The organism is Taylorella equigenitalis ATCC 35865, from assembly GCF_000276685.1.
Classification (GTDB): domain Bacteria; phylum Pseudomonadota; class Gammaproteobacteria; order Burkholderiales; family Burkholderiaceae_B; genus Taylorella; species Taylorella equigenitalis.
Genome location: NC_018108.1, coordinates 1614801 through 1672471 on the forward strand (window position 1 = coordinate 1614801; position 57671 = coordinate 1672471).

Sequence of the window (57671 nt, forward strand, 5' to 3'; positions counted from 1 at the left end):
TAAAGCCCACCTACATCTAAACTGGCAACAAAACCATTCAAAATATTTGAATATGTATTTTGTTATCCACAAAACGACTTATATTTCTAGTTATTTGTTGACTTCATTATTTCAAGTGCTGATAATGATTCTCATTCTCAATACTACCCTACTTTATCATGCGTTCAACCTCCCTTGCAGTACTTCTAGCACTTTTATCTCTGAATTTACATGCACAAGCTTTAAAAACACAGACAAATAAAAAAACTAACTCAAGCGATATAACTAAGAAAAATCAATCAAAGATTTCTGATATTACGGTCATTGCCAACCTATACGATTCAGATACGCAGTTTTATCCTGGGTCTGTAAATGTAGTTAAAAACCCTGGACTTCTCTCACAATCAAATATTATCGATTCAATTGCAAACGTGCCTGGCATTACTACTGGAGGAGATTATGGCCGTCAGATAGGTAACCAATTTACTGTTAGGGGCTTTGGTTATCAAGAGGAACAAAGAGTTATTATTCAACAGGATGGAGTTAAGCGATCTGCAAATTTATTCTCTAATCACATTTCAAGTTTTAGAACTGACAACGATATTTTAAGAAATGTAGATATTGTTAAAGGTTCATCATCAATTCTTCATGGCAGCGGAGCTATCGGCGGTGTTGTAGGCATGACTACAAAAGACGCCCATGACTTTTTGCGTGAAAATAAAAAATTTGGATTTATGTTGGGGCAGCGATATGAGTCCAATAATATGCACAGCACTAGAGCTGCAGCTTATGCGGATTTAGGAAAAATAGATTTTCTACTATATGGCAAAAGGGCAAAATTCGGAGATGTGAAATTTGCTGATGGTGGTACTTTGCAAGAAGGTTCTTCAGGTCAAAAGGTACGTAATGACACTGGATATAACGATGAAACCATTAAAACAGGTCTATTTAAAATTGGATTTGACTTAACCGATGAGCAAAGAGCCACATTTTCTATTTACGATTATAAAGAGAATCTTAAAACTGTTTGGCAAACCCTTTGGCATAACGATAAGGATTTGTTTATAGATGGAAAATTAACGCAACGTGACTATATTTTCGACTATTCATTTAAGCCTAAAAATATAGATTGGATAAATTTAGAAGCAAAAATTTATAAATCGAATGCTGAATATTATCGAAAATACGATGAATCTGATGGCAATGGTGAATACTCCAACACTGATAAAAGAAAAGGATTTAGGATTAAAAACGTTGCCTATTTCAATACAGGTTCTCTAGAACACACATTGGTTGCTGGCGTTGATTATCAAAACAGAACCGAGGATGCTCATTTTGTAAGAAATGGAGAGGTGAGCGATTTTGGATCACATCCCGCAAGTTACAAAGATTGGGGTTTGTATGTTCAGGACGAAATGAAATTTAGCAGAATCGGATTAACTCTAGGTGGAAGGTACGATAATTACGATCGAACGATTAAAAAGCCTGGTGCAGAAGGATATAAGGCAAGTAGATTCTCCCCTAGAGTAGCTCTCTCTCTAAATTTCACAGACAATCTAGCCTTTCTAATTGGACATGCACAAAGCTTCAGAGGTCCAACTCCGCACGAAACATCCTCAAAAGGAGCTCTAAATCCTCACTATCATTACATACCTAATAAAAATCTTAAAGCCGAAACCTCAAGTGAATTAGAGTTTGGTTTAGCATTAGATCAAAATGCCCTACTTACATCAAATGACCGCCTGAAATTCAAATTCATGTATTTCGATGGAAGTATCAGGGATATGATTTCAATAAAATTATTGCGAGAATTAGGCAAACCAAAAGATGCAAGTTTCTATGCACAATATCAGAATGTGGCAAAAGCAAAAAGACATGGATTTGAAGCAAGTTTAGACTATTCCATAAATGACCTAACATTAAGAAGTAGCTACGAGCATCTAAAACTTACAAACTCCAAAAATGGAGAAAATCTTAGGTCTTTTGCAGATAAATTAAGGGTCGAATTATCCTATGATATAAATCCTAATTTTTCTATAGGTTTTGATGTAAATCACTGGTTCAAACCATATCAAAATCCTAAAACCATAGAATCGTGGGGCGAAATTTACACCTATGTAGATAAAAGCTTCACAATTGCGAACTTAAAAGGTAGTTGGCGATTAAATCATCAGAAATGGATATTCGATGATGTGACTTTAAATTTTGGGGTGAATAATATCTTTGATAAAAAATATATCCCCGCATCCTCCACAAACGATTCCTCTTTCGTAGGTGTAGGCAGAAACGCTTATCTAGACCTTGAACTTAAATTTTAATTGTGATGCTTTTTTGTGAGTAGTTAGCTGGGTGAATCAGCTAATTACTCACATTAAAAATTTTCTTATGCTCTTTAATAGCAAACCTATCAGTCATCCCAGCTACATAATCCGTAACTGAAAGAATTAAATCATCCCTACCCTTTTTCTGATAATCTGGTGGCAATAACCTCGGCTCCTCCATAAATACTTCAAATAACTCCGTGATTATTGTTTTTGCCTTATAGGCCATACGCAAAACTTTGTAATGCCTATAAAGATTATCCATAAGAAATTTTCGCAACTCCTGCTCTTTTCGAGCCATCTCGGGAGTAAATTCAACAAGAAATGGTGCTCTAATTACATCCTCAGCGGTCTGCACGGCGTGATTTGATATATTCTTTTGAGTCTGCTCAACTAAATCCACAATTAATGTATTAATCATGCGACGTGTAGTTTCAGATATAATCCTACGTCCTTTTAAGTTTGGATGCTCCTTCATAACCACGTCAAAGTGGTCCTTAAAAAGCTCCACTTCTTGTAGCTGCTCTAAACTGATTAGTCCAGATCTTACCCCATCATCAATATCATGATTATTGTAGGCAATGCCATCCGCCACATTTGCCACTTGAGCTTCTAGACTAGGGCGTTCATCATTGAGGAATCGCATAGCAACATCACCCAATCGTTGGGCATTTTTACGTGAACAATGCTTTAGAATCCCTGCCCTGGTCTCAAAACTTAAATTAAGCCCTGGAAAATCTGCATATCTCTCCTCGAGCAAATCCACAATCCGCAGACTGTGCATATTATGTTCAAATCCATAACCATCTGGATCATATCTTTTAACACAATCATTAAGTGCATCCTGGCCCGCATGACCAAAGGGAGTATGCCCAAGGTCATGTGCCAAGGCAATGGATTCTACAAGATCTTCATTCAAATGTAGCTGTCTGGCAATGGCTCTGGCAATCTGTGAAACTTCTAAGGTATGAGTAAGTCGTGTGCGAAAAAGATCACCCTCGTGATTTACGAACACTTGAGTTTTGTATTCTAGTCTGCGAAATGCAGTACTATGTGTTATACGGTCCCTATCTCTTTGAAAAACCCCACGGGCAGGATCCTCAGGCTCTATATGAAGTCTTCCTTTAGAGTCCGATTCTTTTGTTGCATAAAGAGCTAGATAATGGGCACAAAAGCTATTTGTCATAATCATTGCCATTTCATTAGATTTAAATCTTAACATTTAGCAAATTAATTGACTTAAAAATTTTGCTTATGGGATAAAATTGCCATATGAGTAAAAAAGTAAATACCACTTCCAAAAAACCCTCCAAAGCAAAAGGCGGGTCTTTCTTTTCTCGATATATCCTAAAACCATTTGTATTTTTACTTGGTTTAGGTTTGTGCTTCTTATTGGTAGCCGTATTAGCTATCAAGATGACATGGTCGTCATTGCCAGACCTAAATGCTATGACAGAGTACAAACCTAGGTTACCTATGTATGTATATTCTAGCGATGGAGTACTTTTAGGAGAATATGGAGATGAAAGGCGTAACGTTCTTAATCTTCAAGAAATCCCTCTAATTATGAGGCAGGCCATACTTTCAGCTGAGGATGATGGCTTTTACCATCATGGCGGTGTAGATTGGAAGTCTATGGGACGTGCGGTATTAGCGAATTTTACTTCTGGTCGTCACAGTCAGGGTGCAAGTACCATAACTATGCAGGTAGCACGTAATTTCTACCTATCATCTGAGAAAAAACTTACTCGTAAATTCTATGAGTTACTGCTTACATACAAAATTGAGCAAACATTGACCAAAGACCAGATTCTTGAACTTTACATGAATCAAATTTATTTAGGTCATAGATCATATGGTTTTGCAGCTGCAGCACGAACTTACTTTAACAAGTCCCTATCAGATATCACACTAGCAGAAGCTGCGGCCTTAGCTACAATCCCAAAATCTCCTTCCCGCACAAATCCACGCACTAATTTGAAAGCAGTAAAAATTAGACAAAAGTATGTCCTTGGTAGGATGGTTGAACTTGGATACATAACTCAAAAACAGATGGATGATGCCCTTAAGGAGCCCCTTGTTCCCCAGGTCGTCGAAGTTGAGCGTGATAAAAATTACACACTTTTTGGGCAGTACGTTTCTGAAACTGCCCGTCAGCTTATATATAGCATGTACGGGGAAAATACTTACGGTCGCGGTCTTAAAGTTGTGACTACGGTCAAATCTGATGACCAAAGAGCTGCTTATAAAGCTGTTCGAAATGGTGTTATGTCCTACACAAGACGTAAGCCTTATCCTGGCCCAGCAGGAAATATTGATTTGCCAGCTGGCGTAGAAAACGATCAAGATGCAATGGTCGATATTCTATCTAAGATGCATGAGGACTACCCAGATAATGACGAATTAATCGGTGCACTTGTGTTGAGTGCAAGTCCTAGCAAAGTTACTGTTATGCGTAATGTTGGAGAAGTTATTGAGTTAGAAAAGGACCAACTTAAAACTGTCCAAAGAGCCCTTAAATCAAATGCAGATTCTAAAGTCAGAATTAAACGAGGTTCAGTAGTTTATCTTGAACAAATCAAAGTTAAAGACGAATATCTGTGGAGCATTATTAACCTTCCTATCGTACAAGGGTCTTTAATTGCAATGGACCCTAAAGATGGTGCTATTAAGGCCATGATTGGTGGTTTTGATTTTACTCATGGTGGATTTAACAGAACTACACAGGCATGGCGTCAACCAGGCTCTACATTCAAACCTTTTGTTTATGCAGCCGCCATAGAAAAAGGATTAACTCCTGAGTCCAACATTTCCGATCAGCCTTTTGTACTCTCTGGACGTCAAACTGGAGGTAAGCCTTGGACACCTAAAAACTACGGTAATTCGTATACAGTGAGCCAAACGCTTCGCAGAGGTTTATATAAATCAAAAAACATGGTTTCCATACGTGTTCTTAAAATTGCAGGTGCGGATTACACTGCACAATTCTTAACTCGTATGGGTTTTGATATGAAGAATCAACCTCCTAAAGGTGCATACTTGACTATGGCTTTAGGTGCAGGTAGTGTTACTCCTCTTCAGATGGCTTCAAGCTACTCAATCTTCGCTAACGGCGGATATAGAATTAATCCATATCTAATCGATTATGTAGAGGATCTTAATGTACAGGAAACTGAACCTGTCATTATTATGAAAGCACGCCCTATCAAGGCTGGAGATGAAGCTAACAGAGCGATAGATGCTCGCACAGCTTGGATTATGAATAACTTATTGCACGGAGTAGCTACATCGGGTACCGGTGCTCGTGCTACTGCCATACTAAAACGCAGAGATTTACACGGAAAAACTGGTACTACTAACCGTTCCGTTGATGCTTGGTTTGTGGGATATACTCCTGAGTTAGTTGCGGTAACTTGGTTAGGATTTGATCAGCCCACACCACTAGGTAATCGCGAGACTGGTGGTGGTTTGGCTATGCCACTTTGGATTGACTTTATGCAAGTAGCACTTAAAGATATACCACAAGCTAAACCTACACCTAAACCTCAAGGCATAATTGAAGCAGGAGGAAATTATTATCTAAAAGAGTATCCTCCAGGAAAAGCAATTGCAAATGTAGGTGTGGACGGTCTTCCTACTACTCATTTAGTAGCACCCGTATTTACTTCTATAAGTACAAGACCTCAGGCACCTGACGGCATAGGCGATTTGATTAAATCAATTACTCCAAATTCAGGAAGTAGCAATTAACCCTGTTTTTCTTGTAATTTAGGCTCGTTTAGACTTGTGAACTTAATTCAGGCTTGTAAACTGATTTAACATCTTGATATCAACTCAGCCTCGAGCCTCCAAATATCCTCTAAACCCTGAGCTTTGCGTATCATGCAAAGCTCGGCATCATCGACCAAATATTCAGCTAAAAATGGTCTAGAATTGTAATTGCTAGCCATTGACGTCCCATACGCACCTACAGACTCAATTGCTATCAGATCTCCAGCTTGCAATACAAGTTTACGGTCCTTTGCAAGCCAGTCGCCCGTTTCACAAATCGGCCCCACAATATCATATTTTGTAGCTTCGCCCTTTCTAATCTGGACTGGCAATACACCATGATATGCCTCATACAAACTTGGTCGAATTAAATCATTCATACCTGCATTGATAATGGCAAAATTCTTATAATCCGTTTTTTTAATTCCTAAAACTTGTGCCACAAGAATCGCAGAATTACCTACTAGTGAACGACCAGGCTCCATAATAACAAGCATATGCTCCAAACCAGCACTTCTTAATTTCGCATCAATGCTTGCTCTCAGGCATACTATATCAATTGGATTTTCATTTGAATAACGTATACCAACCCCGCCACCAATGTCCAAATGACTTAAGTAAATTCCGTGAGATCGAATTTGCTTTATCAATTCAATAACTCTATCAGCCGCATCCAAATACGGCTCTATTTCTAAAATCTGAGACCCAATATGACAGTCAATACCTACAATCTCGAGTGCATCAATAGACGCAGCATAAAGATAAACATCTAAAGCCCTAGAAAAATCAATACCAAACTTATTCTCTTTTAATCCAGTAGAAATATATGGGTGTGTGCGTGCATCAATATCAGGATTGACTCGCAATGAAATCCTAGCTTTTAAACCTAGTTCCCTTGCAATAGTGGCAATGTTTTCTAGTTCAAACTCACTTTCAACATTAAAACATTTAATTCCACTCTCTAATGCAAGTTTAATTTCCCAACTTTGCTTACCAACACCTGAAAAAATTATTTTGTTAGTATCTGCACCAACCTCTAAACATCGCTTAAGTTCACCACCAGAAACGATATCAAAACCTGCTCCTAGACTAACAAACAATTTAAGTAGGGAAAGATTTGAATTAGCCTTTACCGCATAGCAAATAAGAGAATTTGGATACTTCCCAAGAATATTTTTGTACCCATCCCAAGCACTTTCAATAGCTTTTTTAGAATACAAAACAAAAGGAGACTCGGTTGAAAGTCTATTTTGAATTTCTTTTACTGATAATGATTCGATGTAAAGCTTATCATTTTTATAGGCTATAAATGGGCTTGATACAGGTTTAAACAACATACTTTCCTAATATTATTTTGTAGGTTTTTGTGTATACTCAGATTGAGAATTGGATTGCGTTTGCGATTTTTTCTTAGTGGTTTGAGGAGCTTTATTACCTTTCTTATTCAACACCTTATCGGCAGTAGGTTTAGTAGCCTCTTTTCTAGCATTTTTGCGTTCTTTTTTACGTGCCTCTTTGCGTGCTTTTATCCTCGCCTCTTTTTCTTTGATTTGCTGAAGTTCAGACTCTGTAGGGTAATGCAAATCGGTTTTATAACCACACCCCCCAAGCAACCCTAGAATTAAAAAAGATAATAAGTAATTAGTTGTTTTGAATTTAGTAAAATTAGGCATCATTAAAAAAGTATAAAAAAATGACCGAATCAGAATTTCTAATCCTAGCTAATAATTATCTTACAAGTATAGAAACTCTAGCCGAAAAATGGATAGATGCAGATATCGATGTGGACTGCACCCGTCAGGGAAACGTCTTGACGCTTGATTTTAACGGGCAACAAGTTGTACTAAATATCCAAACCCCTATGAAAGAGTTATGGTTAGCTTCCAAATCGGGTGCATATCACTATACATTCGATGGTTCTACATGGATAAATACAAGGGCTGGCAAACCCGACCTAAACTCAGAACTCACACAAGTGTGCTCAAGTCTGTCGGGCGAACACCTAAAGATCTAAAGCTCCCCGTAAGAGTGTAGACCAGATAGGAAGATATTTACCCCGATAAAGGCAAAAGTAGTCACAACTAAACCAATAAGGGCCCAGTATGCTGCCACCAATCCACGCATACCCTTGATAAATCTTAAATGTAGCCAGGTTGCATAATTTAGCCATACAACAAGAGCCCATGTCTCTTTAGGGTCCCATTGCCAATATGTACCCCAAGCATCTGCCGCCCAGAATGCACCCAAAACAGTAGCTATTGTAAAAAATACAAACCCAACAGCAATTGATTTGTACATAATATCATCAAGCACTTCAAACGAAGGCAGCTTGCGAGCAAGGCGTTTTCGCATCAACAAAATGCCGGCAACAAACACTAAACTTATAGCAAAATATACAAGCCAGAAAATTGAGATTTGACCACGATTACGGAAAATAAATACTTCGGCAACCAGCATAGCCCCCACTATCAAAACTGGTAGCAAAGACTTCCACGATGTAGTATTTTCATGATGCTTAACAATATAGGCAAACCCTACCATAGCGGCCAGTGCGAAAGTTCCGTATCCAATAAAGTTTGCAGGAACATGCAATTTCATCCACCAACTGTCAAGTGCATTATTAAGAGGACGAATCACAGCAGCATCACGCTCAAATGTATACCACAACAGGAAAATAATAGCTGCGGACACAACCAACATCACAAAACCGCCAAGAGCCCGTGTTTTGTACCGTCTCTCGTAAAACAGATAAAAAAGCGTTGTGATTAAAGCAAAGAGAATGAAAACCTCATAAAGATTAGATACAGGGATATGTCCCATCTCGTATGCAATCAAATGCCCCTCACGCCATCGCACAAGAAGACCTGAAAACCCAAGCCCTATGCCAATCCAGGTAAATAGGCTACCCATCCAATTTAGGCGTTCTACAAAATATCCCATCCAGTAAGTAGCTGTGGCAATAATAAACATCGCACTCATCCATAAAATAGATGACTGCGACGAAAGTAAATATTTAAGCCAGAATTTTTGATCGCCGTTTGCGATATTTCCGTCATACATGCTTAATGCAAGTAAAGCCATGCCTCCAGATACTAGAGTAAGTTTACGAATGGCTGGCCAGTACCACCCTAAAGCAGTAAGCACAAAAACCATACCCACCAATATCCATTTTTCATAAGAATTCATGGATTCGGGCCAATACATAAGCAGGTAAGCTGCACCCGCAGATAGCAATAGAAAAAAGGCGATATCCCAGATTGAAATACCCTTGCTGGCAACGCCTTCATTAATCTTAATTTTTCGTTGAACTGTCCACTTATCAGAAGTTAGTGGAACCTTAGTTTGCATTGTGTTAGACATCTGGATTCTTCCTTGCTAACTCATTAAAATCATTTTTAAATTCCTCGAAATTTTCATGAAAATCGAGAGTGTTTTTCTTACTATTCATGGCCGCCTGAAGTTGAGTACCCCCATCGGCTAATGGTGTCAACCACACCCAAATTCTTCGTTCGGTGATATAGGTCATTAAATAAACACCGATTATAAGGAATACACACCCTAAGTATACAATCCATTTGCCTGGTGAACGTGTAGCTTGCAATACGGAGGCTTGAATGTGTTTGAATTCCTTAATTTGGAAAGCGATAGGAGACGGATAAATACTCAAATCCGAAATGGCTTTAACTGACATATCAAACCACATAGCATGTTGCTTATATAAATCGTCAGTCAGATTGTTATAGTCGATTTTAGGCAGACCCATTCTCTCTCGTACAAGGTCTCTTAATTCAACCGAAGCGAAAATCAAATATTCCCCTAAAATCTGCTTCATAGGTTCTCGGATTCCTTCTGGGACTCTTTGATCCTCAGGTATGCCCACTCCGTTTACATAATCTTCCAAACCCTTAAATCCATTTTCGGAGAAAACTTTTAAAGCAGTCTCTGCTAGGGTGGCAATGGCCCCTTTCTCAATCCTATCATCTTTTACTTTTGAGCTGTAAGCTCTAGCCGCTCTAGCTCTGAGCACAGGATCATGAAATGCTGACCTAAAAGATAAAAATTCATTTACGGATGCATTTTCATCAGCAGGTATACGAATATATCTAAAACCAGAAACCCCAGGATACTGAACACCAAACAAGTAAACCAGTTGTCCATCAATTTCTATAGGATTCATATAGTTTTTAAAACGAATAGACTGATTACTTTTATCTGTGAGGGTATATTGAACTAGAGGCCCTACATTTCTTTGATTTTTAGCATTCTTATCCTGAGCCGCTCCTGTCACATCAAGAATTCTCTGCTCGAACGACTTCGAAGCCGCCATACTCTCGGGGTCGTAAATATTCTCAACATTAATCGGACGAAAATCATCTACTCTAAGCTTATAATTTTCGTCCTTTCCTTTATAAGAAAATTTAATCTCGGATATATTGCCAACAAAAGTATCTAGCTCAAAAGGTGCATTTGTATTGCCTTTTAAAGGAATCCCATTTAGCTTTAATTCTGACCCCCCATCGTGGAAGCTAGACTGATAAAGCGTAATTCCATGTAGAGAGTATGGGTGATTGACCTCAATAATTTTATTAAAAGTTTTATTGTTATTGAGATGGTCAGTAATAGTGACATCACTTGCAAACCTTTTAGGCATGCCATTCGTCTCATAATACTCGATTATGAATTTATTCAGCTTAACCGTGAAAGGAAGTCTTTGTAGATAGAAACCATCATCAAATTGAAGCATGGCATGATTAGATGAACCCCCTTCGGTAATTGATATATTTCCGCGATAAGATGGGTTTTTAGAGTTAAATATAGACCCTTCGGGAACATCCGAAATAAACTTGAGCTCTGATGCTATGGGATACTTTCCATAGAGTCTGATTATAGTGCGATTAAGCACATCGCTATCCAACAAACCACCTAAGCAGATTACAACTATAGCTAAGTGGGCAAACAAATAACCTAGTCGACTATAACTCCCTCTTCTAGCTGCTAGCAAAGTTGTACCATCTTGATCTTTAGTTTTAATACTATAGGAATGGTTTTTTAGCCAAGCAGTAGCCATCTCCTTAAGTTGAGGTTCAGTGAAATCTGATTCGATATCAACTTTATGAGCAAAGGCTCTCATACTAGTTTTACGTACATACTCCTTAAATGTGCGGACATCTTTTAGTATCTTTGGGGTAGTACGAATAACACAAAGAGAAGTGGATATGACCAAAAAGGCCATAATAATCGTAAACCAGTTGGTGTCATAGATTCTAGAAATTCCAAATATTTGAAATACCCTAGCCCAGTACACACCAAAGAGGTCTATGTAGTAGATTTCCTCTCGATTTTGCTCGATAAGAGTACCTATGGCACTGGCAATGCAGATAATAATCAGAAAGGCGACTGCAAATCTCATAGAGCCCAAAAGCTCTATAATGTCACCCCTCCAATTACGATGTTTTTTTGATGATTGATTCTTTGTCAAATGACTATCTTAATCCTGCAGCATAATCCGCAACGGCTTTCATATCATCGATACTCATACGATTTGCGATAGTACCCATCATATTTTCTGTGCCACCGTTTTTACGAAAACCGTCAGCAAAGGCTCTAAGCTGACCGTAAATATACTCAGGATGCTGACCCGCTAAGAAAGGGAACTCATCTGGCATACCTCTACCCGCTACACCATGGCAAGCAGCACACGCAGGAACGTTACGCTCTGGGATACCTGCACGCCAAATCTGACGCCCTTTATGTACAAACTCTAAATCTCCAGCATGTTGAGAATTAGCTGGTCCAGTTAACTTTAAACCAGACACATATGCTGCAATATCAGCTCTATCTTGGGGCGTAAGCGAAGGTGCAATAGCCATCATGACCATCGCATTTGTAAATCCTTCATAATTATTACGATGCTTTTGTGTGCCTTCAGGTGTAAGGTCTAGATTATCTAACTGCTTAATAATATAGCCAGCAGGATGACCAGCTAAAGAAGGTTGAGTTGCAATAACACTATTAGCCCCTTCACCATGACAAGAAAAGCAAGGTATCACACCACGCTCAGCATCACCCTGAGTGAATAGGAGTTCTCCTCTTTTTGGGTCAGGTGTAATAACATCTTGAGCTAGTGCAGTCTGCGTACAGGTAGCTAATGCTAACGCAATACCGAGACCTTTTAATAATTGTTTCATAGATAAAAACCTCAACCTACATAATGTATGGGCTATATTTTACAAAAATTCATGAAAAATTATTAGTGGCAATGCACTTCATTAAACTTTTTAAGAAAAAATTTTCAACTATATATTTATTCAAAATGAAGGATTACTTTTTAGAATTGTAAAATAAATAATCCAGTTTCGATTTATGAGGTTCTAGTGTCCCTCCTACACAGAGCAAAATTTTTTGTTTCAGCATCTCAACTAAATCAATTACCTGAACCCTCAGTCCCAGAAGTTTGCTTTGTGGGTAGGTCAAATGTTGGTAAATCCTCTGCTATCAACGTGTTGGCTAATCAGAGACGCCTTGCCTATGCTTCTAAAACTCCAGGACGTACTAGGCTTATCAATCTATTTGGTATTCCTAGCAAAGACGACCCTGACCAGGCGGCAGCTTTTTTAGTAGACCTTCCAGGATACGGATATGCTTCTGTGGCTCAAAACACCAAAGAGGAATGGGCGGAAGTTCTTGGCAGCTACTTAAGAACTCGCTCTTCACTGGCTGCCGTTGTGTTACTCATAGATATACGTAGGGGTTTGACTACTCTCGATAAATTACTGATAGATTGGATTGCTCCTTACGAAATCCCACTTATAGTTTTGCTTACTAAGGCTGACAAACTGCCATACGGTCAACGCAAAACAGCTACCTTTGGGATAAATAAATCCATAAAGCAGATAAAAGATCTAAAAGTAATTCCGTTTTCTTCTACTGAAAGAATTGGTATCGAAGAGACCGAGAAGGCTATATTGCATTATCTCGGGTTGTAGGATTGGGGTGCCTATTGTTAGGGGTGCTTATTGTTAGGGATGTCTATTGAAAATTTCCACTAGTCATTCTGATTTTACGTATTTACCATTTAATAACCTGTAATCCTGATTTTTCAAAGATACCAATTCTGAAATTTCGTCTCCGACTACGTAGATAAATATATTTGCTTGAAATTTCCCATCGGGTAGGCAACGCTTTTCATCCTTTATTTCTCTATAACAAATTAGAAACCTGCCAGAAATATTTAAATCAAAAAATTCAGGTTCTTCGTACTCTTCAAATTGACCGTAAAGTCGGAAAATACTAATCATAGTCAAATAATTTTGAATTAACTCAGATTTTTTTAAAATTTTTGGTTTTTCGGATTCCCACCATTTGAAAAATTTCGACTTACTGTAGGGAAGATCCTTAACAAAAAGGTATTTGATTGTGTGGCTATAATAACTATCAAACTTTAAAATTATTTTTGGGTCAGATTTTGGCAATGCAAAAACAAGCATTAGCACCACCATATATAAAAGCATGACGAACAAGAGAAGATATTTCTTCATTCTATATCCGACCTTCAAGAGTTACATTGGCATTCATATTGACAAAAAATGGCTTTAATCCAAATACAGGATTTAGTCGAAAAGAATAAAATTACAAAATAATTGATTACCTCAATAATGTAAATTGGTCATTTCCTAAAGCAAGATTTAAAATCAAGTTATCCATATTTTTTCAGTTAAATCATGTATTCATTATTGCCACCAAAATACCCTACTCAAAGACTTCGCCGAAATCGTAGAGATGACTTTTCTCGTCGCCTCGTACAAGAAAATCACCTGAGTCCATCTGACTTTATTTATCCAGTGTTCGTGCAAGATGAACAAAAAGAGCCTGTTGCGGTAGCTTCGTTGCCAGGGGTCTTTAGACATAGCATTGAAAGCCTGCTTCCAGTTGCTGAAGAATGCGTAAAGCTCGGAATCCCTGTTATAGCTTTATTTCCAGCGGTGGACTCAAACCTTAAGACCCCCGATGGCATCGAAGCCTGCAATCCTGATGGATTGATTCCACGAGTTGTTGAGAGACTTAAGAAAGAGTTCCCCGCTCTTGGCATTATGTGCGATGTGGCTCTCGACCCCTATACAAGCCATGGTCAGGACGGCATTATCGACGAAAATGGTTATGTTCTAAATGATGAAACTATTGAAGTTCTGCGAAAACAAGCTCTCACTCAAGCTCAAGCTGGTGCGGACTATGTAGCTCCAAGCGATATGATGGATGGACGCATAGGTAGGGTGCGTGAAATATTGGATGACCACGATTTGATTTATACAAAAATCATGGCTTATTCTGCAAAATATGCCAGCTCGTTCTACGGACCATTCCGTGATGCCGTGGGTTCTACTAGCAATCTAGGTAAATCAAATAAATTTACATATCAAATTGATCCTGCTAATAGATTAGAAGCTTTCCACGAGGTTGCTGCCGATATTCAAGAGGGTGCTGATTTAGTGATGGTCAAGCCAGGATTACCTTATTTAGATATTTTACGAGAAGTTAAGGATATGTTTGCTAAACCTACATTTGCCTATCAAGTTAGTGGTGAATACTGCATGTTGAAGGCGGCAGCTGCGAATGGATGGATAAATCATAATGCCGTTATGATGGAATCCTTGCTATGTTTTAAACGTGCGGGTGCAGATGGGATTTTGACTTATTCTGCTATTGAGGCTGCAAAATTATTAAAAGTCATGTTATAAATGTTTTAAATAGTTTCTTATAAATACTTAAAAAAAATTAATTATGTAAAATTGTCGCTCTCAAAATTCTAACTGAAATTATGAATAAAATTTTCCGAGTATTTTTACTAATTTTATCCTTGTTAGGTTTAGGTTTAAGCAGTACAGTAGGGGCACAGAAGTCGTTATTGCCAGGAGTTGAACTTAATAGTCAGCCTGAGTTTCTCGAACCCAATCAAGCATTTAAGTTAATGGCAAGTATAAACGACGGAAAAAAGCTTCGACTTAGATTTGACATTGCTCCTAAATATTATATGTACCGAGAGCAGTATATTTTTTCGGTTATTCAAAATGGTGCATACACAAATAAACTTGAACCCACAAATATACCAAAAGGCGTTTTAAAGTTTGACCCTACTTTCAATAAAGAGCTAGAAGTCTATCACGATAAAGTTGATATAGATTTTGACCTACCTTCAGGTGGTGAAGCATTTACTTTGGAAGTGCATTCGCAGGGTTGTGCTGAGGCTGGGTTATGCTACCCTCCTTCATTTCACTTCATCCCTATTGCTCCGACTAAGGACGGATATGAGATTACATTGCCAAACCCAATTGTGAGTTCGGGCGATAGTGGTGTATTAGAAGATTCTGAGGGCAGTCACGTAGGAACAACATGGTTTCAAGTACCTCTTAGCGAGGAGTCTTGGGCAGATTCGGTAGGTGCGAGCTCAGATGAAAGTTCTGCTAGTGATCAGCTCTCTGACGGAACTACTAATGTGGCTGTAAGTAGTACTCGAAGTGACACTGGAAGCGGTAAATTCTCATTTAAAACCCTTCTTCAAAACAATGATTTAGCCATCGCCGACTTCCTACAAAACAGTAGTGTTGGTCTGATGATTTTAGGAGCGTTTTTACTTGGTGTTTTATTATCCTTTACGCCTTGCGTTTTACCTATGCTTCCTATCCTATTATCGGTTTTAGTTGGTAGCTCTTCACGTAGCATGGCTACGGCTGGCGGTATGCCATTGAGTGAAACTACTAACACTAGCACTAAAAAACCTAATTCTTTGCGATTAACACTATTTTATGTATTCGGCACAAGTATCGTTTACACGATTTTAGGTGTGATTGCTGCGAGTATCGGTGCATCACTATCAAATTGGATTCAAAATCCATGGGTGATTGCTGTGTTCGCACTGTTTTTAGTTGCGTTCGCACTATCTATGTTCGGTGTTTTCACATTCCAAATGCCTAGTTCCATTCAGTCAAAGCTAACGGTCTTGCAAAATAAATTACCTGCAGGTAGTGGCTTGGGTGCAATGCTTATGGGCATGATCTCTGCTTTGATTGCTGGTCCGTGCGTTGCCGCTCCGCTTGCTGGCGTTTTATTATTTATCTCTCAAACTGGCAATATTGCTTTAGGAGCTTTGATATTATTTGTTTTGGCCTGGGGTCAGGGTACATCCTTAATAATATTAGGAAGTAGCTCTCATGCTCTACTGCCTCGTGCTGGTCGGTGGATGAATAAAGTTAAGATAGTATGCGGTGTGCTTTTATTAGCTGCAGCTGGATGGATGGTATGGCCTTTGGTAAATGGGCTTGGAGACAGCTCTAAAGTCTCTGAACACGGCTTGGCAGATGTAATTAAAGTTGAAAGCATTGAAGGCTTTGAAAAAGCTTTGAACACTTCGGTGACTGAAGGCAAACCAACCATGCTTTATTTTTCTGCAGAATGGTGCGTATCTTGCCGTGAATTAAAACACTTTACTTTTTCTGACCCGAAAGTTCAGGAAGCTTTAAAAGGATTCCGTGTTATCGAAGCAGATGTAACAACAAATAAGGCTGAGCACCGAGATTTGCTTAAAAAGTTCAAATTATTCGGACCTCCTGGTTTGATTTTCTTTGATAATAAAGGACGTGAAATTCCTAAACTACGTATTGTGGGATTTGAAGGTCCTGATGAATTTTTGAAGAATTTAGAAAAACTTTAAATACAATTAATACACGAGGAGCCCTTAGAAATTCTAACTCTGAATTGCTATTGAGGCTCCGTACTTTCTACTTCAAAAAGCTCTTTGTGCTTCTCTTCAATTTTTAAATAATCATCTTTATATTCACATGCAGCTTCATTTCGCTCAAGGGCTTGATTAGCAATTCTTCGAGCCTCTTGTACTATCGAAGGATTGGGCGAATTGCGAGAGATGCCAGCTAAGATTTTTTGAGCTACAATCCCAACTTCTACACTACCTGCACCATCACGTGTTATTGGATTCATAAACTCATTTAACCATTCACCCGCATTCGTTGGTGCCATATAAATTCGATTGTATTTAGCAGGTTCTTGTTCTGGCAATGGTTCTACTACCAAGCTCATCATACTGTTCATAGCTTGAATTGCCGTACCTTGATCGTTAATTCCAGGAGATAATGCTTTGGCTGCAACCTCCGAAAGTACAACAAATCCCCAGCCAGGATCTTGCTTGTAATTTCTTTTTGAATCTACAAGTATAGTTGACTTTAAAGTCGCTCTTTGTTCTGGTTCTAATTCCTTTGAAACCTTTAAAATAGGCGTATCTTGAAAGACAAGATCCCCAGGACGTGTAACTACTTCAATATAAATATCCAAGTCTTCGGCAAGTTTTTGCAATCCACTTACATTAATATTTACAACAAATCCTGCTTTCTTCATAAAAAGCTGAACAGGATTAACTCCGTTCCACTCCAAATTCCAGCAAGCCCCAAGAGTAGGATTTTTGTAGTGCTCAATAATCGATGCACGAGTTTTGTCATGAATTTTCTTTATGGTATTTTCCATACGTCCAAGTTCTGACAATGTACGCACCCACATAATCAGTCGTGCGACGACATGAAGCAACATAAGCAATGAACTAAAAAACAGAATAAAAATTCCGTTTTGTGAATAGTATCCAATTCCTAATGCAATCTTAGCGATAATCGCATAAATAAATGCCGCAATAAAAGTGGCAATAGTCCTGCGTGTATTATCATCACCCATAACCAGCTCAGTAGCACGTGGAGTAGCGGCACTAGAAGCTGAAGCAGCAGCAGAAACCATAATAGAAAGCGAAAACGTACTGACCGCAAGCATACTACTAGCTAACACGTCAATTAAGCTATCTACAGTTTTAAGTTTGATATCAGGAAGAAAATCGTGAGGTATGAGAGAACCGAAATAATTGGCCATCAAAACCCAAAATACAGCAAACAAGCCCCAACCAGCAGGTTCAATCCATAGCCTATTGCTAGGTCTATTAAGAATTAATAAAAAACGTTGAAACATAAACTATTTAACTAGATAGTTAATCAACCAAGTATGCCAAGGAATTGATACTACATCTATAAGAACAGCACCGCACAATGGGATAATTAAAAAGGCTTTTGGTGAATGCACACCGTACCTTTCTGTGACAGATGACATATTTGCTACTGCGTTTGGAGTAGCTCCTAAGCCATGACCTATCATACCTGCACACATAATCGCAGAATCGTATGATTTTCCAAGCATTCTAAATAACACAAAAACTGTTAAACCTACAAGGCAAAGTACTTGAATCACAAGCATGATGATTAGAGGACCGGCTACATCTGCAAGCTCCCAAAGACGCATATTCATCATCGCCATAGTTAAGAAAAGTCCAAGAGAAATTTCTGCAATAAGATTTACGGCTTTCTCATTTAAAGTAACTACGTGAACGATATCATTAAAATTACGAAGCACAATTGCTACCAACATAGCCCCCACATAAGCTGGCAATGAATACCCTGTATGCATTGTAAAAATACCAGCTATGTACTGACCAATAACCATAGATACCAGCAACAAAGCCAATGTGCGGATAAATGTATACGCACTGACCTCTGTATGTTTATCGTGTTTAGTTTCAAATGTGATATTTTCAGCTTCGATTTTTAAATTATGTTTTCTAATTAAATAGCCTCCAACTGGTCCGCCTAATAGACTGCCTGCAATAAGTCCAAAAGTAGCGGCCGCAATGGCAACTGCCGTAGAAGAGCTAACACCTAAATCCTCAGCCATACTGCCGAAGGCAGCAGCATTGCCATGACCACCCTCGAGAGCTACGGCACCAGACATAACCCCCAGAACAGGATGAATATCAAACATAGAAGCGAGCAAAATGCCCAATCCGCTTTGATACAAGGCAACAAACCAACAAAGCAACAAATATACGACCAACGCCTTACCGCCAGTTTTAATCAAAGTATAACTACCGCCAAGCCCCACTGTCGTAAAAAATGCGACCATAAGTGGCGACTGCAATTGAACATCAAACAACAAGTCGATCCCGAAAACCTTTTTTAAAATCAAAACTGTAATGCTGGCAATAAACCCGCCAATCACAGGAGTTGGGATTAGGAACCTTTCAAAAAACTTAACATTTATACGAAGCGTGCGACCGATAAGCAGCATGACACATGCAATCAAAAGAGTTGTTACAGAATTGAATTGTATGTGCATCTATAGTCCTCCGTGAACAAATTCATAAACAATGTGAGCCGCTAATTTAGCAGTTCTCGAGTCAATATCAAAATTTGGGTTCAATTCCGCTATTTCGAGCAAAATCACTTTTTTCATATTAAATATATGTCGTAAAAGCGGATGAATTACATTGTAGCCTACACCAAGTGGTGCAGGTGCACTAACTCCAGGAGCGTGAGCTTGAGGAAAAACATCCAAATCTATGCTTATGTGAAGAAAATCAACTTGATTAATAAACACATCCATTGCGGATATTAGCTCAGCAATCGGCTTGGAATTCATCTCGTAGTCAAAAATATAACTAACGCCCATTTCTTTAGCACGGTCAAATAATACTTTAGTATTGGATTGAGTGGCAATACCCAAGACCATATACTTCGCATCATCATAAGCGTGTAGACCTTGATAGAATGGTGTGCCTGAAGTTGAATAGCCGTGAGTCCAGTCTTGTGGTGGGTTTAGTGTTTTCTTTATTTCAGGGGGCTGGCCAGATTTGAGCGAATTGTTGAACACATGGAATTCGGGAGGTTCCGGTGTTTTAGGAGGCTCTCGCAAATCAAAATGAGCATCGAAATTGATAATGCCCAGTTTTTTATTTTGGGATCTTGCATACTGTGTAGTTGCTAGCAACGAGCCGAATGCAACCTCGTGCCCTCCTCCAAGTACTATGTTTTTATTATGTTCACTTAAGTGAGGCAGTATCGTTTCAGCGAGCAGAGTTTGTGCATTTTCAAGGTTGCTATCTTCACATGAAACTGTACCTAAATCTTGAATTAAAAGAGGTTTATGAACAGCAAAGCCTGCAAGCTGTTTACGAATTAAATTTGGTGCTTGGGCGGCTCCAATTCGTCCATGATTTCTTCCAACACCCTCATCAGATGCAAATCCTACAATGAAGTTATCGGCTGGTTTTTCTGTAGTAATGCAATTATGAATGCGGGCATGTGCCTCACCTTCACCATCTGAACGTCCAGTCCATTCAAAATCTTTTAATAATTTAGCCAAAACAAATTCTCTAAAGGCAAATTGAGAATGCCTATTTTAAATGATTGTGTTGAGACTATTCAAAATCTATTTTTTAGATGTGTTTTCCGACTTAGATTATTCAGAATTTAGTATTTTTTGAAATTCAGCATCCATATTTTTTTTGTATTCAATATATGTCTCGTATGGATTATCTATGTATTTTTTCGCTAAATCATCTAATTCTTTACTGTAGAACAAGTCCATACATTTTAAAAAGGTGTATTTAGGCTTTTCTTCAGGATCGTCCATAGGATGTTCATATCGACGAGCTAGATATTTCTGTGATAACTCCGTTACTGCTGACGGACCATTATCTAAATCATATAAAGCCCATAAATCTAAAGCGTGATAACTAGCTGCTATATCATGAGATATCTCATTTCCCCTTGATAGCCTTTATAAAGGCATTTAGCTAGCACCATATATTTAAACACTTGTGCATGAGTTCTTTCAGGAGCTTCAGGGACAGTTATATTTGCATCTTGAGAGTATGAAAGGGTATTCAACCCTAGGAACAAAAACATTGCCACAAACAAAAAATTAAACTTTTTCATCATATCCCCCAAAAGCAAATCAATCCTAATTAAATGCTAACGATTTTAAATAAAAAAAACCTAGCAACGGCACGCATCGCTAGGTTTACAAAAATACTAAAAAGACAAGAACTATTCGTCTACTTCTTCGCCCTCTGTAGGCTCTGGACGATCAACAAACTCCATGTAAGCCATAGGAGCATTGTCTCCTTGACGAAAGCCCATCTTAAGTACACGAGTGTAGCCACCTGGACGTTCTTTGAAACGCGGACCAAGCTCATTAAAAAGCTTAGCAACAGCAGCACGATCACGTAGACGTGCGAATGCCAAACGTTGATTAGCTACTGAATTCTCTTTTGCTAAAGTAATTAGAGGCTCAATAATACGACGAAGCTCTTTTGCTTTTGGCAATGTAGTTTTAATCGCTTCATGTTGGATTAGTGAAACTGACATGTTTCTGAACATTGCCAAACGATGGCTTGATGTTCTATTTAATTTACGGAGACCTTGACGGTTACGCATGATTTTTCCTTTCGAATCTAAAAAATACGGGTCTTCTATCCTCGGAGGGCGGCCCGTTTAGGTTAACTAAAATTACGGACGATCGAGACCAATAGGAGGCCAGTTTTCAAGTTTCATACCTAATGAAAGACCGCGTGCTGTAAGAACGTCTTTGATTTCGTTAAGAGATTTACGGCCAAGGTTAGGTGTTTTAAGCAACTCGTTTTCAGTCTTCTGAATAAGGTCGCCGATATAGAATACGTTTTCTGCTTTAAGGCAGTTAGCTGAACGAACTGTAAGCTCAAGATCATCAACAGAACGAAGTAATACAGGGTCGATTTGCGGTGTGCCACGTGCAGGTGCTTCGTACATATTTGGAGATCCTTCAAGCGAAGCAAATACGCTAATTTGGTCCATAAGAATACGAGCAGCTTGACGTACTGCATCTTCAGGAGTAAGTACACCGTTAGTTTCGATATCAAGAATTAGCTTGTCTTGGTCAGTACGTTGGCCAACACGTGCATTTTCCACTTCATAAGATACGCGACGAATCGGGCTGTATGATGCATCTAAAATAATACGACCGATTGAGTGATGGCGATCCTCGCGAAGTGCACGTACATTGCCAGGAACATAGCCACGGCCTTGTTCTACTTTGATGTGCATATCAAGTCTACCGCCCTCTTGCAAGTTAGCGATAACGTGATTTGGATTTATGATTTCTACATCATGAGGCAACTCAATATCAGAAGCTCTAATTTCACCAGGTTCAGATTTCGATAAAGTTAAAGTAACTTCCTCGCGACCGTGTAATTTAAATACCACACCCTTAAGATTTAAGAGAATATCTACAACGTCCTCTTGAACGCCCTGAATAGATGCATACTCATGCACAACGCCTGCGATTTGTACTTCAGTAGCCGCGTAACCAGTCATAGAAGACAAAAGAATGCGTCTTAGGGCATTGCCCAAGGTATGACCAAACCCACGTTCAAACGGCTCCATTACTACTTTTGCGTGGAACTCGGTAATTGGATTAACTACTATTGTTCTTGGTTTTAAGAAAGCTTCTGACATAATTTTCCTTTTCAATACCCTCGGCTCGTTACACCGATAAGGCTGATGGATAATAAAAAAATATGCAGTACATTACAGGATGGCAATGCACTGCAAGTCGGATTATCGAGAGTAAAGCTCGACGATTAGTGATTCGTTGATGTCACGAGCAACATCTGCACGATCAGGAACTTGTTTAAATGTACCTTTAAATTCTTTAGGCTCAACAGAAACCCACTCTGGGAAACTTAAGCTCTCAGCTAATTCAAGAGAATCTTTAATGCGAATTTGACCTTTAGATTTTTCACGTACTGAAACTACGTCACCTGCGTTAACAATCATAGACGGGATATCAGCTTTTTTACCGTTAAGCTCGATTGCACCATGGCTTACTAATTGACGTGCTTCAGCACGAGTAGAGCCAAAACCCATACGATATACTACGTTATCTAGACGTGATTCAAGAAGTTGAATCAAAGTTTCACCAGTATTACCGCGACGACGCTCAGCCTCAGCAAAATATTTGCGGAATTGCTTTTCAAGTACACCGTACATACGTTTTAGTTTTTGTTTTTCACGTAATTGTGTACCGTAATCTGATGTGCGAGCACCAGATGTACGTCCATGCTGACCCGGTTTAGATTCAAATTTACATTTAGAATCTAATGGGCGACGTGCGCTTTTTAGAAAAAGATCAATACCTTCACGACGTGAAAGTTTACATTTAGGACCTGTGTAACGTGCCATTTATTTTTGTTCCTTATAGTTGCTACTAGATACGACGGCGCTTAGGAGGACGGCAACCATTGTGCGGAACAGGAGTTATATCTGAAATGCTAGTGATTTTGATACCTAAAGCATTTAATGCTCGCACAGAAGATTCGCGACCAGGACCTGGACCTTTGATGCGTACATCTAATGAGCTGATACCATATTCCATAGCAACACGTCCCGCTGACTCGGCTGCAACCTGAGCTGCAAAAGGCGTCGATTTACGTGAGCCTTTAAAGCCCGCGCCACCCGACGTCGCCCATGACAAGGCATTGCCTTGACGGTCAGTAATTGTGATGATGGTGTTATTAAAAGAAGCATGAACGTGGGCAATACCCTCGCTTACTACTTTTCTTACTTTTTTACGCGCACGAGTTGCGCTGTTAGAAGCTTTTGCCATTGTTTAGCTACTCCGATTATTTCTTCAACGATTGAGCCGCACGACGAGGACCTTTACGTGTGCGTGCATTAGTACGAGTGCGCTGACCACGTACAGGCAGACCACGTCTGTGACGCATGCCACGATAAGTTCCAAGGTCGATAAGACGCTTAATCGAAAGTTGAACTTCACGACGCAAATCACCTTCTACTGTAAATTCACCGACTTTTTCACGAATTTTTTCTAATTCATCATCGGTTAAGTCTTTTACTTTTTTAGTAGTCTCAACGCCTGCAGCCTCGCAAATTAAACGAGAGCGAGAACGTCCAATACCATAAATAGCAGTTAGACCGATTTCAGCATGCTGATGCGGCGGAATATTAATACCTGCGATACGAGCCATGTATTTTCCTCTATGATTGCATCAAGGATTAACCCTGACGTTGCTTATGTCTTGGATCTGTGCAGATTACACGCACAACTCCGTGACGTTTAATAATTTTACAATTGCGGCAAATACGCTTTACCGATGCCATGACTTTCATTTGTCACTCCTAAAATAATCCACTACTTAGAGCGGAAAACAATCCTACCGCGATTTAGATCATATGGAGTCAATTCCACAGTCACTTTGTCGCCCGGAAGAATACGGATGTAATGCATCCTCATCTTTCCCGAAATATGACCTAATACGATATGGTCATTTTCCAGTTTTACACGAAATGTAGCGTTTGGTAGATTCTCAATTACCTCACCCTGCATTTGAATTACGTCGTCTTTAGCCATGAATCTACACCTTATCTCATTGGTACATTACCGCGGAAATTTGATTTCTTAAGTAAGGCATCATACTGATGTGACATCAAATACGCCTGAACTTGAGCCATAAAATCCATAGCAACTACCACAATAATTAGTAGAGATGTACCACCAAAATTAAATGGGACATTTCTCCATTGCATACGTAAGAACTCTGGCATTAAGCATACTAATGTAATGTAAATTGCACCCACCAATGTCAAACGCATTAAAATCTTATCGATATATTTAGCTGTGTTTTGACCTGGTCTAATACCTGGTACAAATGCTCCAGATTTTTTAAGATTGTCTGCTGTCTCACGGCTATTAAATACAAGAGCTGTATAAAAGAAGCAGAAAAATATAACTAACGCTGCGAATAATGTTGTGTATAGAGGCTGTCCTGGATGCAAAGATGCAGACAAATCACTTAGCCAACGAACCTGCTTAGCTCCTGAAAACCACTGAATAGCAGTAGCTGGCAACAAAATAATAGATGATGCGAAAATTGGAGGAATCACACCAGCCATATTAATCTTAAGTGGTAGATGTGAAGACTGACCACCCATGATTTTGTTTCCTACCTGACGTTTTGCATAGTTAACGGTAATACGTCTTTGTGCTCTTTCAACGAAAACCACAAGCATAGTCACACCAATTACTAAAGCAATAATAATCATAGTAGCTAAGGCACTGATTTGGTTTTGAGATACAAGCTCAAATATACCTGCCAACGCAGTTGGTAGACCCGCAACTATACCAGCGAAAATAATAATAGATATACCATTACCCAAGCCTCGCTCAGTAATTTGCTCTCCCAGCCACATAACAAACATAGTGCCAGTTACTAAGCTTATAACCGTAGTAAATACAAACATTGGACCTGGAGTATATATAAGTCCAGGGTACTGTTGCATATAGCCTTGTAGAGTCGAAGCAATTGCTAAAGCTTGCAATGTGGCAATAAGTACCGTACCGTAACGCGTGTACTGCGTAATCTTACGGCGACCCGCATCTCCTTCTTTCTTTAAGGCTTCAAGTGATGGGATAGTCGAAGTCATCAACTGCATAATAATAGATGATGAAATATAAGGCATAATCCCGAGTGCGAACACTGAAAAGCGTGAAAGTGCACCACCTGAAAACATATTAAAAAAGCCGATAATACCACCCGACTGAGAAGAGAATAACTGCTCCATAACATTCGGATTAATACCTGGCACTGGAATATGCGTACCTAAGCGATAGACAACTAAAGCCAATAACAAAAACACAAGACGTGAAGTTAAATCACCGTACTTTTTAGATCCGCCTAATTGATCTGGAAGACCTTTTTTGCTTGCTTGTGTTTTATGAGCTTTTGCCACTAATATCCCCTTACTCAGCTAAAGAGCCACCTGCCGCCTCAATTGCAGCTTTGGCACCTGCTGTAGCTTTAATACCGCGTAAAACAACCTTGCGAGAAAGCTCGCCTGATTTGATAAGTTTTACGTACTTAACAGCTTGATCTATAACTTTGGCAGCTTTAAGAACCTGAACATCAACTTCTTCTTCAGTTAATTTTTGAAGATCAGATAATCGAATTTGAGAGTAAAGGTGCTGATTAAGTGGTGTAAATCCGCGTTTAGGTAAACGACGATGAAGTGGCATTTGACCACCCTCGAAACCAACTTTGTGAAAACCGCCTGAACGAGATTTTTGACCTTTATGTCCACGTCCTGAAGTTTTACCTAGACCTGAACCAATACCACGGCCAACTCTGCGTTTAGCGTGTTTGCTTCCCTCAGCAGGTGATAATGTATTTAGTTGCATTTCAGCCATCATGAATCCTTTAGACTTCTGAAACTTTTACTAGATAGTCCACTTTGCGGATCATGCCGCGAATTTCTGGAGTATCTTGGAGAACACGACTGCTATTTAATTTTCCTAAACCTAACCCACGCACAGTAGCACGGTGATCACTTTTAGTACCAATAACAGATCGAACTAATGTAACTTTGATTTGCTTTTGTGACATGACTTATCCTAGAATTTCTTCAACAGTTTTACCGCGTTTAGCAGCAACATCTGACGGTGTCATGCAAGCGTTTAAGCCGTTTAAAGTAGCACGAACTAAGTTATACGGATTTGAAGAACCCAAACTTTTCGCTACTACATTACGAACGCCCATAACCTCGAAAATCGCACGCATAGGACCACCTGCAATCACACCAGTACCTTCAGCCGCTGGTGAAATAAGAACTGTAGAAGCTCCATGTTTACCAACTACTGTATGATGCAATGTGCCATTTGTAAGAGGAATCCTAGTCATTCCACGACGAGCTTGCTCCATAGCTTTTTGAACTGCTACAGGAACCTCGCGTGCTTTACCTTTACCAACACCAATACGACCATCTCCGTCACCAACCACTGTTAGAGCCGCAAAAGACATAGTGCGACCACCTTTTACTGTTTTACTAACGCGATTAACGGCGATCATTTTTTCGCTATAACCGTCGTCACGTTCTTGGTCAGCAGTGTTTTTATTTTGTGCTTTAGCCATTTAAAACCCTTTGTTAGAACTTAAGACCAGCTTCGCGAGCAGCTTCTGCAAGCGCTTTAACGCGGCCATGATAACGGAAACCAGCACGATCGAAAGCAACCGCCTCGATACCCGCAGCTTTAGCTTTTTCTGCTACACGTTTTCCAACGATAGCTGCAGCTGCTACATTTCCTCCGAATTTTTTGTCATTTGCTAGTTCTTGGCGAACTTCAGGCTCTAGAGTAGAAGCCGAAACTAACACTTTGTCGCCCTCTGGCGAAATAATATTTGCGTAAATGTGCAGATTGGTACGGTGTACTGATAAACGGTGAACGCGTAACTGAGCAATTTTGCGGCGAGTAGCCACTGCACGACGCAAACGAGATAATTTCTTGTCCATGATATTTCCTTGCTTGCGTTATTATTTTTTCTTAACTTCTTTGATAGCAACGTGCTCGTCTGCGTATCTAACACCCTTACCTTTATAAGGCTCAGGTGGACGATATGCACGAATATTTGCTGCTACTTGACCAACTGCTTGCTTATCGTGAGACTTAAGCACAATCTCTGTTTGCGATGGGCATTCAGCTTTTACACCTTGTGGCAATGGGTGAATAATATCGTGTGAAAATCCTAATTCAAGTTTAAGATTTTGACCTTGCACTTGAGCACGATATCCGACACCGATTAGGTTTAAGCGACGCTCAAAACCTTTGCTCACACCAGTGACCATATTATTAACTAAGGCACGTAGAGTACCTGACATAGCATTTGCTTGACGTGAGTCGTTTGCTACATCAAATGTGATTTTGCCGTCATCTAGACTAACAACAACATCATTAGTAAGCTCTTGTTTAAGCTCACCTAAAGGACCTTTAACGTTAATGCTGTCAGCGGCAATTTTAACTTCTACACCACTAGGAACTACTACTGGATTTTTAGCGACACGAGACATTCTGATATACCTCCTTACGCTACGTAGCAAATAACTTCACCGCCAACGCCCTCTGAACGAGCTTTGCGGTCAGTCATAACGCCACGGGATGTAGAAACAATAGCAACACCAAGACCATTCATAACTTGAGGAATACTGTCATGACCTTTGTATACACGAAGACCTGGACGTGACACACGCTCTATGCGTGAAATCACAGGCTCATCTTTGTAATACTTAAGTTCAATCTCAAGTTCTGGTTTAGCTTTGTCGCCACTAACTTGATAGTTTTCGATATACCCCTCTTCTTTAAGTACAGCTGCAATAGCAACTTTTAATTTAGAAGAAGGCATAGAAACTGATACTTTTTCGACTTGCTGTGCATTACGAATGCGAGTCAACATATCTGCGATTGGATCGCTCATGCTCATAATAATTCTCCTACCAGCTCGCTTTAGTCATACCTGGCACTTCACCACGCATTGCAGTTTCGCGTAGTTTGTGACGAGTTAAACCGAACTTGCTGAATACGCCACGTGGACGACCAGTAACAGCACAACGATTACGAACGCGAGTTGGATTTGCGTTACGTGGAAGTTGCTGTAATTTCAATCGTGCTTGATAACGCTCTTCGTCAGTTTTAGATTGATCATCGATAATCGCTTTAAGAGCAGCACGCTTAGCTGAAAACTTCTCAACTAATTTTGCACGCTTGATATCACGATTTATAAGTGAAAGTTTAGCCACTATATCGCCCCTTAGTTTCTGAACGGGAAGTTAAATGCTTTTAGCAAAGCTTTAGCTTCTTCATCTGTCTTAGCTGACGTGGTGATACTAATATTTAAACCACGTAAAGCATCAATTTTGTCATATTCAATTTCAGGGAAAATGATTTGCTCTTTAACCCCTACGTTGTAGTTTCCGCGACCGTCAAATGCACGACCAGAAATACCACGGAAGTCACGCACGCGTGGCAATGCTACCGTAACTAAACGATCGATAAATTCATACATACGCTGACCACGAAGAGTCACCATACAACCAATCGGATAGTTTTCGCGAATTTTAAAACCTGCAATCGCTTTACGAGTTTTAGTAATTACTGGCTTTTGACCTGCAATCTTAGTTAAATCAGCTACTGCATTTTCTATAACTTTTTTATCTGAAACAGCCTCTGAAACACCCATATTAAGTGTCACTTTAGTGATGCGAGGCACTTCCATATCGCTTTTATAGTTGAATTGAGATTTCAATTCACCAACGATTTTGTCTTTATATAATTCTTGTAAACGAGCCATATTCACCGCCTATGCTTTAACGCCAACGACTTCGCCGCTACTACGGAACACACGCACTTTACGACCGTCTTCGTCTTTAAATACAACTTTATCCGCTTTTCCTGAAGCTGCATTAAAGATCTTCACGTTGGAAATATGGATAGGTAAGTTTTTAGATACAATCCCGCCTGGATTATTAGCCATAGGATTAGGTCTAGTGTGCTTTTTAACTACGTTAATACCTTCAACGATTACGTGATCAGCATCAACTCTCTCAAGTACTACACCGCGACGATTTTTGTCGCGACCAGCGATAACAATAACTTCATCACCCTTACGAATTTTTTGCATAGTACCGTCCCCTTAAATAACCTCAGGAGCCAATGAAACGATCTTCATAAAACGCTCTGTACGTAATTCACGAGTTACAGGGCCAAAGATACGAGTACCAATAGGCTCAAGTTTAGAGTTAAGAAGTACAGCCGCATTTCCGCCGAAGCGAATAAGCGATCCATCTTTACGACGTACACCTTTAGCTGTGCGAACAACTACTGCGTTATATACCTCACCTTTTTTAACGCGACCGCGAGGTGCGGCATCTTTAACGCTTACTTTGATGATGTCACCAACTGAAGCGTAACGGCGCTTTGAGCCGCCTAACACTTTAATGCACATAATGCGGCGTGCACCAGTGTTATCAGCCACGTCTAACGTGCTTTGCATTTGTATCATGATGTCAATCTTCCGATTTATAAATCCAACTTAATTATTAAGTGACAGAAGATTAATCCTAGCTGAGGGCCGAACGAATCTCTATATAAAGTCAAATAACAATCAGTTTTGGTTAGCAAAATTGCTTAAAAAATTTTCTAAATTTCTTTAAAAATTAGAAAATTTAGTTTTATGGGTAAGCTACTACAAGTTTTTTAGTTTTAGTATTAGCTTAAAAAACCTTTATATTTTCTCTTATGTATTTTATTAAAAACCGCATAAAGAAAATTTTTTAAAAAAAGATTCTACTTAAAATAAGTTGCTAATGCAAGTTTTTATGCAAAACTATTATATACAAGCGTTTTTTTTTATCAATTTTGGTAATTAAACCACAAATTTTTGTAAGGGCAAACACCTATTTATAAATAAATCTTAAATTTTACGTGTATCTTTTTTAGTAACGTTTAATTTTTTTGGAGGGTGTTATGAACGCAGTTGTGTTAGCAGTGATAGTCATGCTTGTACTAGCAGTGTCACGTGTGCACGTCGTTCTTAGCCTTCTTATTGCCGCTTTAGTAGGGGGCTTAGCCTCTGGTCTATCACTTTCTGAGACTATTAAAGCATTCGAATCTGGATTGGGTAATGGTGCTACCGTGGCTCTATCATACGCATTATTAGGTGCGTTTGCCATGGCTATTGCTCATTCAGGGCTTCCTGAGATGCTGGCTAATAAAGTGATAGTCAGAATCAAAAACAATCCACGTAATACAAATCTTAAGTGGATGGTTATTGCAATCGTTGTGGTTATGGGCATGCTTTCTCAAAATATCATACCTATACACATTGCCTTCATTCCTATAGTTATCCCTCCACTATTAGTTATTTTCAATCAATTTAAAATCGATCGTCGCATGATTGCATGTGCCATAAGCTTTGGCTTGGTCACTTGCTATATGACACTGCCTTATGGTTTCGGCGAGATATTCCTAAATCAAATCCTATTGCCAAATGTACAGCAAGCAGGTCTAGACACGACAGGTATTAGTATTATTAAGGTCATGGGCATCCCTGCACTCGGTATGATTTTCGGTCTGCTTTTTGCAATTTTTGTAAGCTACAGAAAACCTCGCACCTACTTAGATGCTGATTCTACAAATATGGTCGCAAATATGAAAGCTCCTGAAATTTCAAGTTTTAGGAGCCTTATTGCAATTGGGGCTATTGTAGTTGCATTTGTCATTCAGCTTATAACAGACTCTTTGATTATGGGTGCACTGTCTGGGTTTGCATTGTTTATCATAACTGGCGTAATCAAATGGAAAGCTTCTGAAGGCCTATTTTCAGAGGGCTTACGATTGATGTGTATGATTGGTTTTATCATGATTACAGCTCAGGGTTTTGCTGAAGTTATGAAAGCTACAAATGAAATTGAACCCCTAGTAAAAGCATCAACTGAAATTTTCGGGGGTAGCAAATTAATGGCTGCTCTATCTATGTTATCTGTTGGACTTCTCGTGACTATGGGTATCGGAAGTTCGTTTTCTACATTACCAATTATCGCTGCCATATTCGTACCAATTTGTGCAGCTTTAGGATTTAGCCCTGCAGCTACGGTTGCACTTATCGGTACTGCTGGTGCTCTAGGTGATACTGGATCTCCAGCTTCCGACTCTACTCTTGGCCCAACTTCAGGACTAAATATCGACGGTCAGCATGATCATATTAGGGATACTGTTATCCCTACTTTCCTGCATTACAACATACCTTTACTTATTGCCGGGACGATCGCAGCCTTAGTACTCTAGATAAATAATTCTTTAGCATAGCGACCCTAGGACCGGCAGGTTCTAGGGTCTTTTTTTTACTTCTTTAAAAGGAAATATATTATGAACTCAGTAGTTTTAGCCGTGATAGTGATGTTAGTTTTATCTATATCACGCGTTCACGTTATACTGGCTCTGATTGTTGGAGCCTTAGTTGGGGGTCTGGCCTCGGGTCTCGACATGGCCGGCACTCTGGAAGCCTTTTCCAAGGGCCTTGGCAATGGGGCCGAAACCGCCCTCTCATACGCATTGCTTGGTGCCTTCGCAATGGGCATCGCTCACTCAGGGTTGCCTGAATTTATAGCAAGTAAGGTAATTGAAAGCACCAGGAGAAATCCCAAAAGCACTGCCATCAAGTGGGCTGTAGTCTGCGTTCTGTTCTTGCTTGGATGCTTCAGCCAAAACTTGATCCCAATTCACATCGCATTCATACCAATTGTAGTGCCTCCACTAATCGTTATATTTAACACATTTAAAATGGACCGACGCATGATTGCTTGCGCATTAAGCTTCGGTATGGTTGCTTGCTATATGGCTATTCCTGTTGGGTTCGGTGATATATTTATCAACAAAATCATCATACCAAACGTTAATCAAGCTGGTGCCCAATTCGGTCTAGATGTTAGCAATGTTAACGTTATCGGTGCGATGGCTATTCCGTTCCTAGGTATGTTCTTAGGTCTTTTAGTCGCTGTTTTCATATCCTACAGAAAACCTCGTGAATATCGCACTGTTGAAACAGTTGCGGACAGCTCCTTACAAAGCCAAGATCAGCCCCAATACTCAACCTTTCGCAATATGGTTGCACTTGCTTCAATCGTAGTTGCCTTCGTAGTACAACTCGCTACAGACTCACTTCTTATGGGGGCAATGCTCGGTTTCGCCTTATTCCTAGTAACTGGCATAATTAAATGGAAAGAGGCCGACGGCATATTTACCGAAGGTCTAAAAATGATGTGCATGATTGGATTTATCATGATTACGGCTCAAGGCTTTGCTTCCGTAATGAATGCCACCAACGAAATCGAACCTCTAGTACGTTCATCAATTAGCATATTTGGCGGAAGCAAAATTATGGCTTCATTTGCTATGCTCGCAGTAGGCTTATTAGTAACAATGGGTATCGGTAGTTCCTTCTCGACCATCCCAATTATCACAACGATTTTCGTGCCTATTTGTGCGAATCTTGGATTCAGTCCAGAAGCAACCCTTGCATTAATCGCAACTGCAGGCGCTTTGGGCGATACAGGCTCTCCTGCATCCGACCAAACCCTCGGCCCTTCATCTGGTTTGAACGTTGACGGCCAACACGACCACATCAAAGACACTGTGATACCTACTTTCATCCACTTTAATATTCCGTTATTAATTGCGGGTGTAATTGCTACTATGGTTCTATAAGTATTGGGGTGGCAATGCTTAAGTATTGCCACTAGAAAAGTTAAACGTTGCTATTAAACTAAATCCCCTAAATTTTGTGTGGAATCTAAGTTCTTGATTTACTTTCTAGATAGAAATTATTTGATACAAATCAAAGGAATATCTTACAAAGATACTAAACTAAACTTAGATAAACACTTATTAAGGGGAGTTATATGAAACGTAATCTTTTACTATCATCACTACTTGCTACATCACTTTTCGGGGCTGGTGTGGCACTTGCAGCCCAACCAGCTACTACAACTACAGGTGGTCTACCTGGATATGAAGTTAAAAAAGCACCTGACTCTATTAAAAACTTAGAGCATGTGAAACTTGACCTCAAAACTCCGCCATTTGTTCATGAGCATAGCTTAGAAACTCCTAAGGCACCACGTTTAGTTGAAGTGACCATGGAGATTCAAGAAAAAGAAATCGAGGTTGAGCCAGGCGTATTTATGTGGGCGTTTGCATATAACGGAAGCGTACCTGGTCCGCTTATTGTTGTACACGAAGGTGACTATGTTGAGTTAACTTTGAAAAATAAAGCTACAAATACACTTGTTCATAATATTGACTTTCACGCATCTACAGGTGCACTTGGTGGCGGAGAATTAACTTATGTAGCACCAGGTCAGCAAGTTAAACTTCGCTGGAAAGCTATTAAACCAGGTGTTCATATTTATCACTGTGCTCCAGGCGGAACTATGATTCCTTGGCACGTTGTACATGGTATGAATGGGGCTGTTGTAGTCCTTCCTAAAGGTGGGCTAAAAGACAAAAATGGCAAACAACTTAAATATGATAGAGCCTATTACATTGGTGAACAGGATTTCTATATTCCAAAAGATAAAGATGGCAAATGGATGCGTTTTGAAAATGCTTCTATGTCATACGCAGACGATGTTCAGGTTATGAACAAACTTGTACCTACACACATCGTTTTTGGTGAACGCAAACACCAATATACTGGTGAAAATGCGATGACAGCTAAAGTAGGCGAAACTGTGATGATTTATCACTCTCAAGCTAATCGCCAATCTTATCCTCACCTAATTGGTGGACACGGTGAATATGTATGGGAGCGTGGTAATTTAGCAGATACTCCAGTAACAGATATCGAAACATGGATGATTGCAGGCGGTTCTGCTGGTGCTGCTATGTATACATTCAAACAACCTGGAACATACACATATCTTAGCCATAACTTGATTGAAGCGGTAAACTTAGGTGCACTTGCTCACATCAAAGTTGATGGAACATGGGATAATGATCTTATGGAGCAAACGGCAGCTCCAGCTGTTATGGAAGATAGTGCAACCGCACCAGCTACTCAACCAGCTGAGCCTGCAAAAGAAGCTGAGCCAGCTAAACAAGCACAGTAAATTATCTTAGTTTAAGTGCTTAAAAAAGGCGGCTTTCGGGTCGCCTTTTATACTTTAAATTATAGGGTCGCCCTTAGGCTTTTGAACATTTATGTGTAGCCTACTATTTAAATAAAAATTTTTTGGTGTTTTATGATTAGAAAAATTTTGGCTTTACTCTTATTTATTTTTTTCTCATATGCTTACGGTCAGAGTGTGATATCGGGAAAGCCTCTTGAATTCAACCTTATGGACTATCAGGGTCCTAAAACACAAAAAGATTTTCAAAATCGATTTATGCTTTTAGCTTTTGGGTACACATCCTGTCCAGATATATGTCCGATGACATTGTCACAGATAAATGAGTCATTGGATAAGATGCCTAAAGATGTGGTAGAAAAATTAGTTCCTGTTTTTGTAAATATTGATCCCGTTAATAGCACGCCTGAGTCATTGCGTGCTTACGTTGAGTTTTTTGATGAGCGATTTGTAGGACTAACTGGTAGCATAGAATCAGTGCGAAATCTTACTAATCAATTAGGTGCTACTTTTGGTTATCGATTAGATGGAAAAAAACTAGATAATCCAGAATTGGGCATGATGTATACCGTCTACCATAGCACTCTAATTTACCTAATTGGTCCTGATGGCAGACTTCTAGACACATACGATTATCAAATTGATCCAGCAGACTTAGCCTTAAAAGTATCCGCCTCAATCAATCCAAAAGCTTACTCACCAGTTGATTCGACACCTAAAACTATAACCTCCATTTCAAAGCAAATTGCAGTAAAAAAATCAGGATCAAAAACGGAACATGTGGAGGCATGTGCATTGCCAGAGGGATTTAATGAATCAAAATCAAACTTCAACCTAGAAGAAATCAAAGAAGTTAAAAGTTCGGGAGCGAAAGTTGAATTATTAAACTTGTGGGCTATGTGGTGTGCACCTTGCCGCAAAGAGTTGCCGTTGCTTAACGAATTCAAAGATAGTGGGACCTCGATGGGTGTCATAACACTAAATTTAGGGGACGATGAGGAGAAATTTTTTAAATTTCTAGAAGATCAAAAATTAAAAAGTATCGATAAATATGCTTATCCAAAAATGGACTTGCTCAGAAAATTGGGGGGCATCGGTCTGCCATTTAATGCCTTGTTCGTTGATGGAAAACAGGTTGCCTTCAAAAATGGAATCATTAAAACAACCGACGATTTAAATTCATACGCAAAATGCATGGCAAAATAGCATGAAAAAATCACGCAGAAAATTTATAAAAGGTATGTCGGCAACGGCTCTTGGTCTTGGTTTTCACAATACCCTCGGCTCTCAAAATTTCCCTCAACAAAGCCTTATTGTGGATCCAAATTATCAGAAAAAAAATTCTTTGCACGAGCCTACGAAGTATTTATTTATCACAGACGTGATGTCCTCATACCTAAGTGTTTATGATATTGAGAGCACGCAACGGGTTGCACATATCAATTTAAACTTTAGACCTGATACGATTGAAATGGCACGCGATGATAGTATATTAGCCCTAGGTAATCGTGAGATTAATGGGCTTGTATTACTAGACTTGAAGACTCGTGAGTTCAGGACTGTATCCATGCCCTCTCCCGTGCATCAAATTTTCTTTATACCTCAAACTAAATTAATCGCCGTTGGGCTTCGAGATCAGGTCGGATACGTTGATTATTCCAATGATGAGGTTCATATTTTTTCTAGAAAATTTGATTCAAAAATTCGCGATAATTCCCAGTTTACATACTATAAATTATTGTTCAGCTCTTTTAGTCAAACATACTGGGTTCTCGATCGTGAAAAACCACTAATCTATATGAAGAACGGCTTAGATGCTAGCGATTGGAAGATACTCGACTTAAGTAAACGGTTGAGTAAACCTGCAGGGTTGGACAAGGGCATTGCCAGTCCAGAGGATTTTATGCTTGCATTTAATACACTTGAAGGAGATGAGGGGCTAATTTATTTTCCGCATGAGGACAGGCTATTAAGCACAGGGCCGATGTATACGGTAGGGGCCACGTGGCGACCACTTGTTATGCCCTATATTGATCAATACTCGCAAAGGGTCATTTTTGCAGATATGTCGGGGCATGTAGCTTATTTCGATCTTCGCGAAAAGGATCAAAAACCACATAAATTTGACCTCCCCTTTTCGCCACGAATAATTCGAAGTGGTTGGCTTGAGTCAACTTGGATTGTAGGAGGCGATAAAGCATTGCATTTCCAATCCTATGATGACCCCATGGATAATGTGACCTACGAATTCCCCTATCAGGTAGTAGATATGTGGGTGACGGGCGATAGCAAGACTTTGCTTTTAACTGTGGATGAAGGACCTCCCGAGATATGGCGATTCGATATTAGAACGCGACAGATGCTTGACCCGATAACGGTTCGTGGAGTCGTGATGGCAAATCAAATTCGTATGGGTAGCAATAATAGTATCTGCTACTAAAATTGCTTTAGCCTCATCGCATTCATAACTACACTAATTGAACTTAAAGCCATGCAAAGAGCCGCTATCGACGGCGTTAAGAAGCCAGTAGCCGCTAGTGGTATTCCAATTACGTTATAAATCAGTGCGAAAAATAAGTTCTGTTTAATATTGCGTACAGTTGATTTTGCGATGCTTATTGCGGTGCAGACATTAAAAATATTGTTCTGCACTAACGTGATATCGGATGCCTGCTCAGCCACGGCTGCAGCGGATTTGACGGATATGCCCACATTCGCTTGTGCAAGGGCGGCCGCATCGTTTATACCATCGCCTACCATGGCTACTACGTGCCCTTGCGATTGAAGCTGTTTAATTTTCTCCACTTTGTCTCGCGGTTTAACTTGTGCAAAGAAGTGCTTTATTCCTAACTGCTGAGCAATTAATCGTACGGTAGATTCGCGATCACCTGAAAGCAATACAGCTTCAACATGCTGGTCACGTAAACTTTTTATGACCTCGATACTATCAGGTCGTAGCTCATCTGAAATTAATAAAAGTCCGAGCAATTCTTTGCTATCGGATCGGCTTATACAAATAATCGTCCCACGACCTTCCCATCGTACGAGAATCTCTGGCGGAACAATGGATTGAGTAAATGATGGGCTTCCTACTTTAAGTGGCAATGCCTCCTCGTTCACCACAACAGATGCACTCGCCCCTTCGCCTACAACATTTTCAACGCCTTCCGCAAAGTCCAATTCAAGCCCCTCTTCGTAAGCCCGACTTACAACAGCATGTGCAAGTGGGTGTTGGATAAATTGTTCAAGCGAGGCCGCTAATTTAAGCGAATTAAATGAACCAAGATTTATGTAATCAATAACGGCTGGCTGACCGCGAGTGAGTGTTCCCGTTTTATCGAAAACCACTGTATCTATTTTTGCAGTACTCTCAAGTGTGTAAGCTTCCTTAACCCAGATTCCTTTACGAAAAGCATTGCCAAGGCCAACCATCATCGCAGCTGGAGTAGCAAGCCCCAATGCACATGGACATGCGATAACGAGCACAGCAACTGCGTTCATTATTCCACGCTCCCAGTTTGGCAGATCCCAAAAAAACGTCAATAAAGCTATTGCTATGACCACAGGCACAAATACGCCTGCCACCCTATCGGCAATGCGAGAAATAGGTGCTTGGCTACCCTGAGCTTCAGACAATGCAGCCATAAGATCGCCTAAAAATGTCTCACGCCCCACACTAGTGGCAATATACTCTATACTTCCATCTTCAACCAAGGCACCCGCAGAAACTTGATCACCAGGTTGTTTTTTTATAAGCTCAGACTCGCCAGTAAGATGGCTCTCATTGCACAAAGCAAAACCTTGATAAACCTCTCCATCAGTAGCGATGCGGTCACCGTGATTCGAACGCACACGATCCCCAACCTTGACTTTATGCAAAGGAACCTGCAACCATGCACCATCCCGAAAAACGGACACCTCAGGAGGTAGCAATTTCAGAAGCGACTGTAGACTATTTAGACTTTGTTTTTTGTTTCGTGTCTCGAGGAATTTTCCAATGCTCACAAAGGCAACAATCATAACTGAGCCTTCAAAATACACTTCATGCTCTCGATTGAAAACAAGCCACATCACAACTGAATACACATATATCGAGACGGTGCCCAAAACCACGAGCACATCCATATTAGCCATTCTACCTTTGATAGACGACCAAGCACTTTTATAAAATGGCAATGCAATCCAAAACTGAACAATCGTAGCAAGCAAGAACTGAAGCCACGCAGGCAACATAAGCTTATGCAACCCGAAAAGCATGCCAATCATAGATACAAAAAACGGCAGTGAAATTAGAATTAGAATTTTTAAACGAAGTGGTAGTTTAACGTCGCTAATCTCGTCCTTTTGAAGTTCACCTTTGAAGCCACCAGACTGCATGGCCAACTGTATCTTTGGCAATACATAATCACGATCTACCCCTTCAGTAAGTTCTATCTGTGCCTCCTCGCTTGCAAAATTTACTGAGGCAGTTTTAACGTATGGCTGTGAATTAAGAAGTTTTGTAAGACGCGTCGAGCAACCCTGACAATGCATACCACTAATTGAAAGCCTTAGTTTATCAGTGTGCCCAGAGGTACTCATGTTAAAATTATTTCCTTAAAATCCAGTTGAAAGCTTCATTTTATCCCAAGCCATGATTATAAAAAACGAACAAGACTTCTTTAGTGGACTTATGTTTGCAGGGTTTGGGGGGTTCTTTTCGATTTACTCATATTTGAATTACGATATGGGCGATGCGATGCATTTGGGCCCTGGGTTTTTTCCCTTTGTTTTGGGTGTGATACTTGGGGTTATCGGTGCAATTATTGTTTTGAAATCTCTTTGTAGATCACCCTCTTCCGAAACTAGCTTAGGTCCATTCGACTGGGACATACTTATTCTGATTATTGGGTCTGTGCTTTTTTTTGCGTTTGCACTTGAGGCTTTGGGCCTTATTTTGACGATAGCCTGTATCTGCATTATGAGTAGTCTTGCAAGCCACGACTTTCAATTTAAATCAGCTATCGGTGTCGCAGTTTTTATGGCGATTTTTGCATGGCTTGTATTTGTAGAAGGTCTAGGTATGACACTTCCGCTTCAACCATCAAGCCCCAGGGAGTGGTCATGGGCTACCTGTTTATTTATTTCTGTTTCAATGCTGATATGCTTCGCACTCGTTGTCCGCAGGGTGAGATGCGATAAGCCATGATGGATATTATTCAAAACCTAGCACTAGGATTCGATGTTGCATTTACATTAGAAAATCTAATGTACGCTTTTTTCGGATGTCTACTCGGAACGATGATAGGCGTACTTCCAGGCATCGGACCAGTTCCTACGATTGCGATGTTATTGCCACTAACATATGTTTTGGAGCCGACGGCAGGTTTGATTATGCTTGCGGGCATATATTATGGTTGTCAGTACGGAGGCTCAACTACCGCTATTTTAGTAGCTCTCCCAGGAGAGACGAGTTCGGTTGTGACAGTTCTCGATGGCCATAAGATGGCACAAAAAGGGCGTGCGGGGGTGGCATTGTCACTTTCGGCGATTGGTTCTTTTGTTGCGGGTTGCGTAGCTACCCTTTTGCTTGCGGGATTTGCAACCCCCATGGCAGAATTGGCTTTAAACTTTGGTCCTGCCGAGTATTTTTCTCTTATGGTTTTGGGCCTAATCGGAGCGGTTGTTCTTGCTTCAGGCTCATTGATAAAGGCTATCGGCATGATAGTGCTCGGATTGCTTTTTGGCATGGTTGGCACAGACGTTGACTCAGGCGAGCCTCGATATAACTTTAATTTAGGACAACTTGAAGATGGTTTGGATTTTGCGGTCGTTGCGATGGGTATATTCGGATTAGCAGAGATTATGCGTAATCTTTCAATGCGAGAGGCACGCATTTCCGTAACGGACAAAATCGGCTCACTTTACCCCAATCGCAATGAGATGCGACAATCGGTTCCTGCCATCGCACGAGGTACCGCCATAGGATCCGCTCTAGGTGTACTTCCTGGCGGAGGTGCTGTGTTGTCCTCCTTCGCTTCTTATACCATCGAAAAGAAGCTAGCAAAAAACCCTTCCGAAGTTGGCAATGGATACGCCCCCTGCCTAGCTGGTCCAGAATCCGCAAACAACGCAGCTGCTCAAACTTCGTTTATTCCAATGCTTACGCTCGGCATCCCTGGCAATGCAGTCATGGCTCTTATGATTGGTGCAATGATTATTCATAACATACAACCTGGTCCGCAAGTTATGACCAGCCACCCCGAAATGTTTTGGGGCTTAATTGCATCGATGTGGATAGGCAATTTAATGCTGGTTATATTGAATTTGCCTCTTATAGGTTTGTGGGTCAAACTACTCAAAGTGCCCTACCGCATGTTGTTTCCAGCGATTTTGATTTTTTGCTTAATAGGAATCTACTCGCTCGATAACGATACGTTTGATATTTTCTTGTTGGCAATATTTGCCCTCCTCGGCTACTTTTGGAATAAATTGCGATGCGAGCCTGCACCGTTGCTCCTAGGTTTGGTTTTAGGTGGCATGATGGAAGAAAATTTTAAAAGAGCAATATTGCTTTCAAGAGGTGATTACTCAACTTTTCTAACTCGCCCAATATCCGCAGTAATTCTAGCTATTGCTGTGGGTCTTGTGTTTGTGACGGCATTGCCATCGATTAGAAAAAAACGTCAAGAAACATTCGTTGAAGAAATGGACTAAAAAGTCCACCCCTTTTATTATTTGGACGATGATGCTACACCGCTTATATAACTCCACTAGTTAATGATATTTATGAAATCTCTGATTATGATGACGTATGTTTTCACATTAGAGGATGGGGTATCAGGGATTTCTATGATGAGGATAAATTTCCCGAAGTGCATGATTTAGTAAAACACTATGGCATAAGAATTAAGGGTGATGAGCTAGTTGTATATTCTACTAAAGATAATTTAATTGAAAATTTTAAAAACTTTACAGCTGTGATTAAGCAAATAGTCGATTGGGATAAGGATCTATACGGCGATGGTGCTTATCACTTTGATGTCGCTCTAAGCACTCCAAAATATTTGCAAGTTTAAACTTATCCTTCTTATCATTTCAATTTTAATTTTTATATTTCCTACGCATATACAATCAATAAGATGGCTATGAACCTTACGATTGTTTGTTTAGGTATAGCTTGTATTAAACAGGAGGATTTATGAAACTATATTATGCACCTGGCACTTGTGCGGTTGCTCCATGGATTGTGGCTGAATGGGCGGGGGTTGATTACGAAGTAGAAAAAGCTAAATTAGGTACAGACGACTACACTAAAATTAATCCGCTTGGTTCAGTTCCTGCTTTAGTGCTTAATGATGGTCAAGTTATTACGCAGGCGACTGCTATTATGAACTATATTGCTAAACAAAACCCAAGTGCGGATTTACTGTCTAGTGGTAGTGATGTGGATGATGCAAAATTAGCTGAAATCCTTAGTTTCCTTGCATCTGATTTTCATGCAGCTTTTTGGCCTGTTTTTGGTCCACAAAAATTTACTACTTCTCAGGAAGAACAAGATTTTGAGCCTATTCGTGAAGCTGCTTATAAACGAATCGATCGAGTGCTTACCAACTTGGATAGATTAATTGGTGATGGTGAGCATGTTTATAAAAACAAGCGAACACTTGCGGATGCTTATGCTTATGTTATGACTCAATGGTCTAAAAAAACACCTAAAGATTTCACAAATTATCCAAATGTGAAACGATTTATGGAAGCTATGGATAAGGACGAAGCCGTTCAAAAGGTTATGGCAGAATCTGTTAAGTAGTCAATTTCTAAAATTTCTCTATTTACTATAAAGTAAATTTAAGGCTTGGTACCATTCAATGTGACAAGCACCCATAAGCACCCATAAAATGCGGGTGCTTTTTTCACAGCTCAAAGCATAAGTTTTTAGACCTATACTGAAGAAACTTATAAAAATATAATGTTTTTATACTTATAATGAAAAAATAGAAACTTTAAGATTGACTATACGTCCTATTATCCTAGCTTTACACATACCGTACCTAGACCCACATATCTAGACAAAATTAAAAAATTTATAGACACACCCGTTATCAAAATACTAACTGGTATTCGTCGCTGTGGTAAGTCTACTGTTCTTAAACTCCTTGCTAAAGAATTGAAAAACCGAGGAATAGATGGAAGAAGGATAATATATATACCTAGAGACTTTCTCTAATGAACATTTTCTCCAAGCTGGTGGGCTTTATAAGCACATATGTGGACTTATAAATAATAAAGAAAAGTACTATATCCTAATCTTAGAATATAGTCAAAAAGGTGGATTTCCAATAGTGCATCTAGCCAACCATAGCCTTGATACTTGCTTCAAACTTGTCCAAGACATCTATAGTTCAGTAATCTTAAGAGATACAATTCAAAGACATAAAATTCGAGATACTGAACTTTTAAATCGTGTTGTTAATTATATTTTCGATAATGTTGGCAATACTTTTTCTGCACAAAGTATTGCTGATTTTTTAAAAGTCAACACAGAAATATCAGCCTAAATACCGTGTACGAGTATTTAAATGCTCTAAAAGGTGCTTTTATTATTTATAGATGTAAACGCTTTAACCTTAAAGGAAAAGAGATTTTAAAAACCTTAGAAAAGTTCTATCTTGCAGATATGTCTTTGTTATATTCCATGCTTGGATTCAGACCTACATACATATCAGGTGTTCTTGAAAATATAGTGTACTTAGAATTAAGGAGAAGAGGATACGATGTATTTGTAGGTAAGCTTAATTCGATGGATATTGATTTTATATGCACCCAAAACAACAAAAGATTATACATTCAGGTGGCATATAAATTAGAAACCCAAGATACTGTTGAGCGAGAGTTTAAGCCCTTATTAGCGATAAAAGATAATTATCCGAAATTCGTTATTACCATGGATGAAACCAACCTGGGTAATCATGATGGCATTGAGCACATAAACATAGTCGATTTTCTGTTGACCAAGCAAAATCAAATGAACCACTAAAAATCAATCGATAACACGACCGCGATTTAGCAGGTCCTTGCTATTTATCGTATTTTTTATCATCTTCATCACTTCAATTTGTTCTGGGTCACGAGTATATGTCAGAAAATCCTTTTTGATACGGCCTATACCGTGCTCTGCCGTAATGCTCCCACGCATTGGCTTAATGATTTCGTAGACCATTTTCTCCACAGGTATGATATCGCTTTCAGTGATTCCACCTGTCGTTATGTGCAAATTACCATCTCCGATATGTCCAAATATTAAATACACCATATTTGGATATTTTTCAGAAGTTACTTCTACAAATTTCTCGTAAAACTCCTTCATATGCTTAATCGGCAGTCCAATATCAAAATTAATCACTGTACCAAGTTTGCGGATACACGGCATAATTCCATCGCGTATTTGCCATAGTTCGTCAGATTGTGCATGATTTTGAGGAATTAATGCATCGACGGCAAGCCCCTCTTCTAGCACGCCCCCTAGATAGTCATGAAATCTCTCATTCAAATCGGCACGTGATCCCTCTACTTCCATAAGCACGTAGTATGGATACTCACCGCCAAATGGCACACTTAGCCCCTGAACTTCAGAAGACATAACAAGATACTCGCGCCACATCACCTCAAAACTAGCAATCTCCGCAAGTGAGGCACGTGTCTTAGTAAGTAAAGCGGTAACTGCTTCAAAATCATCTAAAGCAACAAGTGCATTGTGGATGTGATCTGGCTTTGGATAAAGCCTTAAAACTGCACGCGTCACAATGCCATAACGCCCCTCAGAGCCGATAAATAAATGCTTTAAATCAAGACCCGTATTATTTTTTATCATGCGGTATGTCATATCGAGCACAGTTCCATCTGGCAATACCACCTCAACTCCAAGTGTCAGATCACGCATAGTCCCGTAACGAAATACTTTATTACCCCCTGCATTTGTGGCAATATTCCCGCCCACATGACAGGATCCGCGAGCTCCCAAATCAAGTGGAAAATACCAACCCTGCTCAAGAACGGCTTGCTGCAAAGTTTCTAGAACAACCCCTGCCTGCACAAGAGCCGTCCCTCCAACGGTATCAATCTCCTCAATCTTGTTCATAAGTTCGAGGTTTATAGCGATATCACCTTCGTTTGGAATCGCACCTGCAGCCAATCCTGACAGACCACCTTGCACGGTAAAACTTTTATTTTGCTCGTGGCAATACTTAACGACAGTAGCCACTTCCTCCGTATTACGTGGACGATAGACGATGCTAGGTTTCATGTGTTTATAGCCACTGGCATCGTTTGAATATTTATCAAGTAAACTTGGGTCAGTAATAGTATCGATTTGGGAGAGTTGGTCAATCATAAATTTATACGCTATCCAAAGGATAAGGAAAAATGCCGTTCTTCATTCATTTTATAGGAAGAAATATCTATTAACAAATAAGGTCCTCCCCTAAACACCAAGCAAAAAACCCACGACCGAAGCCGTGGGTTGCTACACTTTATAGAATGTACGTTAGGAATTTACTTCCATGAATATCCTGCTCCGATACCGCCACCGATATGGCCACGGTCTGAACCAGTGATAGAACCGCGAAGTTTCCATTTACCACTCATTGAAGTAGAAGAGATACCCATAGCATAACCTGTACGACCTTCAACTACACCAGCAGCAATAGACACTGTTTTTTCACCTGGAGTTGTAGATTGAGGAAGATTAGCTACTGCCATAGCCATAGCTGCTCCGCTAAATGCATCTCTACGAACTTCACGTTTAGCATCTTCCAACTGACCGACAGTAGCAGCACTGTTAGATTTTGTACCTGGTTTCAAGTTAGTGATTTCCTTACCGCCTGCATCACCGTTAAAGTCGCTTCCACCTGATCCACCTGGCGTGCCATACTTCTCAATGTAGTTTTTCATAGACTTAACGCTTACTGCTTTGTTATCGTTAGATGAATCTTGCATATCATCATATGACATCTCTTTTAAGCCATCTATGCTCTCAATGCCTTTGAGGTTTTTCGATAGACGAATGTTTAGAGTACTGTCATCACCTTTAACAACACCAACGTTATTTTCTGTCGAAACATCAGTAGCACCGCCTTTGATATTAAGCGTTTTGTTTAGCGGAATATCAACTTTTTTGCCGTCATCACCTGCGTATGAAGTGCCCATAGCGATTTCTTTAATCACATCTTTACCTTCTGAATCCTTCTCTTTGACAACAGTTTTAATACCATCTTTGGTGATTACAGTACCATTACCATTTTCATCAACAAATTCAGCTGATTCTAAACCTTTCAGATTTTTAGCAAGTTTTATGTGAACTTTCTCTTTATCTTTTGTGTCAACTACAGTTTTGATATTGTTATCTGATGAATCCTTAGCTCCTCCAACAAGTTGAACTGTGTCTTCTTTAGGTTGTGCTTTAGTACCTGCTTGGTCCGCAATGTTTAACTGTTTGGTACTAGATCCAGTACCACCACTTGATGGATCAAAGTTTTGGATTTTCTTAACTAATTCTTTATTTAGTACTACGCTATCACCGAAATTTATACTTTCTATACCAGTCAATTTTTTAGAAAGTTTGATGTCAACATTGCCCTCTTTGACTTCAACACCAATATTTCCTGTGATAAGATCACCAGCAGTAGTGTTACTACCCACAATATTAATCACATTAGATAGTGGTAATGTTTGCTTTGTACCTAAATCACCTTTAAGTATGATAGAAGGAGATTGACCAGTTAAATTGTTAATTTTTTTAGCTAAATCATCAGCAACCGCAAACAGTTGTGATCCGTTTACCGCATCAGTACTATCTTTATTAATACGACCTGCTGCCACGTGTTGGATTTGACGCTCAAAACCTTCAGAGCCAATAGTCATTACTCGTGCTTTATCGAGGTTAGCCGCCCACTTCCAATTTTTTCCCTCTGGCACATCAGCTTTAACGTATCCTTTAGTTTTAGCATATGAACCCAGGTAAATTGCTCCACGGATATCAGCTTTGATATGATCTCCAAGAACTACAGAGTAATCAGCTGTTTCTTTAACTTCGTTTTCATTACCAAGAACCGTTGAGAATGATGCATTAGAGAAGTTTAAATTACCCATTACAAATGCATAACTTGTGGTTCTGTCTTTTAGTTTTATAAATCCAGGTCTAGCTTGGGAAAAGTCCATTTCGGCACCGACAAAGTTTCTATAACCAAAAACTGATGATTGCAGTGTATTTTGTACAAAGTTTTGACCGCCAACTATAGTCACATTATCTGAACCTTTAGTGCCTGCATACAATTTATTGTCATAACCAAAAACAAAACCATTAGGATTAAGGGTTGATTCATTTCCCTCGACTATAGCATTGTTTTGTATAGAAATATCTTTTTTGATAAGTCTGTTTGCACCACCTACGGCTATTGATCCAGCTGAGACTATATTTTTAGTACCTAATCCAATAGCATCATCTTGTACCTTGTTAAATGCACCGATTGCTACAGAACCCTCCAATCCAGCTCTACTAACTTTACCTTCAGTATTCTCAGCTACATTTCTGGTACCGACAGCAATAGAATACTCACCCAAAGTAAGATTGAAGTAACCTAAAGCCGAATTGAACTTACCAACACTTGTGTTATAGTCACCAATAGCTGAAGACCACGCTCCTAGAGAAAGGTTGTTATGACCTATTGCTGAAGAAGCATCTCCGATTGCTAGGTTCATAGACCCAACACCTGAGGATAAATTACCAGTAGCCGTATTAAAGTTTCCGAGAGCCGTTTGAAAATTATTTTTATCTTTATCTGCCTCTTTAAGAGCATTGATTATATATTTATAATTTTCATATTGTTTTAATTTTTTTAAATTTGGATCGTCCTCACCAGTAAAAGTTAGACCATAGAATTGCCATAACGAACTGACACTGTATTCTTTGTTCCGCATATTCTTGATAAAAAATGCTTTGAGACTATCCTCAGGTTTATCACTTATAGGTTCAAATTTGTTGTTTTCAAAATCTAAGACATCCACCAACCTTGGAGTTTCAACTCCACCAACATCTTTAAATCCCATAAGATTAGATTGACCAGCGTAGTTGTTTACACCCATAGAGACAGCGGTAGCTGATGAAGAAGTATTACCTGCACCCATAGCCACTGCATAATTAAAGTAAGAAACATTCTCTAAACCAACTGCCACTGATTCTCTTGTAAAAGCGTAGTTATATTGACCTGCAGCAAATGACGAATTGTCTGCAAAATTGTAATTACCCAGTGCTACAGAGAACGTGTAAGCTTGTGTCTTATAACCAAAAACAGAGTTATAATCACCTATTGCTTTAGCATAGTGACCTACAGCAAAATCATCTTTACCATCAGCTTTGGAAAATTGACCAATTGAATAAGCCTGTGTACCCTTTGCATAAGCCCCTACCCCAATTTGAATATTAAAATATTCAGGCGTCCATTCGGGATTTTCTGGATTTGGGTTAAGATAGTCAATTACTAGTTTTGGTCCAGCTACAGAAGTACCTTTAATCCCACGAATATTGAAACCATTTAGTAACAAACTGCCATCTACTTTAGCATTTTTCTTAACAACTACAGAGTCTGTAACTTCAACCTCTTCATTAATTGTTTGTTTAGCATCTGCTATGCCTGCGGTAGCAACTAATGCAACTCCAACAACTGCTATTTTTGAATTTTTACTGAAGCCACGTGCCAGCTCAGAAACTGCAACCCAAGCCCCAAGTTTTTTATTAAATTTAGATTTGAACACCCTATTCATAACATACCTACGGAAAAATTAATTACGATAAGTAACAATATAAGTTCTAGCACTCACTATGTCTTTAGCTCAGAAAGAGCTTTTTGTAACAAAGTTATAAATCGAAACAATTTAAATTGATATAAGGTTACATGTTCAGACAAGTTACAAAATAAAACACTCGTGCGACTTACAGAAACATTACCTCCCTGTGATGTTTGGCTTATTAGAGTTAAGTTGCTTACAATTCTTTACATTTAAGTTGTAGAAAAACAATAGCCCTCAGGTCCGAAAACGTGAGGGCTTATTACAAAGTTGTAAGATGCAGTTAAAACTTACGACAAATTACCATTGGTAACCAGCTCCAACTGTAGCACCTAAGTGGCTTCTGCTAGAACCTGCAACTGAGCCCTTAAGCACCCATTTTCCACTCTTAGATACTGTAGATATACCGATTGCATACCCTTGTTTGCCTTCAAGCGTACTACCTGCAACCGCTACCATGCTTTTGCCTGGAGCAGTAGCTTGTGGAAGACCTCCAGTAGCCATAGCCATAGCGGAAGCTCCAAGAGCATCGTCGTAACGCTCTTCCAACTGACCGACAGTAGCAGCACTGTTAGATTTTGTACCTGGTTTCAAGTTAGTGATTTCCTTACCGCCTGCATCACCGTTAAAGTCGCTTCCACCTGATCCGCCTGGCGTGCCATACTTCTCAATGTAGTTTTTCATAGACTTAACGCTTACTGCTTTGTTATCGTTAGATGAATCTTGCATATCATCATATGACATCTCTTTTAAGCCATCTATGCTTTCTATGCCTTTAAGGTTTTTCGATAGACGAATGTTTAGAGTACTGTCATCACCTTTAACAACACCAACGTTATTTTCTGACGATACGTCAGTAGCACCGCCTTTAATATTAAGCGTTTTGTTTAGCGGAATATCAACTTTTTTGCCGTCATCACCTGCGTATGAAGTGCCCATAGCAACCTTCTTAGTGACAGGTTTGCCATCTGAGCCTTTCTTAGGATTACCATCTTCGTCTTTCTCAACGAGATTAATGTATATACCGTCGCGAGTGATTACAGTACCTACACCATTTTCGTCAACAAATTCAGCTGATTCTAAACCTTTCAGATTTTTAGCAAGTTTGATGTGAACTTTCTCTTTATCTTTTGTGTCAACTACAGTTTTGATATTGTTATCTGATGAATCCTTAGCTCCTCCAACAAGTTGAACTGTGTCTTCTTTAGGTTGTGCTTTAGTACCTGCTTGGTCCGCAATGTTTAACTGTTTGGTACTAGATCCAGTACCACCACTTGATGGATCAAAGTTTTGGATTTTCTTAACTAATTCTTTATTTAGTACTACGCTATCACCGAAATTTATACTTTCTATACCAGTCAATTTTTTAGAAAGTTTGATAGCTACAGAACCATCTTTTGTAACTTCAACACCGATATTTCCTGTGATAAGATCACCAGCAGTAGTGTTACTACCCACAATATTAATCACATTAGATAGTGGTAATGTTTGCGTTGTGCCTAAATCACCTTGAAGCATGATAGAAGGAGATTGACCAGTTAAATTGTTAATTTTTTTAGCTAGGTCATCAGCAACCACAAACAGTTGAGATCCGTTTACCGCATCAGTACTATCTTTATTAATGCGACCTGCAGCCACGTGTTGGATTTGACGCTCATTGCCAGCGGAACCCACAGATACAACACCTAGTGTTTTTGTAGCTTGACGAGCTCCATCCGCACTAGGAGTTGCAGGGTCAGTTTCCTCTTTAACTACACCAGCCCATTGATAATCTTTAGGAGCATCTTCAGGCTTACCGTAACCTTCTGATTTAGAATTCGCACCTAAGAAAACGCTATTAGCTAAATTAGTCTCAATATCAGATCCTAATACGAATGTATTCTCACCGCCTTCTAGTATTAAATTCCTAGAACCTGCAGCCATAGAATTTTGAGGTGCTACGTAGATTTGTTGACCAAAAGCCGATGAATTTTTGCCTTCAACTATTGTTTTATTACCATAAGCTAAAGAGTTAGAAGCTAAAGCCATAGTTCCATAACCAACAGCAGCCGAATAATTTCCTATGGCAACGTTTCCAAACCCAATCGCAGATGATTTATGACCCGTTGCAACGTTTTGTGAACCTACTGAGGTTTGATGCATAGCATAGAATTGTTCTTGTAATGCATCTGTGTACGCTTTTGTTAATTTGAGTGTTAGAGTTTTTTGAGCATCACCTTCTCCAATAGTAACTTCATGGTTATCGGTTAAGCCTTTTTTAATGTATTTGTTGTTTTCAATAAAGGATACTTTTCCTTCACGGTTAACCCCACCCATCCAGATGTACAAAGTTGATTCAAGCCAATTTTTTTTGTCAGAATATACTTCTCCGTAAAGTTTTTTATAATCACTAGTAATAGCGTTTAACCAATTAAATTTTTTAGTTGATTTAGCAGAATGCCAGTTCGGGTCATAATACCCCGCTTCCACATCAGATTGTCCTAAAAACTCTGCACGACCAGCAAAGTTACTTGCACCAATTGCGACAGACCTATTAACTAATGCTTTATTCATGAACCCTATAGCACTTGAACCAGTGTCAACCGTTATATTTTGTGCACCAATAGATGAGCTAAATTTACCAAAAGAATAGTTACGGTATCCTTGAGCAGACCCTTCTCTGAAGGAAATACTTTGGTAACCTAGAGCGTTTGATGACCAGCCAAATGTGTTAGCACCATATCCTACAGCAGTTGAGTTGTTATTAAGTGGACTTTTAGGATCATATCGTACATGTCCTCCAATTGCTACACTATTATCAACACCATTTACACTACCAAATATCGCAACTGAATTATTACCTTGTACAGAGGAATTACCGATGGCTATTGAATTATTGCCTACAGCTTTTGAATTATGGCCAAGGGCAAAAACTTTATCACCCTTAGCACTTGCATAAGATCCTAGAGCAAAACTACCTGTAGAATATTTCTGTTTAGAAGCATCTAAATCCTCAACTTTCGCTCCCCAACCGAAAGCAAAATTATCATTTCCGCTTGTATTAATTAACGATTCTTGACCTATTGCAATATTATTTTTTCCGCCTCCAGTAACCTTAGCACTCCATCCGAAAGCTAAGCTCCATCTAGTTTTAAGTTTACCACTAGGGTCAGTGCCTTCAATGGAAGCCTTCTTACCAATTGCAAAATTAAGCTCACCAGTTTTAACTTTTGCATCCTTACCAAATGCAAGACTGTTTGTTGCACCAGCTTCAACTACACCGCCTGCGATTTCAAAATTGTTATTCTGAGCCTGCGCTAAGACCTGACCTCCTCCGAGGGAAAATGCTGTTAACACTATCGCTGTAGCATGTAATGCTCTTGAATTTTTTGTAAAACCACGTGCAAGTTCACTTACAGCCACCCATGCACCTATGCGTGTATTAAATTTAGATTTGAAAATTTTGTTCATACTTCCCCACTTGTTTAGACAACAAAAATTGTTACTTTAGTGTAATATTTACCTTTTGTAAATATTTTATTGCAGAAACTTACATAAAAATCTTGGCTTGTGAGAAATTATTACTTCAATAAAAATTTGTAATAAAAACCCCTAGACAATAACTAGGGGTTACGAAATAAATAGGATTAGACGAGAGGTTTAGAATTTACACCCCCTCTTTTTGATATTCTACTCCCAAGTAAAGCCAGCTCCGACACCTGCACTGACCTGGCCACGTCCATTGCCAGAGACATTGCCCTTAAGCACCCATTTACCTGATTTCGATATGCGAGAAATACCAACCGCCATCGCAGTATGACCTTCGTGCGAACTGCCAGCCACACTCATGATATTTTGACCAGGTTTATATGGCTGAGGCAGGGTCGCAACAGCCATAGCACTCGCAATGCCCGCCGCTGAATCGCCATAACGCTCCTCAATTTGATTACGCAACTCTTTGCGAGTTTTGGAGATCTTATTGTTCATCTGTCCTACATTAACGGCATCGGTGTCCTCCATGCCAGGGGCGATGTTAGTTATTCGCATATCGCCTGCATCTATGCCGTCTTGCGTGACACTAGGACCGTCTTTGATTTGTAGTCCAGAAGCATTTACTGTGACTTTATCTCCGAATTCCGCTGAATCAAGGCCTATGAGATTTTTTGATAAGCGAACTGCTAAGACTTGGTTTTCGCCCTCGCCCTCAACCAACACCCCTACGTTAGAGTCTTTAGCCAATTTGGAAGCATCTTTCTGACCGCCTGTGATTTTGAGCGTTTTGTTAAGCGATTTGTTGATCGTGCCTGAATCGCCCTTAAAGCTCAAGCCATCATTCATAGTGGCTATATCCTCGCTCGCACCACCTTTCGCCTTAACAACAAGACGTGATTTTTTGTCGGCTTTACCGAGAGCTGGTGTGCCTTTTTTGTTCACTGCAAGTTTAGTAGGTTTAGAACCGTCAGAGTCCAATGTCACACTGTTAACTTCAAGGTTTTTCTTAAGGGCAACTTGTACCGTAGTCTTACCTGAAGTCGCATCTTTAGCCACGGTGGTTTGAATATTCTTGCCACCATCGAAATCCGTAGTAGGCTTATCTTTATTATCTGCGTGACCGACGATATTAAGTTCTTTCACACCATCAACTGGATTTGCACCGCCCTCATTTGCAGGTTTATTCGCACCTGCCTTAAGATCCGCTACAGGTGTTGGAGTTGGTGTTGGAGTTGGAGTTGGAGTTGGAGTGCTTGTCTCAGACTTAGAGATGGTGATTGTGATTTTGCCACCCTCTTCTTTTTTATCAACTTTGATTCCAGTGCCAGCTTTGAATTCATATTCAGGAGCAGTAGCACCACTTCCGCCTGTCGATAACTGCTCTATTTTCTTAGCGAAGTAATTAAGTTGTGAGCCATTTACCGCATCTGTACTTGTTTCAGAAATGCGTCCTGCGGCTACGTGTTGGATTTGACGTTCATGACCAGCAGAGCCTACAGTTACGATGCCAAATGATGGAGTAGCCTGACGTGTACCATTAGCTGCTGGAGTACTTGCTACAGGAACACCAGCCCATTTTCCATCTGTAGGAACTGTAACAGCCTGATAACCACCTGAAGCCGAATCCGCACCTAAATACACACTGTTTTCAAGCGTCGCATTAATGTTTCGACCAATACCCACAGTATTAGCAGCAGTCACTTTATTGTCATTACCAATCAAAACACTATATTCACCGTTTATAACCTTGTTATTCGCACCAAAAGCCAAAGTATTTGTTCCAGCTAGCTCATTATTGTGACCTATAGCAGTAGAGGAATTATTTGCAATGAAGTTATTCGCACCATACGCAACCATAAATTTAGGTTCGTTCTCTTTTTGAACTGGTTCTCCATCAATGTTATCAATGCCATTAAGTTTGTTACCGTGACCGGAAGCAATTGACAAGTCTGAAAGCACGATATTAGATGAACCTACTGCAGTCGATTGACCATTTTTCGTTGTTGAATATACGGTATTATCCACACCAAATGCAGATAAATTTTCCGCATTCGATTCCATCGCTTCTATACCATCTGGATCATTTTTCCACTTATCGTTAGGGAATATTTGATTGATGGTTTCATTATCTTTAAAGCCGACCCTATTGCCAGAACCAACTGCCACGCCACTTATAGCATTAACGACGTTCTTATTACCGATAGATGCACTGTCGTTATTCATTACAACGTTTTTAGTACCGTATGCTACTGAATTTGAACCGATTGCAACCGAATCGATACCTGAAGCTACGGCATTTTCTGTCTTAGCTACTGTATTTATACCGTTGGCAATGGTCACGTTATCGAATGCGAAACTGCTTTGACCAAATGCTATAGAATTTTGCCCTTTGGCAATGTTATCTCTACCAATTGCCACAGATTTGAAACCAACTGCATAGTTTCTAAATCCCATTGCTACGTCTGTTTTATAGACAGCAACGTTTTCAACGCCGATAGCTGAACTGTGACCTAAGGGTTGATTAGAATTTGCCTCTACAACTTTATTAACAAAATTATTAAATTTTTCATTTGCTACTGAATCATCATCTGGACCAAATAAATTAAAATTTGGCATATTTCTAATAGCTTCTTTAATATCCCCACTTTTACTATAAAGACCAGCATAGTTGAGGGTTCCTACCGCCACGGATCGACCAGTGTTAGCCTGTGCATTTGTGCCAAACGCTGATGAATAAGGACCTCTAGCATATGCGAAATTACCAATTACCATTGAACCTGTATCTGATGCTTCAGAGCCCACACCCAATACAATACTTTGTTCTTTTTTAGCTATAGAAGTTGCTCCAAAAGACATACTGAATTTACCGAAAGCGTGAGATTGAAATCCAAATGCGTAAGCCATATCTGCTTGAACATCAGCTCCATGACCTATTGCAACACTCTTATTACCATAAACCTGTGCTTCATACCCTATGGACTGAGATTCTCGTCCATAAACTTTTGCAAATGAACCTATTGCAATAGAACTTTGTGGATTACCATCTTTTTTTAAAGCAGCAACTTGAGCACCCGCACCTATGGCATAATTGCCAAAACCATCAGTGCCAGGACCATTATGAACTTGGGCATGAGAACCTATTGCAAAACTATCTGTACCCCCTTTTACAAAAGATTGAGCCCCTATTGACACATTACCTTCAGGATTTATATCACCTTCATATCCAACAACTGAACCATTTATCAGAGCAAAATTTAAATAACCACCAGAAACTTGGCTTTGACTACCTATAATATTGCCATTGTCATCTTGAACAAGATCCTTTGCAAGATGATATACATCAACTTTTGGAGCAGTATCATCTGCTAGTGCCACCCCACCTAAAGAAAGTGATAGCATTGCTACCATTGCAACTTTTGAAGATTTTGTTTTTTTACTGTGAGATTTTGTACATTCGGAGACAACAACCCAAGCATTGAGTGTTTTGTTATATATAGTTTTAAATATTTTGTTCATAAACCCTCCTATAATTAATTGATTCAATAATTAAGTGTATGAAACAAAACGTAATAATTTTATGACTACGTAACAAAAATCAAATTTTAAGTAATAATAAGTAATTTTTTGTACTTAAAAATACACAAAATTACATAAAACACCCAAATTGTCTAAACAAATACCCCCGATTTCTCGAGGGTATTTCTAATGCAAACAGCTAGTTATGGGCACAAAACTAATCCCAAGAATAGCCAGCTCCTATAGAAGCACCTAAACCTCCGCGTCCGTTGCCAGAGACATTGCCTTTCAGAATCCATTTGCCATTCTTAGTAACGGTTGAAACTCCGACTGCAAATCCTGTATGACCTTCATAAGTACTTCCTGACATGCCAACAACACTTTGACCTGGTCTATAAGCCTGTGGAAGCGTGCCAACCGCCATAGCCGTAGCTGTGCCAGCATTCGCATCCTGACGACTTGTTTCTATTTGACCTCTTAGCTCATTTCGAGTTTTTGTAAGCTGCCCGAAATTCGTTGCATCAGTAGGTTTCACGCCGTCAGCCACGTTGGCAATGGCTTTCCCACCCGCATCTATGCCATCTTTAGTCACACTCGGACCGTCCTTGATTTGAAGTCCCGAAGCATTCACGGTAACATCATCGCCGAACTCCGCAGACTCAAGGCCTGTGAGATTTTTCGATAAGCGAACTGCAAGCACTTGGTTTTCGCCGTCACCCTCAACCATCACGCCTACGTTAGGAGCCTTAGACAGTTTAGTAGCATCTTTCTGACCACCCGTGATTTTTACTGTGCTGTTTAGAGTTTTGTTGAGTGCCTTATCACCATCACCTTGGAAGCTCAAACCATCTTGCAATGTGGCAATATCCTCACTCACTCCATCTTTTCCTTTCACAGTAAGACGTGGTTTTTTAGCGGTTTTACCTAGGGCAGAAGCACCTTCTTTATTAACTGCGATTGTCGTAAAACTGCCATCCTCATTGGCAAGATCAATTTGACCATTGCCTTTTTCAGTGCCATTCTTACCATCACCACCTACTTTCATTGAACGAACTGATAGATCTTTCTTAAGGGCTACTTGTACTGTAGTTTTGCCTGAAGAATCTTTAGCCACCGTGGTTTGAATGTTTTTGCCAGCATCGAAGTCCGTAGTAGGCTTATCTTTATTATCTGCGTGACCTACGATATTAAGTTCTTTCACACCTTCAACTGGGTTTGCACCATCTTCGTCTGCTGGTTTATTCGCACCGACTTCAAGTGTTGAACCTGATGAAGAAGGTGTCGTTGAAAGTTTGACCGTCACTACTGTTTTGCCACCCTCCTGGGAAACTTCAGTAGTTAAACCTCCCTCACCTTTAAACTCAATCTCTGAATTAAGCGATGCATTTGCAGATTTAGTACCTGCAGTGATTTTGTACCCATCCGCCATCGTCGCTAAATCTGAACCATCCACTTGCATACGAGGTTTTTTGCTATCCGCAGCATCTCCCAATGCACCCGCACCATCAACAACTTTAATTGTGTGTTCTTTATTGTCAGCACCAATGATCGTCAGCATACCTGGAGTTGCAGGACCCATAGGATCACCAGGGTTAGCTGCAGGAGTACCAACTTTACCTAGTTTTAAGCCATTAAATTCTGGTGCTTTTTTGACTGCTATAGTGATTTTTTCGCCTTCAGCAAAAGTCATAATATTGTGACCATCATCAAATTTATTAAGGTCCACACCTGTACCGCCGATAGTGAGCGTTTTATTATCCTTATTTAGGGTTATGCCTGCGTTAGCATTGCCAACTTTATCGGTGTTACCCTTAAACACAAAGCTCTCAAGCTTACCAGCCCCAGCCGATGCTAAATCAGACACTATTTTTTCATTTAGAGCCTTAGCCACAGAGTACAATTGCGAGCCGTTAATCGCATCAGTACTATCAGCCGTAATCTGACCTGCAGCCACGTTCACGATTTGACGTGGTCCGACTTTAGCATCCGCAAGCTCGTAAGCATCCTTGAATTTGCCTTCAGCAATTTTTGTCAATGTAGCAAGGTCCAAGTCCTTGATATTTTCAGGAAGTTCAGCTGGTTTTGTGATGCCTCCATCGAGTAACCTTTTTTCAACCACCTCATTAGTGATTGTGCTCACATCAAATTGTGGGTCCTTTTTAAGTTCCTCCGCCTCAATCTCTTGACGCTTAGCCACAAATGCATCTGCATATTTCAAATTTTCGCTCAAGAAGTTTTGAACAAGGTCCTTTTGAGCGATCGCACGTGCAACCGTTAAATTAATAGTGTCTTTAGCTTGCGATTTGTCGGCGGCACCGACTGAAACCACACCAAATTTTTCGTTGGCAATGCCCGCAAATTCCGCTTTTAATGTCAAGAAATCAACTTGTGATTTTGTGAATGC

Annotated in this window: 53 protein-coding genes (1 of these 53 only partly in view); 17 read left to right on the forward strand and 36 right to left on the reverse strand. The window is 39.7% G+C overall.

The window, feature by feature from the left end:
- The first annotated feature begins 158 nt into the window (after window positions 1-158).
- Window positions 159-2297, forward strand: coding sequence for a TonB-dependent receptor domain-containing protein (locus KUI_RS07445; RefSeq protein WP_014840633.1), 2139 nt, complete (start codon window positions 159-161; stop codon window positions 2295-2297).
- 40 nt (window positions 2298-2337) lie between these two features.
- Here KUI_RS07445 and KUI_RS07450 read toward each other — a convergent pair whose 3' ends face one another.
- Window positions 2338-3522: a deoxyguanosinetriphosphate triphosphohydrolase gene (locus KUI_RS07450; protein ID WP_014840634.1), complete on the reverse strand. Its 1185-nt coding sequence runs from the start codon at window positions 3520-3522 to the stop codon at window positions 2338-2340.
- A gap of 50 nt (window positions 3523-3572) precedes the next feature.
- Between KUI_RS07450 and KUI_RS07455 the strand changes: the two genes are divergently transcribed.
- Window positions 3573-6050 carry a penicillin-binding protein 1A gene (locus KUI_RS07455; protein WP_013521688.1) on the forward strand — a complete coding sequence of 826 codons (2478 nt, stop codon included), beginning with the start codon at window positions 3573-3575 and terminating at the stop codon, window positions 6048-6050.
- Between the two features lie 65 nt (window positions 6051-6115).
- Here the strand turns inward: KUI_RS07455 and lysA are convergent, their stop codons facing one another.
- Complete coding sequence (lysA, locus tag KUI_RS07460) at window positions 6116-7408, reverse strand: diaminopimelate decarboxylase (RefSeq protein WP_014840635.1); 1293 nt, start codon at window positions 7406-7408, stop codon at window positions 6116-6118.
- A 12-nt stretch (window positions 7409-7420) separates the two neighbouring features.
- Window positions 7421-7747, reverse strand: coding sequence for a hypothetical protein (locus KUI_RS07465; RefSeq protein WP_013521690.1), 327 nt, complete (start codon window positions 7745-7747; stop codon window positions 7421-7423).
- 17 nt (window positions 7748-7764) lie between these two features.
- Here KUI_RS07465 and cyaY point away from each other — a divergent pair, with 17 nt between their 5' ends.
- Window positions 7765-8085, forward strand: coding sequence for an iron donor protein CyaY (cyaY, locus tag KUI_RS07470; protein ID WP_044954014.1), 321 nt, complete (start codon window positions 7765-7767; stop codon window positions 8083-8085).
- On the opposite strand, the gene ccsB is transcribed toward cyaY, so the two are convergent.
- The 3 genes from ccsB to KUI_RS07485 are packed head-to-tail and all read right to left on the reverse strand — an operon-like array spanning window position 8082 to window position 12259.
- Entirely contained in the window at window positions 8082-9431 is a 1350-nt protein-coding gene (gene ccsB, locus KUI_RS07475) for a c-type cytochrome biogenesis protein CcsB (protein ID WP_013521692.1), read from the reverse strand. The two genes, cyaY and ccsB, sit on opposite strands and share 4 nt — an antisense overlap.
- Entirely contained in the window at window positions 9424-11550 is a 2127-nt protein-coding gene (locus KUI_RS07480) for a cytochrome c biogenesis protein ResB (protein ID WP_225971987.1), read from the reverse strand. The genes ccsB and KUI_RS07480 overlap by 8 nt, the downstream gene beginning before the upstream one ends.
- 4 nt (window positions 11551-11554) lie before the next feature.
- Window positions 11555-12259: a c-type cytochrome gene (locus tag KUI_RS07485; protein WP_013521694.1), complete on the reverse strand. Its 705-nt coding sequence runs from the start codon at window positions 12257-12259 to the stop codon at window positions 11555-11557.
- 186 nt (window positions 12260-12445) lie between these two features.
- Between KUI_RS07485 and yihA the strand changes: the two genes are divergently transcribed.
- Complete coding sequence (gene yihA / locus KUI_RS07490) at window positions 12446-13057, forward strand: ribosome biogenesis GTP-binding protein YihA/YsxC (RefSeq protein WP_013521695.1); 612 nt, start codon at window positions 12446-12448, stop codon at window positions 13055-13057.
- A 63-nt stretch (window positions 13058-13120) separates the two neighbouring features.
- On the opposite strand, the gene KUI_RS07495 is transcribed toward yihA, so the two are convergent.
- Window positions 13121-13609, reverse strand: a complete 489-nt coding sequence (locus KUI_RS07495; protein WP_014840637.1) for a DUF943 family protein — start codon at window positions 13607-13609, stop codon at window positions 13121-13123.
- Between the two features lie 183 nt (window positions 13610-13792).
- Between KUI_RS07495 and hemB the strand changes: the two genes are divergently transcribed.
- Both hemB and KUI_RS07505 read left to right on the forward strand, forming a co-directional pair.
- Window positions 13793-14806: a porphobilinogen synthase gene (hemB, locus tag KUI_RS07500; protein ID WP_014840638.1), complete on the forward strand. Its 1014-nt coding sequence runs from the start codon at window positions 13793-13795 to the stop codon at window positions 14804-14806.
- 80 nt (window positions 14807-14886) lie between these two features.
- Entirely contained in the window at window positions 14887-16776 is a 1890-nt protein-coding gene (locus KUI_RS07505) for a cytochrome c biogenesis protein CcdA (protein WP_014840639.1), read from the forward strand.
- A 47-nt stretch (window positions 16777-16823) separates the two neighbouring features.
- Here the strand turns inward: KUI_RS07505 and KUI_RS07510 are convergent, their stop codons facing one another.
- The 23 genes from KUI_RS07510 to rplN form a co-directional block, all read right to left on the reverse strand.
- Window positions 16824-18086 carry a DUF2254 domain-containing protein gene (locus tag KUI_RS07510; protein WP_013521699.1) on the reverse strand — a complete coding sequence of 421 codons (1263 nt, stop codon included), beginning with the start codon at window positions 18084-18086 and terminating at the stop codon, window positions 16824-16826.
- A 3-nt stretch (window positions 18087-18089) separates the two neighbouring features.
- Window positions 18090-19283: a sodium/glutamate symporter gene (gene gltS / locus KUI_RS07515; protein WP_014840640.1), complete on the reverse strand. Its 1194-nt coding sequence runs from the start codon at window positions 19281-19283 to the stop codon at window positions 18090-18092.
- Window positions 19284-20309 (reverse strand): formimidoylglutamase, encoded by a 1026-nt coding sequence (locus KUI_RS07520; protein ID WP_014840641.1) that lies wholly within the window; start codon window positions 20307-20309, stop codon window positions 19284-19286.
- 96 nt (window positions 20310-20405) lie between these two features.
- On the reverse strand, window positions 20406-20705 hold the full coding sequence (locus tag KUI_RS08205) for a T6SS amidase immunity protein Tai4 family protein (RefSeq protein ID WP_081447338.1): 300 nt from the start codon (window positions 20703-20705) through the stop codon (window positions 20406-20408).
- The gene (locus tag KUI_RS07525; protein ID WP_225972093.1) at window positions 20690-20884 is read right to left on the reverse strand and encodes a hypothetical protein; all 195 of its coding nucleotides are present in this window, start codon (window positions 20882-20884) and stop codon (window positions 20690-20692) included. Before KUI_RS07525 ends, KUI_RS08205 begins: the two co-directional genes overlap by 16 nt.
- Before the next feature lie 111 nt (window positions 20885-20995).
- Entirely contained in the window at window positions 20996-21385 is a 390-nt protein-coding gene (gene rplQ / locus KUI_RS07530) for a 50S ribosomal protein L17 (RefSeq protein ID WP_014840642.1), read from the reverse strand.
- 72 nt (window positions 21386-21457) lie between these two features.
- Window positions 21458-22441: a DNA-directed RNA polymerase subunit alpha gene (locus tag KUI_RS07535; protein WP_013521705.1), complete on the reverse strand. Its 984-nt coding sequence runs from the start codon at window positions 22439-22441 to the stop codon at window positions 21458-21460.
- A 102-nt stretch (window positions 22442-22543) separates the two neighbouring features.
- Window positions 22544-23167, reverse strand: a complete 624-nt coding sequence (rpsD, locus tag KUI_RS07540; RefSeq protein ID WP_013521706.1) for a 30S ribosomal protein S4 — start codon at window positions 23165-23167, stop codon at window positions 22544-22546.
- Between the two features lie 25 nt (window positions 23168-23192).
- On the reverse strand, window positions 23193-23591 hold the full coding sequence (gene rpsK, locus KUI_RS07545; RefSeq protein WP_013521707.1) for a 30S ribosomal protein S11: 399 nt from the start codon (window positions 23589-23591) through the stop codon (window positions 23193-23195).
- 16 nt (window positions 23592-23607) lie between these two features.
- Window positions 23608-23973 carry a 30S ribosomal protein S13 gene (rpsM, locus tag KUI_RS07550; protein WP_013521708.1) on the reverse strand — a complete coding sequence of 122 codons (366 nt, stop codon included), beginning with the start codon at window positions 23971-23973 and terminating at the stop codon, window positions 23608-23610.
- A 28-nt stretch (window positions 23974-24001) separates the two neighbouring features.
- Window positions 24002-24115: a 50S ribosomal protein L36 gene (gene rpmJ, locus KUI_RS08210; protein WP_003805360.1), complete on the reverse strand. Its 114-nt coding sequence runs from the start codon at window positions 24113-24115 to the stop codon at window positions 24002-24004.
- A 22-nt stretch (window positions 24116-24137) separates the two neighbouring features.
- Complete coding sequence (gene infA / locus KUI_RS07555) at window positions 24138-24356, reverse strand: translation initiation factor IF-1 (RefSeq protein ID WP_013521709.1); 219 nt, start codon at window positions 24354-24356, stop codon at window positions 24138-24140.
- An 11-nt stretch (window positions 24357-24367) separates the two neighbouring features.
- Window positions 24368-25735 (reverse strand): preprotein translocase subunit SecY, encoded by a 1368-nt coding sequence (gene secY / locus KUI_RS07560; RefSeq protein WP_014840643.1) that lies wholly within the window; start codon window positions 25733-25735, stop codon window positions 24368-24370.
- Window positions 25736-25745: 10 nt separating this feature from the next.
- A complete protein-coding gene (gene rplO, locus KUI_RS07565) occupies window positions 25746-26189 on the reverse strand; it encodes a 50S ribosomal protein L15 (RefSeq protein ID WP_013521711.1) in 444 nt (147 codons plus the stop codon).
- A gap of 10 nt (window positions 26190-26199) precedes the next feature.
- Window positions 26200-26385 carry a 50S ribosomal protein L30 gene (gene rpmD / locus KUI_RS07570; RefSeq protein WP_013521712.1) on the reverse strand — a complete coding sequence of 62 codons (186 nt, stop codon included), beginning with the start codon at window positions 26383-26385 and terminating at the stop codon, window positions 26200-26202.
- A 3-nt stretch (window positions 26386-26388) separates the two neighbouring features.
- Window positions 26389-26910, reverse strand: coding sequence for a 30S ribosomal protein S5 (gene rpsE / locus KUI_RS07575; protein WP_014840645.1), 522 nt, complete (start codon window positions 26908-26910; stop codon window positions 26389-26391).
- Window positions 26911-26923: 13 nt separating this feature from the next.
- Window positions 26924-27289, reverse strand: a complete 366-nt coding sequence (rplR, locus tag KUI_RS07580; protein ID WP_013521714.1) for a 50S ribosomal protein L18 — start codon at window positions 27287-27289, stop codon at window positions 26924-26926.
- Between the two features lie 21 nt (window positions 27290-27310).
- Window positions 27311-27844 carry a 50S ribosomal protein L6 gene (rplF, locus tag KUI_RS07585; protein ID WP_013521715.1) on the reverse strand — a complete coding sequence of 178 codons (534 nt, stop codon included), beginning with the start codon at window positions 27842-27844 and terminating at the stop codon, window positions 27311-27313.
- A 14-nt stretch (window positions 27845-27858) separates the two neighbouring features.
- Complete coding sequence (gene rpsH, locus KUI_RS07590) at window positions 27859-28254, reverse strand: 30S ribosomal protein S8 (protein WP_013521716.1); 396 nt, start codon at window positions 28252-28254, stop codon at window positions 27859-27861.
- Between the two features lie 10 nt (window positions 28255-28264).
- A complete protein-coding gene (gene rpsN / locus KUI_RS07595) occupies window positions 28265-28570 on the reverse strand; it encodes a 30S ribosomal protein S14 (protein ID WP_013521717.1) in 306 nt (101 codons plus the stop codon).
- 11 nt (window positions 28571-28581) lie between these two features.
- Complete coding sequence (gene rplE / locus KUI_RS07600; RefSeq protein ID WP_014840646.1) at window positions 28582-29121, reverse strand: 50S ribosomal protein L5; 540 nt, start codon at window positions 29119-29121, stop codon at window positions 28582-28584.
- 9 nt (window positions 29122-29130) lie between these two features.
- Entirely contained in the window at window positions 29131-29451 is a 321-nt protein-coding gene (gene rplX, locus KUI_RS07605) for a 50S ribosomal protein L24 (RefSeq protein WP_013521719.1), read from the reverse strand.
- A gap of 12 nt (window positions 29452-29463) precedes the next feature.
- The gene (rplN, locus tag KUI_RS07610; RefSeq protein ID WP_013521720.1) at window positions 29464-29832 is read right to left on the reverse strand and encodes a 50S ribosomal protein L14; all 369 of its coding nucleotides are present in this window, start codon (window positions 29830-29832) and stop codon (window positions 29464-29466) included.
- A gap of 464 nt (window positions 29833-30296) precedes the next feature.
- Between rplN and KUI_RS07615 the strand changes: the two genes are divergently transcribed.
- From KUI_RS07615 to KUI_RS07635, 5 genes are all read left to right on the forward strand, one after another.
- Window positions 30297-31616, forward strand: coding sequence for a Na+/H+ antiporter family protein (locus tag KUI_RS07615; protein ID WP_013521721.1), 1320 nt, complete (start codon window positions 30297-30299; stop codon window positions 31614-31616).
- An 81-nt stretch (window positions 31617-31697) separates the two neighbouring features.
- Window positions 31698-33035: a Na+/H+ antiporter family protein gene (locus tag KUI_RS07620; protein WP_013521722.1), complete on the forward strand. Its 1338-nt coding sequence runs from the start codon at window positions 31698-31700 to the stop codon at window positions 33033-33035.
- Window positions 33036-33229: 194 nt separating this feature from the next.
- Window positions 33230-34438, forward strand: a complete 1209-nt coding sequence (nirK, locus tag KUI_RS07625; protein WP_013521723.1) for a copper-containing nitrite reductase — start codon at window positions 33230-33232, stop codon at window positions 34436-34438.
- A gap of 132 nt (window positions 34439-34570) precedes the next feature.
- A complete protein-coding gene (locus KUI_RS07630; protein WP_013521724.1) occupies window positions 34571-35662 on the forward strand; it encodes an SCO family protein in 1092 nt (363 codons plus the stop codon).
- A gap of 1 nt (window position 35663) precedes the next feature.
- Complete coding sequence (locus KUI_RS07635; protein ID WP_013521725.1) at window positions 35664-36896, forward strand: YncE family protein; 1233 nt, start codon at window positions 35664-35666, stop codon at window positions 36894-36896.
- Here KUI_RS07635 and KUI_RS07640 read toward each other — a convergent pair.
- On the reverse strand, window positions 36893-39037 hold the full coding sequence (locus KUI_RS07640; protein WP_014840647.1) for a heavy metal translocating P-type ATPase: 2145 nt from the start codon (window positions 39035-39037) through the stop codon (window positions 36893-36895). The genes KUI_RS07635 and KUI_RS07640 overlap by 4 nt on opposite strands.
- 52 nt (window positions 39038-39089) lie before the next feature.
- Here KUI_RS07640 and KUI_RS07645 point away from each other — a divergent pair, with 52 nt between their 5' ends.
- The 6 genes from KUI_RS07645 (at window position 39090) to KUI_RS07665 (ending at window position 43475) form a co-directional block, all read left to right on the forward strand.
- Entirely contained in the window at window positions 39090-39644 is a 555-nt protein-coding gene (locus KUI_RS07645) for a tripartite tricarboxylate transporter TctB family protein (protein WP_014840648.1), read from the forward strand.
- A complete protein-coding gene (locus KUI_RS07650; RefSeq protein ID WP_014840649.1) occupies window positions 39644-41152 on the forward strand; it encodes a tripartite tricarboxylate transporter permease in 1509 nt (502 codons plus the stop codon). The genes KUI_RS07645 and KUI_RS07650 overlap by 1 nt, the downstream gene beginning before the upstream one ends.
- A gap of 158 nt (window positions 41153-41310) precedes the next feature.
- Entirely contained in the window at window positions 41311-41514 is a 204-nt protein-coding gene (locus tag KUI_RS08670; RefSeq protein ID WP_013521729.1) for a hypothetical protein, read from the forward strand.
- Between the two features lie 122 nt (window positions 41515-41636).
- Complete coding sequence (locus KUI_RS07660) at window positions 41637-42248, forward strand: glutathione S-transferase family protein (RefSeq protein WP_014840650.1); 612 nt, start codon at window positions 41637-41639, stop codon at window positions 42246-42248.
- Between the two features lie 297 nt (window positions 42249-42545).
- Window positions 42546-42665: an AAA family ATPase gene (locus KUI_RS08675; protein WP_225972027.1), complete on the forward strand. Its 120-nt coding sequence runs from the start codon at window positions 42546-42548 to the stop codon at window positions 42663-42665.
- A gap of 336 nt (window positions 42666-43001) precedes the next feature.
- Window positions 43002-43475: an ATP-binding protein gene (locus KUI_RS07665; RefSeq protein ID WP_014840652.1), complete on the forward strand. Its 474-nt coding sequence runs from the start codon at window positions 43002-43004 to the stop codon at window positions 43473-43475.
- 3 nt (window positions 43476-43478) lie between these two features.
- Here KUI_RS07665 and KUI_RS07670 read toward each other — a convergent pair whose 3' ends face one another.
- The 5 genes from KUI_RS07670 to KUI_RS07690 form a co-directional block, all read right to left on the reverse strand.
- Window positions 43479-44828, reverse strand: a complete 1350-nt coding sequence (locus KUI_RS07670; RefSeq protein WP_014840653.1) for an FAD-binding oxidoreductase — start codon at window positions 44826-44828, stop codon at window positions 43479-43481.
- A 161-nt stretch (window positions 44829-44989) separates the two neighbouring features.
- Window positions 44990-48256 (reverse strand): YadA-like family protein, encoded by a 3267-nt coding sequence (locus KUI_RS07675; RefSeq protein ID WP_014840654.1) that lies wholly within the window; start codon window positions 48254-48256, stop codon window positions 44990-44992.
- A 324-nt stretch (window positions 48257-48580) separates the two neighbouring features.
- Window positions 48581-51730, reverse strand: coding sequence for a YadA-like family protein (locus tag KUI_RS07680; RefSeq protein WP_014840655.1), 3150 nt, complete (start codon window positions 51728-51730; stop codon window positions 48581-48583).
- Window positions 51731-51949: 219 nt separating this feature from the next.
- Window positions 51950-55267, reverse strand: a complete 3318-nt coding sequence (locus tag KUI_RS07685) for a YadA-like family protein (RefSeq protein ID WP_014840656.1) — start codon at window positions 55265-55267, stop codon at window positions 51950-51952.
- A gap of 217 nt (window positions 55268-55484) precedes the next feature.
- On the reverse strand, window positions 55485-57671 hold the 3' portion of the coding sequence (locus tag KUI_RS07690) for an ESPR-type extended signal peptide-containing protein (protein WP_013521738.1). The gene runs 3045 nt beyond the window's last position; only the last 2187 of its 5232 coding nucleotides appear in the window; its start codon lies beyond the right edge, outside the window; the stop codon is at window positions 55485-55487.

What these genes read in the sequence shown, in the direction of transcription:
- KUI_RS07445 (WP_014840633.1), top strand. Translation starts at nt 159, where the DNA reads ATGCGTTCAACCTCCCTTGCAGTACTTCTAGCACTTTTATCTCTGAAT.
- rplR (WP_013521714.1), bottom strand. Translation starts at nt 27,289, where the DNA reads ATGGACAAGAAATTATCTCGTTTGCGTCGTGCAGTGGCTACTCGCCGC.
- rpsH (WP_013521716.1), bottom strand. Translation starts at nt 28,254, where the DNA reads ATGAGCATGAGCGATCCAATCGCAGATATGTTGACTCGCATTCGTAAT.
- rplF (WP_013521715.1), bottom strand. Translation starts at nt 27,844, where the DNA reads ATGTCTCGTGTCGCTAAAAATCCAGTAGTAGTTCCTAGTGGTGTAGAA.
- KUI_RS07620 (WP_013521722.1), top strand. Translation starts at nt 31,698, where the DNA reads ATGAACTCAGTAGTTTTAGCCGTGATAGTGATGTTAGTTTTATCTATA.
- rpmD (WP_013521712.1), bottom strand. Translation starts at nt 26,385, where the DNA reads ATGTCACAAAAGCAAATCAAAGTTACATTAGTTCGATCTGTTATTGGT.
- ccsB (WP_013521692.1), bottom strand. Translation starts at nt 9,431, where the DNA reads ATGTCTAACACAATGCAAACTAAGGTTCCACTAACTTCTGATAAGTGG.
- rpsE (WP_014840645.1), bottom strand. Translation starts at nt 26,910, where the DNA reads ATGGCTAAAGCACAAAATAAAAACACTGCTGACCAAGAACGTGACGAC.
- KUI_RS07660 (WP_014840650.1), top strand. Translation starts at nt 41,637, where the DNA reads ATGAAACTATATTATGCACCTGGCACTTGTGCGGTTGCTCCATGGATT.
- KUI_RS07680 (WP_014840655.1), bottom strand. Translation starts at nt 51,730, where the DNA reads ATGAACAAAATTTTCAAATCTAAATTTAATACACGCATAGGTGCATGG.
- KUI_RS07645 (WP_014840648.1), top strand. Translation starts at nt 39,090, where the DNA reads ATGATTATAAAAAACGAACAAGACTTCTTTAGTGGACTTATGTTTGCA.
- rpmJ (WP_003805360.1), bottom strand. Translation starts at nt 24,115, where the DNA reads ATGAAAGTCATGGCATCGGTAAAGCGTATTTGCCGCAATTGTAAAATT.
- cyaY (WP_044954014.1), top strand. Translation starts at nt 7,765, where the DNA reads ATGACCGAATCAGAATTTCTAATCCTAGCTAATAATTATCTTACAAGT.
- KUI_RS07535 (WP_013521705.1), bottom strand. Translation starts at nt 22,441, where the DNA reads ATGTCAGAAGCTTTCTTAAAACCAAGAACAATAGTAGTTAATCCAATT.
- KUI_RS07525 (WP_225972093.1), bottom strand. Translation starts at nt 20,884, where the DNA reads ATGAAAAAGTTTAATTTTTTGTTTGTGGCAATGTTTTTGTTCCTAGGG.
- KUI_RS07685 (WP_014840656.1), bottom strand. Translation starts at nt 55,267, where the DNA reads ATGAACAAAATATTTAAAACTATATATAACAAAACACTCAATGCTTGG.
- KUI_RS07670 (WP_014840653.1), bottom strand. Translation starts at nt 44,828, where the DNA reads ATGATTGACCAACTCTCCCAAATCGATACTATTACTGACCCAAGTTTA.
- rpsK (WP_013521707.1), bottom strand. Translation starts at nt 23,591, where the DNA reads ATGGCAAAAGCTTCTAACAGCGCAACTCGTGCGCGTAAAAAAGTAAGA.
- KUI_RS07455 (WP_013521688.1), top strand. Translation starts at nt 3,573, where the DNA reads ATGAGTAAAAAAGTAAATACCACTTCCAAAAAACCCTCCAAAGCAAAA.
- nirK (WP_013521723.1), top strand. Translation starts at nt 33,230, where the DNA reads ATGAAACGTAATCTTTTACTATCATCACTACTTGCTACATCACTTTTC.
- KUI_RS07615 (WP_013521721.1), top strand. Translation starts at nt 30,297, where the DNA reads ATGAACGCAGTTGTGTTAGCAGTGATAGTCATGCTTGTACTAGCAGTG.
- KUI_RS07485 (WP_013521694.1), bottom strand. Translation starts at nt 12,259, where the DNA reads ATGAAACAATTATTAAAAGGTCTCGGTATTGCGTTAGCATTAGCTACC.
- KUI_RS07510 (WP_013521699.1), bottom strand. Translation starts at nt 18,086, where the DNA reads ATGTTTCAACGTTTTTTATTAATTCTTAATAGACCTAGCAATAGGCTA.
- KUI_RS07495 (WP_014840637.1), bottom strand. Translation starts at nt 13,609, where the DNA reads ATGAAGAAATATCTTCTCTTGTTCGTCATGCTTTTATATATGGTGGTG.
- rpsM (WP_013521708.1), bottom strand. Translation starts at nt 23,973, where the DNA reads ATGGCTCGTATCGCAGGTATTAATATTCCGCCGCATCAGCATGCTGAA.
- hemB (WP_014840638.1), top strand. Translation starts at nt 13,793, where the DNA reads ATGTATTCATTATTGCCACCAAAATACCCTACTCAAAGACTTCGCCGA.
- KUI_RS07675 (WP_014840654.1), bottom strand. Translation starts at nt 48,256, where the DNA reads ATGAATAGGGTGTTCAAATCTAAATTTAATAAAAAACTTGGGGCTTGG.
- KUI_RS07640 (WP_014840647.1), bottom strand. Translation starts at nt 39,037, where the DNA reads ATGAGTACCTCTGGGCACACTGATAAACTAAGGCTTTCAATTAGTGGT.
- rpsD (WP_013521706.1), bottom strand. Translation starts at nt 23,167, where the DNA reads ATGGCACGTTACACAGGTCCTAAATGTAAACTTTCACGTCGTGAAGGT.
- rplQ (WP_014840642.1), bottom strand. Translation starts at nt 21,385, where the DNA reads ATGCGTAACCGTCAAGGTCTCCGTAAATTAAATAGAACATCAAGCCAT.
- rplE (WP_014840646.1), bottom strand. Translation starts at nt 29,121, where the DNA reads ATGGCTCGTTTACAAGAATTATATAAAGACAAAATCGTTGGTGAATTG.
- gltS (WP_014840640.1), bottom strand. Translation starts at nt 19,283, where the DNA reads ATGCACATACAATTCAATTCTGTAACAACTCTTTTGATTGCATGTGTC.
- KUI_RS07465 (WP_013521690.1), bottom strand. Translation starts at nt 7,747, where the DNA reads ATGATGCCTAATTTTACTAAATTCAAAACAACTAATTACTTATTATCT.
- KUI_RS07505 (WP_014840639.1), top strand. Translation starts at nt 14,887, where the DNA reads ATGAATAAAATTTTCCGAGTATTTTTACTAATTTTATCCTTGTTAGGT.
- rplO (WP_013521711.1), bottom strand. Translation starts at nt 26,189, where the DNA reads ATGGCTGAAATGCAACTAAATACATTATCACCTGCTGAGGGAAGCAAA.
- infA (WP_013521709.1), bottom strand. Translation starts at nt 24,356, where the DNA reads ATGGCTAAAGACGACGTAATTCAAATGCAGGGTGAGGTAATTGAGAAT.
- KUI_RS07630 (WP_013521724.1), top strand. Translation starts at nt 34,571, where the DNA reads ATGATTAGAAAAATTTTGGCTTTACTCTTATTTATTTTTTTCTCATAT.
- rplN (WP_013521720.1), bottom strand. Translation starts at nt 29,832, where the DNA reads ATGATACAAATGCAAAGCACGTTAGACGTGGCTGATAACACTGGTGCA.
- KUI_RS07650 (WP_014840649.1), top strand. Translation starts at nt 39,644, where the DNA reads ATGGATATTATTCAAAACCTAGCACTAGGATTCGATGTTGCATTTACA.
- KUI_RS07450 (WP_014840634.1), bottom strand. Translation starts at nt 3,522, where the DNA reads ATGTTAAGATTTAAATCTAATGAAATGGCAATGATTATGACAAATAGC.
- KUI_RS07635 (WP_013521725.1), top strand. Translation starts at nt 35,664, where the DNA reads ATGAAAAAATCACGCAGAAAATTTATAAAAGGTATGTCGGCAACGGCT.
- lysA (WP_014840635.1), bottom strand. Translation starts at nt 7,408, where the DNA reads ATGTTGTTTAAACCTGTATCAAGCCCATTTATAGCCTATAAAAATGAT.
- rplX (WP_013521719.1), bottom strand. Translation starts at nt 29,451, where the DNA reads ATGCAAAAAATTCGTAAGGGTGATGAAGTTATTGTTATCGCTGGTCGC.